Genomic DNA, 55181 nt, shown 5'->3' with positions numbered 1-55181 from the left:
GCGGGGGTGCGCACGATCGAGGAGCTGGCGCGGGACGTGCTCGCCCTGCTCGACCACCTCAAGATCGAACGCTGTGTGCTGATCGGCCACTCCATGGGCGGGATGATCTCCCAGACGATCACCCTCGCCCACCCCGAGCGGGTCGAGCGGATGGTGCTGGTGAACTCCATCAGCCGGATGACGTACAGCCGGGGGCGCGGTCTGCTGATGGCGACCTCGACCCTGGTCCCCTTCAAGCTGTTCGTCGCCACCAACATCCAGCGGGCGTTCGCCCCCGGCTACCCGCGTGAGGAGATCAAGCGGTACGTGCGCTCCTCCGCGGGCACCCCGCGCGAGGTCGTGATGACGCTCTACGGCGCCATGCGGGCCTTCGACGTGCTGGACCGGGTCGGCGAGATCCGCACGCCCACCCTGATGGTCCACGGCTTCCACGACATCCAGCTGCCGGTGAAGCAGATGCTGCGGATGGCCAAGGGCTACCCGGACGCGGAGGTCAGGATCATCGACGCCGGCCATGAGCTCCCGGTGGAGAAGCCCGCCGAACTGACCGCGGCGATCGACCGGTTCGTGACGGACCGGGCGGCCTGAGGCCCGGGCGCCGACTGCGGGCACCCGGCGGGGCACGGTGGGCTCCCGTATGCCGGGGACCTCAGCCCTTCCCGTCGTCGGGGCCGCAGGAGCTGCCGTCGGCCGGCAGGGAGCCGTACAGCAGGAAGTCGTCCACCTTGCCGTGCACGCACTTCGAGGACGTGTAGCCCGTGTGGCCCTCGCCCCTGTTGTCGAGCACCACGGCCGACGACCCGAGCCGCCGGGCCGTCTCGACGGTCCAGCGGTACGGCGTCGCCGGGTCGCCGCGGGTGCCGACCAGGAGCATCTTCGGGGTGGTGAGGTTCTTGACGTGGTCGCGGATGTAGGTGGTGCCCTTGGGGCGGCCGTAGCACATCAGCACCTGGGTGAGGCGGTACTCGCCGAACACCGGGGACGCCTGGTCGTACTCGGCGCGCAGCCGGGCGAGATCCTTCGTGACCTGCGCGGCGGTGGGACGGTCGGGGTCGTCCGCGCAGTTGATCGCCACGAGCGCCGCCGGGAAGTTGTCGACCGGGATGTCGTCCTCGTCGGCCAGGCCGCTGCCGGTCCGGGACCCGGACGGCGGCAGCACACCCTCGTGCCGGACGGGGAGCAGGTCCTTCCGTCCGGCAGGGAGCACGCCTTTCCGTCCGGCCGGGGGCACGCCCTGCTGCGGGAGCGGCAGCAGGCTCTGCCGCCCGGGGAGCGCGCCCTTCAACGGGACCGGGACCGGCAGCGCGCTGCCGCCGGAGACGAACTGCATGATCCCGCCCGTCGAGCCGTCCTCCACCAGCTCGGCCAGCGACCGTTCCAGCAGCGGCCAGAGCTTCTCGCTGTACAGGCCCTGGCTGAGAGCGGCGACCAGGTCCTGACCGGTGAACTGCTCACCGAAGTCCGTCGCCACCGGCTCCTCGTCGAGGGAGCGGACGAGCTGCACGATCTGCTCCCCGGCCGTGCGCGCGTCCTGCCCGAACGGGCAGGCGATGTCCTGGACGCACCAGTCGACGAAGTCGTCCAGCGCCACCTGCTGCCCGGCGGCACCGGCCACCCCCTGCTCGGCCAGCGGCTCGGTCAGCGTGTCCACCCCGTCGAGCGCCATCCGGCCCACCCGGTCCGGGAACCGGGCCGCGTACACCGCGCCGAGCCGGGTGCCGTAGGAGAACCCCAGGTAGTTGAGCTTCCTGTCGCCGAGCACCTGGCGTATGACGTCCATGTCCCGGGCGGCGTCGACCGTCCCTATGTGGCGCAGCACGGGTCCGGAGTGCTGTGCGCACGCCTGGGCCGTCTTGCGCAGCAGGCCGAGCACGGCCTGCGGGTCGTCCAGGGTGTTCCCCGCGCTGTCCGGCGCACCCGCCGCGCCGCCGTACAGTCCGTCGCCGCAGGTGACGGGCGCGGACCGGCCGACGCCCCGGGGGTCGAAGGACACCACGTCATAGCCGTTGGTCAGGCCCATGAAGTCCTTGCCGCCGATGGCCAGTTCGCTGACCCCGGAACCGCCGGGACCGCCGAAGTTGAGCAGCACCGAGCCGCGCGACTTCCCCGTCGCCCGGTAGCGGGCCAGAGCCAGGGAGATGGTGCCGGAGGCGGGCTTCGCGTAGTCGAGGGGGACCGTGACCTTGCCGCACTCCAGGTCCCGGGGCGCATCGCTGCCGCGGCATCGCGACCAGGTGATCTTCTGCTGGTAGAACCGGGACAGCTCGGGCCCGCCGTCGGCCGCGGCCGCCACCGGCAGCCCGCCGCCGAGCAGGGTGAGCCCGACGGCTGTGACAAGTGCGCGGCGCCGCAGGGCGGGCCGTGTTGACTGCTGTGCCGGCATGAGTGCCTCCAGCGCGCCCCACTGTGGTCCGGGCTCTTCCCGCTCACGATAGGCGGCGCCCGGAATACTCGCCTCCGGGCGTGCTGCCGCTGGTCCGGGCGCCATGGCCGGTGCTGTCGCCGGGCCGGCGCCGTCGTCGGCCCCGGCCGTCGCGGCCCTCGTACCCGGCGGTGTCAGGGCGGGGATCGATATGACGGTATTCATGCTAGTTCGACGGATCTGCCACTCGATGGAGTGAAAGCCCGATCGGCCATAACCACTCCGGTTCGACCCGCGTTCTCTCCGTGCGGGTGAGCGCCCGCGACGATGTGTGGAAGGCAGGGAGACCTATGAGACGGGTAGCGCGAAACGGTGTGATCGCCGTGGCCGCCGCCTCCGGTGCGATGGCAGTCACGATTCCCGCGTACGCCGGTTCCGCGGCGGACGGTTCCGCGGCCGGCTCGCCCGGTCTGATCTCCGGCAACACCCTTCACCTTCCGGTGCACGTGCCGCTGAACGTGTGCGGGAACACCGTGAACGTCGCGGGGCTGCTGAACCCGGCAGCGGGCAACGCCTGTGCCCACAGGGACTCGGCGCAGGCCGGGACCTCGGGCACGTCCGGGACCTCGGGTACGTCGGGCACGTCCGGTACCTCGGGTACGTCCGGGACCTCAGGTGTCACCGGGGCGCACACCCCGGGCGGGGCGCACGCGCACGGCGCGGCGGTGGGTTCACCGGGGGTCGTCTCCGGCAACGATCTCCAGCTGCCGGTGGACCTCCCGGTGAACGTCAGCGGCAACGCGGTCACCGTGGTCGGTATCGGCAACCCGGCCTTCGGCGACAGGTCCACGAACACCTCCGTGGACCAGCCGGAAGAGCCCGTCGAGCCCGCTCGGCCCGTGAGCCCGCCGCCGGGGCGGACGGTCGTGCCGCCGAAGGAGCGCCAGGACCACCAGGAGAACCAGGTGCCCCGGCCCGTGCCGCACACAGGAGAAGAAACGGTCCCCTCCCTGGCCCATACGGGTTCGGACCATACCCTCCCGGCGCTCGCGGGCAGTGCGGCCCTGCTGCTGGGCGGTGTCGCCCTCCACCGGCGCTTCAGGCCGCAGCGGCAACGCTGACCCCGGAGGCGGCGCCGGCCGGGGCGGCGCGTGAGCGCGGCGCCGGGACGGTTCCGGTTCGTACGGAGGATCCCGGACGGGGGTCTTCCGTCACGCGGCGCCGACGTGCGAGCGGCGGTGAGCGGCGCCCACCGCCTCGGCCGGGGGCGTGCCGCCCCTCGGCCCGGGCGTGCCGTCGTAAATATGTTGAACCGGCTGTTCCGCGATGCTTGGGTCGGCACGTGCATCACATGAACGGAACGGACCGGATGAACCGTACGGACGACGCGGAACGCGAGGCGCTGCTCGCCCTCTACGACCGGCTCATGCGGGAAGGAGCCCGCCCGGACGGCCCCGGCACCCGCGTCGAACGCGCCGGGAACGTGGTCCGCCAGGTCGCCTCCGCACAGGAGTGGAACGGGATCGTCTGGTCGGCCCTCGACGCCGAGGGCGCCGACGCGGCGATCGCCGAGCAGATCGCCCACTTCACCGGCCTCGGCCACACCTTCGAATGGAAGATCTACGGGCACGATCTGCCGGTCGACCTCGGCGCACGGCTCCAGGCGGCCGGCTTCACCCCCGAGCCGACCGAGACGCTGCTGGTCGCCGAGGTGGCGAAGCTGTCCCTCGATGCCGAACCGCCCGCCGGCATCCGGCTGCTGCCGGTCACCGACGCCGTCGGCGTGGACCTGATGGCCGACGCGCACGAGCAGGCCTTCGGTGTACCCAGCGACGGGCTGCGGCACCGGATGCTGACCCGGCTGGCCGCCGACCCGGACACCCTCGTCGGCGTGGTGGCCCTCGCCGGCGACGTGCCCGTGAGCTCGGCCCGGATGGAACTGCACCCCGGCACCCCGTTCGCCGGGCTGTGGGGCGGCGGCACCGTCGGGAGCTGGCGCGGCCGGGGCATCTACCGGGCGCTGATCGCCCACCGCGCCCGCATCGCCGCCGACCGCGGCTACCGCTACCTCCAGGTCGACGCCACCGACGACAGCCGCCCCATCCTCGAACGCCTCGGCTTCACGCCACTGACCACGACGACGCCGTACGTGTACGTCCCGTAGGGCGTCCGGGGCGGGTGACGGAGGCGCCCTGGGGCCTCACAGGTCGCGCCGGTGCTCCACCGACCGGTGTGTGGGGAGATATCCGAGGGCGTCGTTGACCGCGCGCATCGGCGCGTTGCCGTCCGCGGTGTCGGTGAGCAGCCCGCCCAGCTCCGGGTGCCGCTCGCGGGCCCGGCGGATCGACAGCGCCTTCATCCGGCGGGCGAGGCCGTGACCGCGGTGCTCCGGGAGGACCGCGGTCCCGTAGTGCTGTCCGTCGCCGCGGCCGTCGCCGGGGACGACGAGTTCGCTGAAGCCGACGACGGAGCCGTCCGCGGTGTCCACCGCGGCGACGGTGTGCAGCAGGTCGCCGCGGCGCGCCACCGCCTCGGCGGCCGCGACCAGACGTTCCACGTCCCATACGACCCTGCCGTGGTCCGTGTCCCCCATCGGCATGTCGTCCATGGCCCGCCGGGCGTCGGCGTACGTCCGGGCCAGAGCGTCCGGCACGGTGCCGTCCCACTCCGTCAGCCGGTAACCCGGCCCGGGGCGGTCGGCGAGGGCGTCGAGCGCGGCAAGGTCGATGTCGGCCAGCGGCAGTCGCGCGTACGTCAGCGACAGCACGGGCCGAAAGCCCCGCGCCGCCAGGAACAGGTCGGCGGGGGAGCCCTGTTCGGCCTGGGCCAGCACCGAGCGCCGCCCCTGCGCCCGTGCCGCGGCCAGCGCGGCGTCCAGGAGCCGGGTGCCGACACCGCCCCGCCGCTCTGCGGGGTGCACCGAGAGTTCCAGCTCGGCCAGGTGCCGCTGCTCCTCGCGGTCGAACAGGCGCAGGAACGCGGATCCCAGGGGCTCTCCGGCGGGGCCGGCCGCCAGCCAGGCCAGCCGGTGGCTGGACGGTCCGGGCTCGGCCTCGGTGAGCGGGGTGATACGCAGGGACAAGACGGCTCCGTCAGGGTCGGGGCGGTGGTCGCGGACCACGGCAGCCAATCGTGACGGGGCGCCGCCCGCAACGGATTTGCGGGCGGCCGGGTGCGTGACCCGCGCTATCGCCGTGCGCGGGACCGGTCCAGCGCGGCGACGCCGAACGCGGCGAGGCCGATCTGGATGAGCCACTCGATCCAGTCGACGCCCTTGGTGTCGGCCACGCCGAACGCGGAGGCTATCGCCGATCCGACGAACGCGGCCAGGATGCCCACGGCGATCGTCCACAGGATGCCGATGTGCTGGCGTCCCGGGACGACGAGCCGTCCGAGCACGCCGATGATGATGCCGATGACGATGGCACTGAAGATGCTGGAGATCTCCATTTCCGCCCCTTCTGGTCGGACCTCGCTGCACTGCATCTGCCCACTGGAGCGGGGTGCAGTCCCTTCCGGTTATTGCCCGCTCTTGATGGTCCGCCGACCTCCGTGTCGTGTACCTTTCAAGCGTTCCACGCGTGTAGACACCCCCACCTTCGGTCTACGCGCGCAGAGTTGGCGCACGCACCCGCAATGTCCCCACCCCACACGGAGGTTTGACGGATGCCCGGATCCAGAAGGTTCCGCCGCAGACTCACCACCGGCCTCGCCGGTCTCGGACTGTTCGTCACCGCGGCAGCCCTTCAGGTCACCACCGACGCGACACCGGCCCACGCGGCCACCACGCACCGCGTCCTGTTCGACAACGCGCACGCCGAGACGGCCGGGAACGCCGACTGGATCGTCTCCACCAGTCAGCCCGACCCGCTCGGCCAGAACTCCAGCCCCACCTCGGAGACTTCCTGGACGGGAGCGCTGTCGTCCTGGGGTGTCGCGCTCCAGAAGACCGGCAGCTACAGCCTGAAGACGCTGCCGTCCGGCTCCAGCCTCAGCTACGGCGGCTCGACGGCGACCGACCTGGCGAACTTCGACACGCTGGTCCTGCCGGAGCCGAACACGCTCTTCACCACCGCCGAGAAGACCGCGATCATGAACTTCGTCAAGAACGGCGGCGGGCTGTTCATGATCTCCGACCACACCGGAGCCGACCGCAACAGCGACGGCTACGACGCGTTGGAGATCCTCAACGACCTGATGACGAACAACAGTGTCGACTCCACCGACCCGTTCGGCTTCTCCATCGACACACTCGACGTCGGCTCGGACTACCCGACCGCGATCAGCGACAGCTCCAACGCGGTGCTCAACGGCTCCTTCGGCAAGGTCACCAAGAGCCTGATCGCCGACGGCACCACGGCCACCCTCAAGCCCGCCGACAACTCCTCGGTCAAGGGCCTGGTCTACCGCACCGGTTACTCCGGCAACACCGGCGCGTTCTTCGCGACCAGCACCTTCGGCAGCGGCCGCGTCGCCTTCTGGGGCGACAGCTCGCCCATCGACGACGGCACGGGCCAGTCCGGCAACACCCTGTACGACGGCTGGAACGACACCGGCGCCACCAACGCGGCCCTCGCCCTCAACGCCACCGCCTGGCTGGCCGGCACGGGCACCAGCGGCGGAGGCGGCGGCACCACTTGCACCGCGAGCCAGCTGCTCGGCAACAACGGCTTCGAGTCCGGCAACACCGTCTGGAGCGCCAGCAGCGGCGTCATCACCAACTCCAGCAGCGAGGCGGCCCGGACCGGCTCGTACAAGGCCTGGCTGGACGGCTACGGCACCGCCACCACCGACACCCTGTCCCAGTCGGTGACCATCCCGGCCGCCTGCACCACCGCCGCTCTCAGCTTCTATCTGCACATCGACACGGCGGAGACCACCACCAGCACCGCCTACGACACGCTCAAGGTCCAGGTCCTCAAGAGCTCGGGAACCGTCCTGAGCACCCTGGCGACCTACTCCAACCTGAACGCCGCGAGCGGCTACACCCAGCGCAGCTTCAGTCTGGCGAGCTATGCCGGCCAGACCGTCACCCTGAAGTTCACCGGCGTCGAGGGCTCCACCCTCCAGACGTCGTTCGTGCTCGACGACACCGCGCTCAACGTCAGCTGACGCGCCCCGCGGGCCCGGCCCCGGCCGGGTCCGCGGGATCAGCCCGCCGGTACCGTCAGCTCCTTCGCGTTCCAGCCGGAGATCCGCACCCCGGGCGCCGGGCCGTGCAGACCGGCCGTGCAGTAGGTGGCGGTCAGTGTCGCCGACTCGCCGGGCCAGAGGCTCACCTGGTTGTCCGACCAGCGCACCGGCAGCACCGGACGGCCGCTCGCGTCCACGAGACGGACGTCCGTCAGCAGCGACGGCGTCCGGCCGGCGCCGGTGTTGCGCACGGTCACCGTGGTCGTCGCGGTGCCCTTCCCCGACACCGTCGAGGCCGTCGCCGAGACCGGCACCCGGCGAGACAGCGTCGGGCGGGGCGAGGGAACACGGCGGTCTTCGTAAAGTTAGGAAACTTTACTAACCAAGCTCAGGCTAGAACGCGGGGTGGGGCGTGTCGATCACTGCGGCCCGGGTGTCCCGGACGCGACGGCCGGGCCCGCGCGAGGGCGGCCCGGGGTCCACGCGAGGTCGATCGGGGCCCGCGAGGCCGGTCGGGTCCGCGCGAGAGCGGCCGGGGTTCACGCGAGAATGGCCGGGGTTCACGCGAGAATGGCCGGGGCTGCGCGAGGTTCCGGGGCCCGCGAGGTCGGCCGGGGTGCACGCGAGGCCGGCCGGGTCCGCGCGAGAGCGGCCGGGGTTCAGGCGCCCGAGGATCTGCGCTCGAACACCGTGTTCCGTGCCGTGCCCAGCGCCGTCGCCACCGCGCCGAGCAGCACCGCGTCCTCACCCAGTCGGCTGGGGGATATCCGCGGCCGCAGCGGCGTGAGCGTGCGCAGATGCTCCCGGACCGGACCCAGCAGCAGATCGACGCTGTGGCCGACGCCTCCGCCGAGCACCACCAGGTCGGGGTCGAGGACGGCGGCGGCCGCCGCCACCGTGTGCGCGATCCGCTCGCCCTCCAGCCGCACCGCGCGCAGCGCGGCCGGATTGCCGAGCCGGGCCGCCTCGAAGACCGCCTTCGCGGTGAGCTGCCCGCTCATCCCGAACCGGCGCGCCGCCTCCACCACGGCCACGCCCGACACCGCGTCCTCCAGCCGCTCCGGCTTCGGCTGCCCCGGCCAGGGCAGGAAGCCGATCTCCCCGGCCAGCCCGTGCGCCCCGGTGAACAGCCGTCCCTCGCTGACCACCCCCATGCCGAGGCCGGTGCCGATCAGGATGTACGCGAACAGCCTGCTGCCCGCGCCGACCCCGTACGTGTACTCGCCCAGCGCGGCCAGATTGGCGTCGTTGTGCATCTCCAGCGGTACGCCCAGGTCCTCCCGCAGCCCCTCCAGCAGGCCGGCCCTGCCCCAGCCCGGCAGATGCATCGCGTACCGCACCCGGCGCTGCTTCTCGTCGTACACCCCCGGCGTGCCGACCACCCCGTGCACCACCTCGCCCGGGTCCACGCCGGAGTTCGCGACCACCTGGCGGGCGGTGGAGACCACCAGGTCCGCCAGGGCGCCGGAGCCGCGGGCGCGGTTGCGCACATCGGCGCGGGCGACCAGCGTGCCGTCGAGATCGGCGACGGCCACCCGCAGCCAGCCCCGTCCGACGTCGATGCCCAGCGCGTAGCCCGCGGCCGGGTCGGGGGCGTACAGGACCGCCGTGCGGCCGCGCTCGGGGGCGTGGGTGCCGACCTCGTGGACCAGCCCGACGGCCTCCAGCGCGGCCAGCGCGCTGGACACGGTCGGCTTGGACAGCCCGGTCTCGCGGGCCAGCTGGGCGCGGGACGCCGCGCCGAGGCCGCGCAGCCGGTCGAGCAGCAGCCGCTCGTTGGTGCTGCGCAGCCGCTGCCGGTTCCAGGGCTGGTCCGGCTGTTCTACGGCGTCGCTTGCGGGCATCGGACCATTCTCGTGCACTGCCGACGCATACTTGACGCCTCTAGTAAATCTCCTTAACTATATCGGCCACTCGGTCGGTCCCGCCGGGCGGGTCCGTCTCCCTGCCGTGCGTCAGGAGTCCTCATGTCCGGTACCCCGCCTCCTGCCCCTCCTTCCCCGGGCGGGTTCGTCCGCCGCGTCGGTCCGTTCCAGGCCACCGCCATCAACATGAGCCAGATGTGCGGCATCGGTCCGTTCGTGACGATCCCGCTGATGGTCGCCGCGTTCGGCGGCCCCCAGGCGGTCGTCGGGTTCGTCGCGGGCGCCGTGCTGGCGCTGTGCGACGGCCTCGTCTGGGCCGAACTGGGCGCCGCCATGCCCGGCTCGGGCGGCAGTTACGTCTACCTCCGCCAGGCCTTCCAGTACCGCACCGGACGGCTGATGCCGTTCCTGTTCGTGTGGACGGCGATGCTCTTCATCCCGCTGATCATGTCCACCGGAGTGGTCGGCTTCGTCCAGTACCTGGGCTATCTGGCACCAGGACTGGACCGGACGTCCGGCGATCTGATCGGCCTCGGCGTCATCGCCCTGGTGGTGCTCCTGCTCTGGCGCGGCATCGAGCACATCGCGCGCATCACCGCCGTGATGTGGGTGGTGATGATCGCCTCGGTGGTCCTGGTGATCGCCGCCGCGGCCACCCACTTCAGCCCGCACCGGGCCTTCACCTACCCGGCGGGCGCCTTCGACCTGACGAGCGGCCACTTCTGGCCCGGCTTCGCGGCCGGCCTGACCATCGGCATCTACGACTACCTCGGCTACAACACCACCGCCTACATGGGTGCCGAGATCAAGGACCCCGGCCGCACCCTGCCGCGCTCCATCGTCTTCTCCGTCCTCGGCATCATGGGGATCTACCTGCTGCTCCAGATCGGCACGCTCGGCGTCGTCGACTGGCATCGGATGACCGACCCGGCCGACATCGCCTCCACCTCCGTGGCGTCGGCGGTGCTGGAGGAGACCTGGGGCAGGGGCGCCGCCGACACGGTGACCGTCCTGATCCTGATCACGGCCTTCGCCTCGGTGTTCACCGGGCTGCTCGGCGGCTCGCGCGTGCCGTACGACGCCGCCCGCGACGGGGTGTTCTTCCGCCCGTTCGCCAAGCTCCACCCCCGGCACCGGTTCCCCGTGCCGGGCCTGGCCGCGATGGGCGCGATCACCGCGATCGGCTTCCTGATCGGCCGGCACACCGACCTGGCGACCCTGATCCAGCTGCTGACCACCGTGATGGTGATCGTCCAGGCGCTCGCCCAGATCGTCGCGCTGACGGTGCTGCGCAGGCGCCGGCCGACGCTCGACCGCCCGTACCGGATGTGGCTCTATCCGCTGCCGAGCGTCCTCGCCCTCGCCGGCTGGTGCGTCATCTACGGCTACGCCGACCACAACTCCCCGGGCCGGCACCCCATCGAATGGTCGCTGGCCTGGCTGGCCCTCGGCTGTGCGGCGTTCCTGGTCTGGGCGTGGCGGGAGAAGGTGTGGCCGTTCGGCGGGAAGGAGATCAGCGAACAGTACGACGCCACGGCCGTGCCGGAGGGGGAGCCCGCCGGAACCTGACCTGCCGTCGACGGGCGTTCGCGGACGCCTGCCGACAGGCACGGGGGCCGGTCCGTCGTGGAGACACAGGCGGGCCGGCCCGCTGGATGCGGACCGGCCGGCCCGTCGACTCGCCTCCTGTGATAGTTGCGAGACTTTTATGGCTTGGGGACGCTGCGTGCCGCCGCCAGCGCGCACATCATGCCGAGGACGATGGCCAGCGCGCCGATGATGATGTTGTTCAGCACGACTCCGGTGTCGGGGCTCGTGCCGACGATCCAGGGCGCGATGATCATCCACACACCGAGGGCGCACATGGCCCAGCTCAGTCCGTACATCCGGGCCGGCGCGGCGGTGAACCCGAGGGCCAGCAGGCCGATGGCCACGCCCATGATCAGGTTGTGGGGCGCGAGCGCGGGCTGGCTCAGGTTGTAGTGGAGTATCCACGGGGACGCGGCGCAGTACAGGCCGAGCAGGAACACCGGCCCGTCCATGAGCACCACATCACGACCGCCGAGCACGCGGGCGTAGCGCTCCCGCATCTCGGCGGCATCCGGGTGAGTGGATATGTCACCCCTGGTCGGTGAGACGTGGGCCATGACCGTCTCCTTTGGCTGACAGGCCGAACCGCAGATGCGGTATGCGGTGAACACCGCTTACACCCCATTCTGCCCTTATTCATCGCTTATGTGTAGAGGGGGCGGGAATTAACTGCCCCGCGATGCCGTCCCGCCCATCGGGAGAGCGCCGACCGGTCCGGACGCGAACGCCGACCAATCCACACGCCCACCGGCCACGGATTACGCGCGAGGGGCCCTGGCCGGTCAGGGCGCGATGAAGGCGGTGGCACACATGGCGGAGGGTTCCGCGGGCGGGACGCGTGACGGGCGGCGGCGTACGGCCGTGGTGGGCAGCGGGGTGGCGGGCCTGACCGCCGCCCACGTTCTCGCCCGCACCCACCACGTCACGCTGTACGAGGGGGACGACCGGCTCGGCGGGCACGCCCACACCCACCGGCTGACCTCGTCCGACGGCCGGGTGCACCAGGTCGACTCGGGATTCATCGTGCACAACCGCCGCACCTACCCCAACCTCCTGCGCCTCTTCGGCGAACTCGGCGTCGCCACCCAGGAGTCGGAGATGAGCCTGTCCGTACGGTGCGAGGGCTGCGGGCTCGAGTACGCCGGCGCCCGCGGCCCGGCCGGACTGCTCGCCCGGCCCCGCAACGCCCTGCGCGGCGCCTATCTGCGGATGCTTGCCGAGGTCCCGGCATTCCACCGGGCGGCCCGCGGACAGCTCGCCCGGAGCGCCGAAGACACCCCGACGCTCGGCGCGTTCCTCGACCGCGAGGGCTTCTCGCCCTATTTCCGCGCGCACTTCATGACACCGCTGGTGTCGGCCGTCTGGTCCTGCGACGCCGCCACCGCCCAACGCTACCCGGCCGCCTATCTGTTCCGTTTCCTGGAGCACCACGGCATGCTCTCGATCGGCGGCTCCCCGGTCTGGCGCACGGTGACCGGCGGCTCCCGCAGCTATGTCGACCGCGTCGCCGAACGGCTGGACCGGGTACGCGTCGCGACGCCGGTCCGCTCGCTGCGCCGGCACGCCGACGGCGCGGAGATCACCACCGACGACGGCACCACCGAGTCCTACGACGGTGTCGTCGTCGCCGTCCACCCCGACCAGGCGCTGAGCCTGCTGGCCGACGCCACCGTGGCGGAGAAGGAGGTCCTCGGCGCGTTCCGCTACACCCGCAACACCACCCTCCTGCACACGGACACCACCCTGCTCCCGCGCGCCCGTGGCGCCCGCGCCTCCTGGAACCACCTGCTGCCCTCCTGCACGGCCGGTGCCGACCGGGTGCGCGTCAGCTACGACATGAACCGCCTCCAACGCCTCGACGCCGCCGAGACGTTCGTCGTCACCCTCGGCGGCGAGGACCTGGTCGACCCCGGCCGGGTCCTGGCCCGCATGGTCTACGAACACCCCGTCTACACACCGGAGTCGCTCGCCGCCCAGCAGCGGCTCCCGGAACTGGACACGGACGTCACCGCGTACGCGGGCGCCTACCACGGCTGGGGCTTCCACGAGGACGGCTGCCGCTCCGGCGTCCGGGCCGCCGCCACGCTGGGGGTGCGCTGGTGACGGCCGTCCCCGCCCTGTACCCCTGCACGATCACCCATGTGCGCACCGCGCCCCTCCGGTACGCGCTGCGCCACCGCACCTACATGTGGCTCGTCGACCCCGACCGTCCCCCCGTACTCCCGCGCCCGCTGCGGCCGTTGGCGCGGTTCGACGCGCGCGACCACTTCACCGGCGACGGGCGCCCGGTCCGGGCGCACCTGGACGCCTTCCTCACCGGGCGCGGGGTGCGGCCGGCGGGCGGACCGGTGCTGATGCTGACGCACGCACGGGTTCTCGGGCACGTCTTCAACCCGCTGACCCTCTACTGGTGCCACGACCCCGACGGCACCCCGCGCCATGTCGTCGCCGAGGTCCACAACACCTATGGCGGACGGCACTGTTACCTGCTGCGCCCGGACGCGACGGGGACCGCCGCCACCGAGAAGGAGTTCTACGTCTCCCCCTTCTTCCCCGTCGACGGCCGTTACCGCATGCGCCTGCCGGTGCCGGACGAGCGGCTCGACCTCACCGTGCACCTCGACCGGGACGGCGGCCGGCCGTTCACCGCGACCGTGCGCGGCGCCCGTCGCGCGGTCACGGCGCGGGAGGTGCTGGGCCAGGCCCTGCGCCACCCGTGGTCCACCGCCGTCGTCTCCGCCGCGATCCGGGTGCACGGCATCCGCCTGTACCTGAAGGGGCTGCCCGTCCAGCCCCGCCCCGTCCGGCAGCGCCCCACACGTTCCACCGCGAAGACCCGGAACACCGAAGAGAGCGTGACATGACGACAGTCGAGCCCCGCCCCGCCGCCGCGCGGCGCGCCGTACGCCCGGGCACGGTGGGCGTCGACCCGGCCCGCTGGCCCGACGTGGCGGCCCCGCCGGACGCCTCCCGGGTGCGTACGGCCGTCACCGCGGCGGTGGTACGCCGGGCCCTGGACCGGCTGCCGCTGCTGGCGCGGTACGCCGACGGCACCGAGGCCGGCCGCGGCGGACCGCTGCTGCAGCTCCACGACCCCCGGGCGTTCCACGGCCGGATCGGCACGAGCGGCCTGATCGGCTTCGGCGAGTCGTACATGGCCGGCGAGTGGGACGCACCCGACCTGACCGGTGCCCTGACCGTGCTCGCCGCCCACGCCGCCGAGCTGATCCCCGCCCCGCTCCAGCGGCTGCGCGGACTGTGGGCGCCGCGCCGGCCCGGGGCCCGGCGCAACACACCCGACGGCGCCCGTACCAACATCAGCCACCACTACGACCTGTCCAACGACCTCTTCGCCCTCTTCCTCGACGACACCCTCACCTATTCCTCCGCGGTCTTCGGCGGCTTCCCCGCCCACTGGGACGAGCTTGCCGCCGCCCAGCACCGCAAGATCGACCGGCTGCTGGACCTCGCCGAAGCGGGCGCGGGCACCCGGCTGCTGGAGATCGGCACCGGGTGGGGCGAACTCGCGATCCGGGCCGCCGCCCGCGGCGCGCACGTCACCTCGCTCACCCTCTCGCGCGAACAGCGCGACCTGGCCCGTGCCCGGGTGCGCGACGCCGGGCTCGCCGACCGCGTCACCGTCGAACTGTGCGACTACCGAGAGGCCCGCGGCACCTACGACGTCGTCGTCAGCGTCGAGATGATCGAGGCCGTCGGCGAGGAGTTCTGGCCGGTGTACTTCCGCACCCTCGACGAGCGGCTCGCTCCCGGCGGACGCGCCGTCCTCCAGGCCATCACCATGCCGCACGACCGCATGCTCGCCAGCCGCGACACCTACACCTGGATCCAGAAGTACGTCTTCCCCGGCGGCCTGCTGCCCTCCGTGGAGGCCGTCGCCCGGACCGTCCGCGACCACACCCGGCTGACCGTCACCCGGCGCGACGCCTTCGGGGCGCACTACGCCGAGACCCTGCGCCTGTGGCGGCAACGCTTCGCCGAGCGCGCGGACGAGGTGGAAGCCCTCGGCTTCGACACCGCCTTCCGCCGTATGTGGAACCTCTACCTGGCCTACTCCGAAGCCGGATTCCGCTCCGGTTACCTCGATGTGCAGCAGTATCTGTTCACCAAGGAGGAGCCCGCCCGATGAGCACCCCGCGCACCGTCCGCACCGCCCGTTCCGGTGCCGCGCACCGGCTCGCCGCGCTCGTCGAGGACGCGCTCGGCGGCCCGCTGCCGGTGCGGCTGCGCGCCTGGGACGGCAGCGAGACCGGCCCCGCCGGCGGTCCGGTCGTGGTCGTACGCTCCCGGCGCGCCCTGCGCCGGCTGCTGTGGCAGCCAGGCGAACTCGGCGTCGCACAGGCGTACGTCACCGGCGAACTCGACGTCGACGGCGATCTCGCCGGGGGCCTGCGTGCCCTGTGGGCCGCCGCGCGGGAGCACGACCTGCACCCGCCCCGGCTCACCCTCGCCCACCGGACGCGCGCGCTGCGCACGGCCGCACGCCTCGGCGCCGTCGGCCCGCGCCTGGCTGACCCCGCGTCGCAGGCCCGGCTGCGCGGCGGACTGCACAGCAAGGCCCGCGACCGAGCCGCCATCAGCCACCACTACGACCTGTCCAACGACTTCTACCGGCTGCTCCTCGACGACACCATGGCCTATTCGTGCGGCTACTGGCCGGGCGAGGAGCCGGGCGGGACGACGGACGAGGGGCCGGGCGTCACCGCCGAGCGGTCCCAGCGGGCCAAGCTGGAACTGATCTGCCGCAAACTCGGCCTGGTGCCGGGGGCCAGGCTGCTGGACATCGGCTGCGGCTGGGGATCGCTCACCCTGTACGCGGCCGAGGAGCACAGGGCGCAGGTCACCGCCGTCACCCTGGCCCGGGAGCAGGCGGCCCATGTGCGCGCCCGGGTGCGGGAACGGGGCCTGGAGCGCCGCGTCGACGTGGTGTGCCGGGACTACCGGGACGTCGACGGCGGGGCCTACGACGCCGTCGCCGCCGTCGAGATGGGCGAGCACGTCGGGGACGCCGAGTATCCGGCGTTCACGGCCGCCCTGCACCGGCTGCTGCGCCCCGGGGGTCGTGTGCTGGTGCAGCAGATGTCGCGGGGCGCCACCGCGCCCGGAGGCGGGGCCTTCATCGAGTCGTTCATCGCGCCCGACATGCACATGCGGCCGCTCGGCGAGACCGTCACGCTGCTCGAGGGGGCCGGTCTGGAGGTGCGCTCGGTGGAGTCGCTGCGCGAGCACTACGTCCGCACGGTCGCCGCCTGGCATCGCACCCTGGAGGACCGCTGGAGCGACGCCGTACGGCTCGTCGGCGAGCAGCGGGCCCGGGTGTGGCGGCTGTATCTGGTCGGTGGGGCGCTCGCCTTCGAGCAGCGCCGCATGGGCGTCGACCAGATCCTGAGCGTGCGCCCCACCACCGACGGCGCCAGCGGTATGCCCGCCACGCCGGCGCGGTGGTATGCCGGACTGGAGCGACCGTGAACGCGTACGCCGTGAGTGTCTTTGCCCGGGACGTCTTCGCCTGGGACGCCTTCGCGTGGAACCTGCTCTGGTCGGTACTCGCCGCGCTCGCCGTCATGCTGGTCACCTTCGCCGTCGCCGTACGCAGGCGACTGCACCGGATCGTGGACGTCGCCTGGGGCCTCGGCTTCACCGCGGTCGCCCTGGTGAGCTGCGCGGCCTCGGCCGGCGAGGGCGACACCGGGCGCCGGGTGCTGGTGACGGTCCTGACGTCCGTGTGGGGGCTGAGGCTGGCCGGGCACATCGCCCGGCGCGGGCGCGGCCACCGCGAGGACCCGCGCTACGAGGCGCTCCTCGCCAAGGCCCCCGGCAGCCGCGACTTGTACGCCCTGCGCATGGTGTACCTCCTCCAGGGCGCCCTGGTGTGGCTGGTGTCGCTGCCGGTCCAGGCCGCGCAGTACGTACGGACGGAGCCGTCCGGCCTCGCCTGGGCGGGGACGGCGCTGTGGGCGGCCGGCCTGTTCTTCGAGGCGGTCGGGGACGCCCAGCTGGCCCGGTTCAAGGCCGAACCCGCCAACCGGGGCCTGATCATGGACCGGGGCCTGTGGCGCTACACCCGCCACCCCAACTACTTCGGCGACTTCTGCGTGTGGTGGGGGCTCTACCTGATCGCCTGCGACTCGGGCGCCGCGGCTGCGGTGTCCCTCGTCTCGCCCGTGGTGATGAGCTTCCTGCTGATCCGGGGGAGCGGCAAGCCGCTGCTGGAACGGCACATGGCCGGGCGCCCCGGCTACGCCCGGTACGCCGCCCGCACCAGCGGGTTCTTGCCCCGGCCGCCTCGCGGATGACGGGTCCGCGCGGGGGCGGCGCGACGGCTCGGACGCGGTCGGCGGGGCGGTGCGCCCGCGCGTACGCCCTCGTCGACGGGGGCGGGGCGGCGGCGCTCACGCGCCCGCTCCCAGGCAGTCGCGCAGCCGGATGAGCCCGTCGCGCATCCGGGTCTTGACCGTGCCCAGCGGCAGGGCGAGGTCCTGGGCGACCTGCCGGTAGGTGAGCCCCCGGTAGTAGGCCAGGGTGACCGCCTGGCGCTGGATGTCCGTCAGGGCGCGCAGGCAGTGGCGCACCTGCTCCCGCTCCAGGCGCGCCTCGACCTGTTCGGTCACCTGGTCGTAGGCGGGCATCCGGTCGAGCAGGGCCGCCCGGTGCTCGCGGGCCGCGGCGGCCGCCGCCGAACGGACCCGGTCCACGGCCCGGCGATGGGCGAGGGTGAGGATCCAGTTGGCGGCGGATCCGCGCTCGGGGCGGAACCGGGAGGCGGTGCGCCAGACCTCGACGAGCACGTCCTGGGCCACCTCCTCGGCCTGCGCGCGGTCGCGCAGCACACCGCGGGCGACGCCCAGCACCGGGCCCGCCATGGCGTCGTAGAGCACGGTGAACGCCCGCTGGTCGCCCAGAGCCACCTGGTTCAGCAGGTCCTCCAGGTCGGGTTGCGACGCGGGATTCCGGCTGATGTGGACGGCTTCTTTCACGGCGGAGTCCTCCGGGTGTCGACGGGCGAGGGCGTCATCCGGTGCCGGGGTGCGGCCCTCGGGGCCCCGCCCTTCCCTTCGGGCGGGGGTGGCGACTCGGATGCGTACGAGCCCGGTCCTCCTAAATGCATCGTTCGTGCATCGAAAGAGAGTGCGAGTCGTGGTGCGCCCACTCGGCATCCCCTCAGGCACACCTCTCCTGCCCGAGACAGTCGCGCAGTCGGTGCAGCCCGCGCCGGGCGTGGCTCTTCACCGTGCCCAGGGGCAGACCGGTGCGCTCCGCGATCTGGGCCTGGGTCAGGTCCTCGTAGAAGGTCAGCCGCAGCACCCGCTGCTGGGGGGCCGGGAGCCGGGCCAGCTCGTGGTGGACGAGCACCCGGTCGAGGACGGCCTCGGGGCGCTGCTGCGCGGGGGCGGCGAGCGCGAGCACGGAGCCGACCGAGGAGACGAGGTCGGTGCGACGGGTCCGCGCGGCCAGCGCGTCGGCGATCTTGCGCTTGGCGATGCCGACGATCCACCCCGCGAGCGTGCCGCGCTCCGGCCGGTAGCCCCGGCGGCCGCGCCAGACCCCCAGGAACACCTGCTGCGTGACGTCCTCGGCCTCCCTGGCGTCCCCCAGCGAGCGCCGGGCGAGCGTGTGTACCAGGCCCGACCAGCGGTGATAGGCGGCGGCCAGACACGCCTCGTCGCCCGCCACCAGACCGCGGGCCAGTTCCTCGTCGGAGTACGACTCCTCCGGCCGGCTCCACAGCGGTGCGGCGGGAGGCGGCGCGGCGCTCGGATCCGGACTCATGACGGCGACTCCTCGCTTCGTACGGACCGGTCCGCGTCACCGTCGACGGGCCCCGGTACCGTCATCCTGCGAGCGGCGGAGCTGCCCGCTCAATGCGCATCGGTTGTGCATCGATCGACCGTCGTAGAGTCGGTTCATGAGCGAGTCCCCGAGTGGGTCCCCGGGTGAGTTCCCGGGCGGGATCCCAAATGAGTCCCCGAACGAGTCCGCGGGCGAGGAGAACGAGTCCGCGGGCGAGGAGTCGAACGACGGTGCGGGCGGCGCGGGTCTGACCACCGGTGCGGTGGCCCGCCGGCTGGGGGTGTCGCCCACCACGCTGCGCTCCTGGGACCGCAGGTACGGCATCGGTCCCGCGGTCCGCTCCGGCGGACGTCACCGGCGCTGGACCAGGCAGGACGTGGCGACGCTGGAGGCGATGTGCCGGCTGACGTCCGCCGGGGTGCCGCCCGCGGAGGCGGCCCGTGCAGCGCTGGGCGAGGCGGCCGGTACGGCATCCCGGGCCGCCGCCTCGGCCATGCCCGTCGTTCCTGCCGTCCCTACCGTTCCTGCCGTCCCTGCTGCTCCCGCCGCCCCGGCCGTGTCCGGCGACCGGGGTGCGGCGGGTCGCGGTGGGTGGGCGGCGACCGGGTCGCTGCCTCTGGGCGACGTGCGCCAGGAGTGCCGGGGCCTCGCCCGCGCCGCCGTCCGGCTCGACGCCCCCGCCGTTCAGGAGCAGTTGGCCCGGGCCGTCGAGGAACACGGGCTGGCGGTCGCCTGGCAGGAGGTGATCGTGCCGACGCTGCACGCGGTGGGACGCAAGTGGGCCTCGTCGGGGGACCGTTACGTCGAGGTCGAGCACCTGCTGTCCTGGCATGTGTCCGGCACCCTGCACCGGCACACCCGGCCCGCCGGACGGCACGGAGACGTCGACGCCGGTGCGCCGGGACCGGTGGTGCTCGCCTGCGTCCCCGGTGAACAGCACACCCTGCCCCTGGAGGCGCTCGACGCCGGACTGGGCGAACTCGGCGTGCCCACCAGGATGTTCGGGGCGGCCGTACCCGCCGAGGCGCTGCTCGCCGCGGTCGGCCGGCTCGGGCCCGCGGCCGTGGTCCTGTGGGCCCAGGCACGCTCCTCGGCGAGCCTGCCGCTGGCCCTGCACGTCGCCGCCGCGCAATGGGGCGTGAAGGGCGCCCGCCGACAGCCGCTGGTGATGCTCGCCGGCCCCGGCTGGCTCGGCCGGGCCACCCACGGAATGGCCAGACCGAACACCCTGAGGGACGCGCTGGACGTACTGGCCGGCCTGTACGCCGGGTTCGGCGGGTCAGGCCGCTAGCCGGCCCGGACCGTCCGGACGGCCCGACCGGCGTGCCGACCGCGCCGCCCCGTGCGCCCCTGCACCCCGGGCAGTACCCGCCCGGGGTGCAGGCCGGGTGCGTCCTCAGTCGCGTCCGCGCGCCTCCCGGAAGCGGGCGAGACCCTCGGAGAGGTCGACGATCGGCTCCGGGTAGTCCACCGCCGCGCGCTCCAGCCCGCGGAGTTTCCACGGCTCATGCACCGACGGCCCCTCGACGCACGCCAGTTCGGGCACCCACCGGCGTACGTACTCCCCGTCGGGATCGTGCCGCTTCGCCTGGGTGACAGGGTTGAGCACCCGGTTGGGGCGGCTGTCGGTGCCGGTCCCCGCCATCCACTGCCAGTTGAGCTGGTTGTTGGCGACATCGCCGTCGACCAGCAGGTCCAGGAAGTGCCGGGCGCCGACCCGCCAGTCGACGTAGAGCGTCTTGGTGAGGAAACTCGCCGTCAGCAGCCGGGAGCGGTTGTGCATCCAGCCCTCGTAGCGGAGTTGACGCATCCCCGCGTCGATCACCGGATAGCCGGTGCGGCCCTCCCGCCACGCCGTCACGTCCGCCCGTGCGGTGCGCTCGGAACGCCAGCGGTCCCGCTTGGTGCGGTAGTCGGCGGTGGCCGCCGCCGGGCGCGCGGCGAGCACCTGGCGGTGGAAGTCCCGCCACGCGAGCTGCCGTACGAACGCATCGGCGCCGGGACCGCCCGCACGGCGCGCCCGGTTGACGACTTCCACGGGGGAGAGGGTGCCGAAGTGCAGGTGCGGGGAGAGCCTGGAGGTCGCGTCCCCGCCGAGGTCGTCGTGGCCGGTCTCGTACGTGTCGACGCCGTGGCGGAGCCAGTCCGTGAGCTGCTTGCGGCCCGCCGTCTCGCCGCCCGCGGCCAGTCCGTCCGACACCGCCGTGAGTCCCTTGCGGGACGGCAGTTCGTCGGAACCGACGCCGTCCGGGACGCGTACTGCGCGCGGCGCGCCGAGGGTGTCGCGCAGGGCCTGCCGCGACCACTGCCGGAAGTAGGGGGTGAAGACGGCGAAGTGGTCCGAGGACGCCGGCGTCACGGCACCCGGCGGGACGGCCGTGCTCACCGTGTCGTGCACGTGCAGCCGTACGCCCTGGGCCTCCAGCGCGGCCCGCAGCCGCTCCTCGCGCCGCTGGGCGAAGGCGCTGACGTCGGCCGCCATGTGCACCTCGTCCGCGTCCGACTCGGCCGCCGCCTTGCAGACCTGCTCGACGACGTCGCCGTGGCGCAGGACGAGCCGTCCGCCGCGCTCGCGCAGGCCCGCGTCCAGGTCCCGGAGGCAGTCCGCGAGGAATGCCAGCCGGTTGGCGGCGGCGAAACCGGCGCCGTCCACGGCCGGGTCGCGCACGAAGAGCGGCACGACCTGCCGGGAGCCGTCGAGGGCGGCGCGCAGCGGCGGATGGTCGTGCAGACGGAGGTCGGAGGTGAACAGGACGACCGAGACGTTCATGAGGCATGCTCCGGAGATGAGTGGGGGCCGCGGAGGTGCTTCCGGCCCGGGACGTCCGGTGGATGCGGGTGTACCCGAGTGCGGGTGTGCTCGACTGCGCGTGTGGTCGAGTGCGGGTGCGCAGGTGGGCCCGACTGCCGGTGTCGCCGACCGCGGGTGGCGCGGTGGACGCGGCGGTCGGCCCTGGGGTGCCGGCGGTCAGCCCAGGGGTGCGTCGTCCCCGCCGAGGCGGACCGGGGTCGCCGCCGCGGCGCGGGCGATGTTGCGGGCCATCCCGCCAAACACGACGGCGTGGAAGGGGGAGACGCTCCACCAGTAGGCCTGGCCGAGCAGCCCGCGCGGATGGAACAGGGCACGCTGGCGGTACCGGGTGCGGCCGTCGCCGTCCGCGTCCACGTACATCTCCAGCCAGGCCAGACCCGGCAGCCGCATCTCGGCGCGCAGCCGCAGCAGCCGTCCGGGCTGGATCTCCTCGACCCGCCAGAAGTCCAGCGAGTCGCCGACCCGCAGCCGCGCCGCGTCCCGTCGGCCGCGGCGCAGTCCGACCCCGCCGACCAGCCGGTCCATCCAGCCGCGTACGGCCCAGGCGAGCGGGAAGGAGTACCAGCCGTTCTCACCCCCGATGCCCTCGATCACCCGCCACAGCGCCGCGCACGAGGCCTCGACCGGCTGCTCGCGCTCGTCGGTGTAGAGGCTGCCCCCGGCCCAGTCCGGGTCGGTGGGCAGCGGGTCGCTCGGGGCGCCGGGCACGGAGGCGGACGACCACCGGGTCGTCACCTTCGCCTCGCGCACCCGGCGCAGCGCGAGCCGGACCGCCTCGTCGAAGCCGATCGGATGCCCCGGCAGGTCGGGGACGTACCGGACGATGTCGTGCTCGTGGCAGACGACCTCGTGCCGCAGCGACTCGGTCAGCGGCCGGGCGATCGCCGCGGGCACGGGCGTGACCAGGCCGACCCAGTGACTGGACAGGCCCGGGGAGAGCATCGGCACGGAGAGGATGAGTCGGCGCGGCAGCCGCGCGACGGCGGCGTAGCGCACCATCATCTCCCGGTACGTCAGGACGTCCGGCCCCCCGATGTCGAAGGTGCGGCTCACGTCCGCGGGCATCCGGGCGCTGCCGACCAGGACGCGCAGCACGTCCCGCACCGCCACCGGCTGGATCCGGGTGTGCACCCAGCTGGGGGTGACCATGACCGGGAGGCGTTCGGTGAGGTAGCGCAGCATCTCGAAGGAGGCCGACCCGGAGCCGAGGATGACGGCCGCCCGCAGCACGGTCGCCGGCACCCCCGAGGCGAGCAGGATGCGGCCGACCTCCGCCCGCGACCGCAGATGCGGCGACAGCTCGTGCTCGGGGACCTTCGCCGGGGTCAGGCCGCCGAGGTAGACGATCCGCCGTACGCCCGCGGCCCGGGCCTGCTCACCGAAGACCTCGGCGGCCTCCCGGTCCGTCCGCTCGAAGTCCTTGCCGGTGCCCAGGGCGTGCACGAGGTAGTAGGCGACGTCGATGTCCCGCAGGGCGTCGGCGACGGATCCGGCGTCGGTCACGTCGCCGCGGACCACCTCCGTCTCGCCCACCCACGGATGGTCGCGCAGCCGCTCGGGGGAGCGGGCCAGACACCGCACCCGGTGGCCCGCGCCGAGCAGTTCCGGGACGAGCCGGCCGCCGATGTAGCCGGTGGCGCCGGTCACCAGGCAGCGCAGCCCGGTTCCGGGGTCGTCTGCGTTCATGTCCTTGCGGCCCTTCGCGTCGAGGCCCCCTCGATCGGCATCGATCCCCATCGATCCCTCCCGCATCACTTCCCCGCGCCGGACCCCTCCGGATGCGGCGTTCGGGTTTCTATACGCTGGCCGTGTGGCCACAGCGAACGACCGGGAGCAGCGCGCGCGGGGACAGCGGTCCCCCGACGACGCGGTGCCGACCGACCTGCCCGCCTTCGGCGTCCAGCTGCGCCGGATGAACGGTGAGATCAACCGTCTGATGCAGGGGTTCGCGGGGGAGCAGGGACTGCATCCGACGGACGTCCAGGCGCTCGCGGCCATCCTCGACGCCGACGGCCCGATGACCCCGAAGCGGCTGCGCGAGCACCTCGGGCTCACCTCGGGTGCGGTGACCGCGTGCGTCGACCGGCTGGAGCGCGCGGGGCACATCCGCCGCGTCCGGGAGAGCGCCGACCGCCGGGTGGTCCACCTGCACTACGCGGCCGGCGCCATGCCGGCGGCCCGGACCTACTTCCGTCCGCTGGCGGACGCCACCGCGGCCGCCCGGTCCCGCTTCACCGAGGACGAGCTGGCGCTGGTCCTGAGCTTCCTGACGGCCCTGAACGAGGAACTCGCCGGGATCAGGGATCCCGGACACTGACGTGATCCGACGGGCGATCCGCAGGAGCGGCGACTCGCCCGCGTCCCCGTGCGCCCGTGTGTTCGAACTTCCGTGTCCCCGCGCATCCGCGGGCCGGTCGACGGCGGAAGGGTGGGTGTCGTCTACGATCGTCGGCGGTCGATATATCTCAATCATCAAGATTGTTTTTCATTAAGATTATCTACCGTCGAGACACCTCTTCCGTCGGAGCACGGAGAACACGGAGAACCATGTCCACCACTGCACGACCGGCCCGCCGGCTCGTCCGGCTCGTCCCCCTGGTCCTGCTCGCCGTGTGGCTCGGAGTCGGCGGACTGCTCGGCCCCTACGCCGGGCGGCTCGGCGAGGTCGCGACGAACGACCGCGCCGCGTTCCTGCCGCGCAGCGCCGAGTCGACCGAGGTCGTCGCCGAACAGCGGGCGTTCCGGCAGGACGAGACACTGCCGGCGATCATCCTGTGGACCGCACCCGCCGACGCCGCCGCGGGTGTCCGGATCGCCGACAGCCGCGCGGCGGCCGACCGTGCGCTGGCCGCGCTCCCCGGCACGCCGGGCGTCGTCGGGCGGGTGTCGCCCGCGATCCCCTCCGAGGACGGCGCGGCCCTGGAAGCCGTCGTCCAACTGCGGCCCGACCTGGGAACCGCACTTCCCGACACCCTCGACCGGATCCGGTCCGCCGCGGCCCGCGTGCCCGGCACCACGGTCCAGCTGGCCGGACCGGCCGCCAGTCAGGCCGACCTGGCCGACGCGTTCTCCGGGATCGACGGTCTGCTCCTCGTCGTGGCCCTGGTCACCGTCCTGGTGATCCTGCTCCTGGTCTACCGCAGCCTGCTGCTCCCGCTGATCGTCATCCTCGGCGCGGTCTTCGCGCTGGGGCTCGCCTGCGCGGTGGTGTACGTGCTCGCCGACCACGACGTGGTCCGCGTCGACGGGCAGATCCAGGGCATCCTCTCCATCCTCGTGATCGGTGCCGCCACCGACTACGCCCTGCTGGTGACCGCCCGCTTCCGTGAGGAACTCGCCCTGGGCAAGGACCGGTTCACGGCCGTCAGGGCCGCGCTGCGGCAGTCCTGGGGCGCCGTCGTGGCCAGCGCGGCCACCGTGGCCCTCGCGCTGCTCGCCCTGCTGTTCAGCGACCTCACCAACAACCGGGCGCTCGGACCGGTCGGTGCCATCGGCATCTGCTGCGCCGCGCTCAGCGCCCTGACGTTCCTGCCTGCGGCCCTAGTCCTGCTGGGCCGCGCCGCCTACTGGCCCGCGAAGCCCCGGACCGCCCGGGGTCCCGGGGCCGGGGAAGGGCTGTGGCACCGGGTCGCGCAGCTGGTCGACCGGTCGCCCCGCAAGGTCTGGGCCCTCTCCCTCGTCGCCCTGCTGGCGTGCGCCGCGTTCGCTCCGGCCCTCAACTCCCGAGGCGTCCCCCAGGACGAGATCTTCGTCAACGACGTCCCCTCCGTCGCCGCCCAGAAGTCCCTCGGCGCCCACTTTCCCGGCGGTTCCGGCAACCCGACGGTGGTCGTCGCCGACGCCGGGGCACTGGACCGGGTGGTCGCGGCGGCCAAGGACACCGAGGGCGTCGACTCCGCCGCCGGTGTGGCGGGTTCCGGCCGCCCCGGCGGCAAGGCCCTGGTCGTCGACGGACGGGTGCTCGTCGACGTCACCCTCACCTCCGCAGCGGACAGCGACGAGGCCAAGCGGACCGTCGCCCGGCTGCGCACCACCCTGCACGCGATCCCCGGCGCGCACGCCGTCGTCGGCGGCTACACCGCCCAGCAGTACGACACCCTGCGCACCGCCGAGCGCGACCGCGGCCTCATCGTCCCGGTGGTCCTCGTCATCATCTTCGTCATCCTGACGGTGCTGCTGCGCTCGCTGCTGATGCCGGCGCTGCTCGTGGCCACCGTGGCGCTCAACTTCATGGCCACACTGGGTGTCTCGGCCCTCGTCTTCCGCCATGTGTTCGGCTTCACGGGTACGGAGGCGTCGGTCCCGCTCTACGGCTTCGTGTTCCTGGTCGCCCTGGGCGTCGACTACAACATCTTCCTGATGTCCCGGGTCCGGGAGGAGTCGATGCGGCACGGAGTGCGCCAGGGCGTGCTGCGCGGTCTGGTCAGCACCGGCGGGGTCATCACCTCGGCGGGCGTGGTGCTCGCCGCGACCTTCGCCGCCCTCGGGGTCATCCCGCTGGCCTTCCTGGTGCAGATCGCCTTCATCGTCGCCTTCGGCGTGCTGCTCGACACCCTCGTGGTGCGCTCGCTCCTGGTCCCCGCCCTGGTGCTGGACATCGGGGCCAAGGCTTGGTGGCCCGGCCGGCTGAGCCGGACTCCCGCCGTGGACACCGCGCGGACCGCGGACGGCGGACCGCTCGGCACGGCGGACTCCGGGCCGAAGACGCAGGAGCACGCGCCGGGCTGACGGTCCGGTACGCGACCCGCACCCCGGTCGGCGGGCATGGTCGCGCCGATCGGGGGCAGGCGGTCCTCACGGTTCTCACGGTCGATTCCGGAGGTGTCCGCCGTCATGGGTGCGAAGGTGTTGCAGCGTTTTCCCGCGGGCGCCCCGCGGGGTTCCTGGCCCGCGGAGGAGTACGCGGCGGCCCGCCGCGCGCAGGGCGAGCCCGCGACCGTGGTCATGGACCTGAAGTCGGACGCCTTCCTCGTGGTGGTCCCCGGCCACGACGAGGACTGACCACGACGACCGCCCCCGAACACCGCCGGTGAGGCGTCCCGGCTTCCTCCCGGTGGAGGCGGGTGCGAGGGTGCGGTGCGACAGCTTTGGGGAAGATTCCTCAGATGTCCCGGCGCGGGGTGTCGATCCGGCGGGCCGCCGTTCGTGTAGGTGGTGGGAAACACCCGGACCGACCCACGACGCCAAGGAGTCCGCCATGAAGTACTACCTGCTCAGCGTGATCACCCCGACCGACGGAGAGCCGCCCTCGCCCGAGGGGATGGCGCAGATCCGGCGCAACCTGGAGACCTTCCACCAGGAGCTGCGCGAGGCGGACGCCTGGGTCTTCGCGGGCGGACTGCACGGCACGGAGACCGCCACCGTCCTGCGTCCCCAGGGCGACGACGTCCTGGTCACCGACGGGCCGTACGCCGAGGGGAAGGAGTACCTGGGCGGCATCTGCCTGATCAAGGCCCCCGACCTGGACGCGGCCCTGCACTGGGGCCGTCGGGCGACCTGGGCCACCACGCTCCCCATCGAGGTGCGCCCGTTCATGGGCGAGGCCTGATGCCACCCGACGTCGAGGCGGTCTTCCGCGCGGAGTACGGCCGCGCGGTCGCCGTCCTCGTCCGCTTCCTCGGTGACATCGACCTCGCCGAGGAGGCCGTCCAGGACGCCTTCACCACGGCCGTGCGCAGCTGGCCGCGGACCGGGGTGCCGCCGAGCCCCGCGGGCTGGATCATCACCACCGCGCGCAACCGGGCCGTCGACCGGCTGCGCCGCGAATCCACCCGGGACGCCCGGCAGACCGAGGCCGCCCGGCTGTACGCCGCCGATCCGCCCGGCGAGGAGGGACCCGTGCGCGACGACCGGCTCCGGCTGATCTTCACCTGCTGTCATCCCGCGCTCGCTTCCCGGGCCCAGGTCGCCCTGACCCTGCGCCTGCTCGGCGGACTGAGCACCGCGCAGATCGCCCGCGCCTTCCTCGTCCCCGAACCGACGATGGCCCAGCGTCTGGTCCGCGCCAAGGCCAAGATCCGCGACGCCCGGATCCCGTACCGCGTGCCCCGTGACGCGGACCTCCCGGACCGGCTGAAGGGCGTGCTGGCCGTGGTCTACCTGATCTTCAACGAGGGGTACACCGGGGATCCCGGGCTGTGCGCCGAGGCCGTCCGTCTCGGCCGCCTGCTGGCGGAGCTGATGCCGGACGAGCCCGAGGTCATCGGCCTGCTGGCGCTGATGCTGCTGATCGAGTCCCGCCGTCCGGCCCGGCTCGGCGCCGACGGCGCCCTGGTCCCGCTGCCCGAGCAGGACCGCGCCCGGTGGGACGCCGGGCTGATCGCCGAGGGGCAGGACCTGGTGCGCCGCTGCCTGCGCCGCAACCGGCCCGGCCCCTACCAGGTCCAGGCCGCCGTCCAGGCCGTGCACAGCGACGCGCCGGCGGCCGCGGCCACCGACTGGGGACAGATCCTGCGGCTCTACGACCGGCTCGCGGCCCTCGCCCCCGGCCCGGTCGTCGCCCTGAACCGGGCCGTGGCCGTCGCCGAGGTCCGCGGCCCCGGACCCGCCCTGGACCTGCTGGACGGCCTCGGCCTCGACGGCTACCACGTCTTCCACGCGGTCCGCGCCGACCTGCTGCGCCGCCTGGGCCGGACCGGCGAGGCGGTTCAGGCGTACGAGGCGGCGATCGCGCTCACCGACAGCACGGCGGAGCGCGCCCACCTGGAACGCAGGCGCGGCGAGCTCGCAGGCGCGCGGCACTCCTGAGCCCCGGTCGACGGGGCCGGCCCAGACCGGCCCACAGAGCCGGTCGACGTGCTCGATGGATCGAGGTCGGAGGACCGAGTTCAGGGGGGCCGAGGCCGGGCGATCGCGGTCGAGCGATCGAGGTCTGATGATCGCGGTCGAGCGATCGTGGTCGGGTGACCGAGGTCGGGTGACCGAGGTCGGGCGCGGGCGGTCAGCGCCCGGCGGCGGAAACCCCGTCGACCGGCGAGGCGGCCCAGGTCCCGTCCCGCATGAGATGCCGGCCGGGCAGCTCGTGCACCCCGCACCAGGCCTGCACCGCACGCGGACGCACCCGGAAGTACGCGTACACCGCAGGATCCGCGCGAGGGTCCCAGCCCGTCTTCGTCCGGAACGCCTCCGCCGCCGCCCGCGGCACGTCCGCCGCGGCGAACGTCTCCACGTCACCGTCCACGAGGACCACGTCCGCGGTGTCCCCGAACGCCAGCCGGGCACGCCGGCCGTCGCGCAGATTGCGGCCGGTGGGATTGGCCGGTCTGGTGGACAGCCACAGCGCCTCGCCGTCCCAGACGAACCACAGGGCCACCAGACACGGCAGCCCGTCGGCGTCCGCGGTGGCGACCCAGACGTCCCGCTCCCGCTCCAGCCGGTCCCGTACGTCCTGCCGGCGCTGTTCGAGGGTGCGGGGCGTGCCCGTGATCGTCATGCCGGGACGCTAGCGGGCGGCGTCGCCGCCGCACCTCGGGCCGGAGGCGGAGCGTGGCCCGGTCCTGGGACCTACGCCGGGCAGGACGAGCCGGGCCGGACGAGCCGGAGCGGGTGACTGGCGTGCACGGAGTTTTACGTATAACCTCACCCGTCAATCGCACGTACCGAAAGGCCCCGATGAGACGCATCGCCCTGGTCACCCTCGTCGTCGACGACTACGACGAGGCGATCCGCTTCTACACGCAGGCGCTCGGATTCCGCCTCGTCGAGGACACCCCGCGCCCCGACGGCTCGCGCTGGGTCGTGGTGGAACCCGGGACGGCCGACGCCGCAGCGCCGGGCACCGCGCTGCTGCTCGCGCGGGCCAAGGACGACGCGCAGCGCGGCCGGGTCGGCGACCAGACGGGCGGGCGGGTCGGATTCTTCCTGCACACCGACGACTTCGCCCGCGACCACGCCCGGATGCTCGCCGCGGGTGTGACCTTCCTGGAGGAGCCGCGCCACGAGCCGTACGGCTCGGTGGCGGTCTTCGAGGATCTGTACGGAAACCGCTGGGACCTGCTCCAGCCCGCCGGCTGAGCCCGCGCTCGCCGCCCCCGCTGCCGCCACGGCTCCTGCCGCCGTACGATCTTCCGCCACGGCTCCTCCTGCCGCACCTTCTTCCGCCACGGCCCCTCCCGCCACGGCCCCCCTGCTTGCGCCGCGGACCCGTCCGCCGCTCCGAACCGCCCGCTCAAGGCCCGCTCCGAGGAAAGACCCGCCATGACTGCTACGCGCGTAGATGCCGAAGTGATCCGCCGCCTGCCCAAGGCCGTCCTGCACGACCACCTCGACGGCGGTCTGCGCCCCGCCACCGTCGTGGAGCTCGCGGCCAAGATCGGCCACACCCTGCCGACCACCGACCCCGACGCGCTCGCCGCCTGGTACTACGACGCGGCCAACTCCGGCGACCTGGTCCGCTACATCGCCACCTTCGAGCACACCCTCGCCGTGATGCAGAACCGCGAGGGCCTGCTGCGCGTCGCCGAGGAGTACGTCCTGGACCTCGCCGCCGACGGCGTCGTCTACGCCGAGGTGCGCTACGCCCCCGAGCTGAACACCCGGGGCGGACTGTCGATGAGCGAGGTCGTGGAGACCGTCCAGGAGGGCCTCGCCGCCGGTATGGCCAAGGCGGCCGCCGCCGGCACCCCCGTCCGGGTCGGCACCCTGCTGTGCGGCATGCGCATGTTCGACCGGGTCCGCGAGGCCGCCGACCTGGCCGTCGTCTACCGCGACGCCGGAGTCGTCGGCTTCGACATCGCGGGCGCCGAGGACGGCTTCCCGCCCGCCGACCACCTGGCCGCCTTCGAGCACCTGCGCCGCGAGAGCGTGCCGTTCACCATCCACGCCGGAGAGGCCCACGGACTGCCCAGCATCCACCAGGCTCTCCAGGTGTGCGGCGCCCAGCGCATCGGCCACGGTGTGCGCATCACCGAGGACATCGTCGACGGCAAGCTCGGCCGGCTGGCCGGCTGGGTCCGCGACCGCCGTATCGCCCTGGAGATGTGCCCGACGTCCAACCTCCAGACGGGCGCCGCCACTTCGATCGCCGAGCACCCGATCACCGCGCTGAAGGACCTGGGCTTCCGGGTCACCCTCAACACCGACAACCGGCTGGTCTCCGGTACGACGATGACCCGCGAGATGACGCTGCTGGTCGAGCAGGCGGGCTGGGGCGTCGAGGACCTGCGCACGGTCACGGTGAACGCCCTCAAGAGCGCGTTCATCCCGTTCGACGAGCGCAGGGCCCTGATCGAGGACGTCGTCCTGCCGGGTTACGCGGCCGCGCTCTGAAGCAGCCCGCGGACGTAGGCGGCCTGTCCGACGTGCTGGAGATCGTCGGACAGGACGCTGATCAGCCGCACGCCCAGGGTGACCGGCGGGTCCCACCGGGTGTCGACGACCTGCTCCAGGTCCTTGGCGGCCACCCCCCGCAGGGCCGTCAGGCTCTGCTCGTGCACGGCGTCGTAGTAGCCGGTCAGCAGCAGGCCGGAGTCGACCCGCACCTTGGCGACCTGCGCCGAGGTGTGGCCGTACCCGGTGTCGAGGCGCGGCAGGTCGAGGCCGAAACGCTTCTCCCACTCCTGTGACAGCCACACCTGCTCCAGCCCGAAGGCGTCGGCGAGGTGGTCGTCCTGCACCCGGGTGAGGTGCCAGACCAGCCAGGCGACGGAATTGGCCTCGGGGCCGGGCCGGGCGTGGAGGTCGTCGGGGCCCAGCCCCTCGACCACGGAGTGGACCTCTTCCCGGATGCGGCCGTACGCGTCGATGAGGACGTCCTTTGCATGCATACGTCCACCATCGCCCAGTCCCCGCTCAGGCGCCCCCCGTTTCCAGCAGCGCCGCCAGGGCCCGTGCCGCGGGACTGGTGCTCTGCGCGGGCGGCAGCAGGGCGGCACTCTCGTACACCGTCTCGCCGGTGCCCTTGAGGGGCAGCGCGGTCAGCGACGCCCGTTTGTGCCGGAAGTGCCGCGGCACGACCGCGACGCCGAGGTTCTCGTCGATCAGGTCCAGCAGGCTGTGCACGTCGTTGACCTCCAGCGCGACGGTCCGCCGCAGTCCGGCCTCGGCGAACACGGCGTCGGTGGTGCGGCGCGGACCCCAGTCCGGGTGGAAGTCGACGAAGACCTCGCCGCCGACCTCCTGCGGTGTCACCGCGGCGCCCGCGACCGCCAGCGGGTGGGCGGGATGGCACAGCAGGACCATCGGCTCCTTGGCCAGGGACACCGAACGCAACTGGTCGGTGTCGGCCCCGGTGCGGTAGGCGAAGGCCAGGTCCAGCCGTCCGGCCGCCACCTCCTCGGCGAGCGCGCCCGACCCGGCCTGCCGCAGCCGGATCTCCACCTCCGGATGACGGCGCCGGAAGGCGGCGAGCAGGGCCGCCACGTTCACCCCGGCGATGCACTGCTCCGTGCCGAGCGCCAGGGTGCCGCGCAGCACGCCCTGTACCGCAGCCACCGCCTCGTGCGCGGCCCGGACCTGTGCCAGGATCCGTTCCGCCTCGGCGAGCAGCGCCCGCCCGGCCTCCGTCAGGGTCACCCGGCGGGTGGTACGCACGAACAACGGGGCCCGCAGCTCCCGCTCCAGCGCCCGGATCGAGGCCGACAGACCCGACTGGGAGACCAGCAGACGTTCGGCGGCCCGGGTGAAGTGCTGGTCCTCGGCGACGGCGACGAAGTGCTGGAGGTGGCGCAGTTCCATGATTGAGAAGCGTATCCGCTGAATTCCATCGGATTCTTCTGTTGGACCACTGCCCGGGGCACAGGCGAGAGTGGGTACCGGTTCCCTGAACCGATCGACCGTGCCAACCCCTGATGGAGTCGCGTTGTACACCCCACACCCCGACCGCTACGCGGACATGCCCTACCGGCGCACCGGACGCAGCGGCCTCAAGCTCCCCGCGCTGTCGCTCGGCCTGTGGCACAACTTCGGCCCGGACCGCCCGGTACAGACCCAGCGGGCCATCCTGCGCCGCGCCTTCGACCTCGGCATCACCCACTTCGACCTGGCCAACAACTACGGCCCGCCGCCCGGCGCCGCCGAGTCGGCCTTCGGCGAGGCGCTGCGGGCGGACTTCGGCAGCCACCGCGACGAGCTGGTGATCTCCACCAAGGCCGGCTACCTCATGTGGCCGGGCCCGTACGGCGAATGGGGTTCCCGCAAGTACCTGCTGTCCTCGCTGGACCAGAGCCTCACCCGGATGGGCCTGGACTACGTCGACATCTTCTACTCGCACCGCCCCGACCCGGAGACTCCGCTGGAGGAGACGATGGGCGCGCTGCACTCGGCGGTGCAGCAGGGCAAGGCGCTGTACGTCGGCATCTCCAACTACTCCGCCGAGCAGACCCGGGAGGCCGCCCGCATCCTCGGCGAGCTCGGCACCCCGCTGCTGATCCACCAGCCGCGCTACTCGATGCTGGACCGCCGCCCCGAGGAGGAGGGCGTGCTGGACGCGCTGGACGAGCTCCAGGTCGGGTCCATCGTCTTCTCCCCGCTGGAGCAGGGCCTGCTGACCGGCCGCTACCTGGACGGCATTCCGGAGGGTTCGCGGGCCGCGAGCGACAGCCCCTTCCTCGACTCGGACGCGGTCACCGAGGACCTGGTCGCCCGGCTGCGCGCGCTCGACGAGATCGCCAAGTCCCGCAGCCAGACCCTGGCCCAGCTGGCCCTGGCCTGGGTGCTGCGCGGCGGGCGGGTTACCTCCGCCCTGGTCGGCGCGAGCAGCCCGCAGCAGGTGGAGGACTGCGTCGGCGCGATCCGCAACCTCGACTTCGACGCGGAGGAACTGGCCCGGATCGACGCGGCCATCAAGCCGTAACGCCTCGGGAGGAACACCTCCCGGAACGGGAGCGGGGCAGGCCGACGGGGTGTCGAAACCGTCGCCTGCCCCGCTTCCCTGAGATCGACCGGGCGCGAAATCCCGAAACGGCGTCCGCCGGTCATTCCGCGGATCTTGGCCGGTTTTCAGATGCTGCGGAATTCGGCGGAGTCGGGCCGGCGCGGTACGGATCCCGCCGCGGCACCGGTGCGCTTCCACGGCGAAGTGCCACACTGAATTCCGCGTCCGTTTATCCGGCCGGACCCCTGGTGTCCTGCGCTCACGAAGATCCCGGCGGTCTCCATTTCGGGAGATCGCCGATATCCCGTCGAGCGCGGTGGAACGCGTCGCCGCGGCGGGTGTCGCACCCGGTGGGCAGCGGTCCGGGAATCCGGGAACGGCCGTGATCCGGCCTCCGGCGCCCGGTCGGCGCGTCGTCGCCGTCGCGGTTCTCGGCGCGGTTCTCGCCATGATTCTCGGCACGGTTCTCGTCATCGTTCCCGGGGCCGTTCTCGGGCCCGTTCTCGGCACGGCCGGAGATCGCGGACGGGGAAAACGGGCCGGGAAAAACAGACCGCCCGTCACGTTTCGGCCATATGGCGCGGTGAATATGCCAAGAGAGTGGCCGGAAAGTCATGGTGACAGTGTTTCACTAGTCAACATACTCGAATGTCAGGGACAGTTCTTCATAGACGAGCCGCACGGAAAGCGAGGCCCGACCGGCAAGCGAGAGTCGCTACGGGGGAGAGAACCGTGCACGACGAATTCCTGTGCCACGTCACCGCCTACGGCATGTGCGACGGGAGACGGATCGGCGTACCGCTCGGCACCTACCGGGCGCCCACTCTCGCCCTGGCGCTGTGGTGGCTGCGTGACCGGGCCTCGTGGATCGCCGAGCGGCTCGACCCGCAGCCGGACGATCCGCACTTCCCGCCGGGCTCGCTGGTCCCGGTCGCGGAGAGCGCGCCCGATGTGCCCGCACTGCTGCGCGCCTGGTGCGCCGACGTGGAACGACAGGAACTGGTCGCCGAGGAACTGGCCGACGGGCGGCTGGTGCGGATCGCCACCAGCGACGACACCACCGAGTACGAACTGCTCGCCGAGTCCGTCGATGCCCTGCGGATGCAGCGGGCCGCCCCGGCGCTCGTCATGCCGGTCGCCTGACACCAGGCACCAGGCACCCGGCACCCAGCACCCGGCATCCGAGTGGTCAGGGGCCCGGACCGGGGCGCGGCGCCTCGCCGGCCCGGCGCAGCCGGCGGGCCGGCAGACCGCCGAGGAGCCCGGTGACCAGCCCCCAGAGCAGGGCGAGGCCGAGCGCCGTCCACACCTGCGGCCGCAGCAGGAGGACCCCGGACAGGTCGCCGCCCAGATCGCCGATGCCGAGCAGGGACAGGCCGTAGTACGCGGAGACCTGGCCCAGCAGACAGATCATCAGCACGGTGACGGCGAGTGCGAGCGCCATCCGGACGGCGAGCTGCCAGGCCCGCGTCCGGGCCGGCGAACACGCCGCCAGCACGAACGCCGTCAGCAGCAGCAGTACGGCGGCGGCGACCAGGAGCCACCAGTACCGGCCGTCGAAGTGGGTCAGCGTGCCCAGGTCCACCGTGGCACCGTCCGGGGTGCGCAGCGCCCGGTCCGCCCCGGGCGGCAGCGGCAGCCGGAACGGACCCTGCACCCGCCCGTCCCAGGTGGCCCCCATCCCGATGGTGAGCGCGACCCAGACGACGTTGGGCAGGCCCAGCAGCATCACGGCGACGGTCTCGGCCGGATGCCCCTGGGTCGCCGCCACCACCAGGGCGACACAGGCCCCCACGGCGACACTGGACAGCAGCAGTACGACCATGGCGTACGCGGCCGGCCGCACCGGCTCCTGGAACCGCAGCAGCCGGGCCGGCAGCGGGGCGGCGCGCGACACCAGCAGGGCCAGAAGGAGCACGACGGCCAGCCACAGCAGGCCGAGGGCGAGCGTCAGCGGCACGTTCGCGGCGAAACCCATCCGGGGCTCCACGCCGAACAGGTCACCGAGGTCGCCGAGGGCTCCCTCGCCCAGGGGGATCGCGAAGGTCTGCCGGGCGCCCAGCGCCAGTCCGAGCAGACCGAGCAGCCACAGCACGGCGATCCGCGCGGCCCACCAGGCCGGCTCGGCGACCGTGGTGACGACGCGGTGCCGCAGCGGCCACAGGAAACCGGCGCCCACGACGAGGGCTCCGACGAGCGTGACCGACAGCGGGGTCGCCGTCAGTCCCGCCCGGCTCTCGGCGAGCGACCCGACGTTCCCGGACAGCTCGATGCTTCCTCCGACGGCGGTCACCACCGTCGCCGCCACCACCCGCGGGAAGGCTCCCTCCGGCAGGTCCGCCGCGCCCGCCGCCCACAGCCCCAGCGCGGCCACCACTCCCATGGCGACCAGCCCGGCCAGCACCGTCACGGCGGCCCGTACCCAGCCGGGACGGGCGACCGCCTGCTCCGAGGGGGTTCGCCGGCTCACCCTGCCACGCTATGCAGCCGCGGCGGCGGCCGCGCGCCGGGAGAGCCGTCCGCGTCCGCCGGACCCGCCCCCGCTCCCGGGGAGTGCGGCGCGCCCCGCGGGGTACGAGCACAGGTGCAGCAGCGTCCGGCCAGTCCGGCTTCCGAGAGAGAACCGCATGACCGAGCACCTGGGCGGGGCAGTGATACCGACCGGTTTCGACGTACCCGTGGAACCGCTACGGCGGGCGACCCACTTCACCGGCGAGCCCGGTTGCATAGCGGAGGCGCGGAATTTCGCCGCGCTCTTCGTCGAGCAGCTGCGCACCGAGTGGTGTGCCACGATCGGCGAACGCACGAGCGGTGCGCTGCTGCTGGTGGTGAGCGAGCTGGTCACCAACGCCGACCGGCACAGCAACGGACCGTACATCCTGGAACTGGAGGGCACGGACGCCGCGATCGCCGTGAGCGTCTACGACAGCAGCGCGGCCCTGCCGCTGCGCTTCCCCCGGGATCCCCAACGCGTGGGCCGACACGGCCTGGAGATCGTCCACGCACTGGCGCGCCAGGTCACCGCCGAGCGGGTGCCGGTCGGCAAGCGGGTGCGTGCGGTGCTGGGGCTGAGCGCGGACTGAACAGACGCGCCCGTGCCCCCGGCCTCCCGGCTCCGCTCGACCCTCATGTCCCTCCCCACGAAAGCGACGGTTCCCGTCGGTCTCCTCGGCCCCCGGACAGCGGCACCGGCGACCCTCGGGAATCCGGGTACCCGGGGTGCGCGAGGCCATGCGCACGGTGTGCGCAGGAGGTGGACATCCGGTGTCGACGCCGACGGCGAGCCGGGGCGGCGCGGGAACGCGGCGCGGGAACGCGGCGCTCCCGGGGGTGCTTTGTCCGATTCCACCGAGGGCGCAACGCCGCACCCTTCCCGCCGCCGCCCGCGCTCCTAGGCTGGGAGGGTGAGCAGCCAAGCGCCGAACGAAGCCCGCGTCATCCCCTTGCGCCCGCACACCGCCCGGCCGTCGTCGGTACCCCCGGCGGCCCCCGTGGCCCCGGCGCCCCCGTCGGTCCGGCCGCCCGCCGGCCGGGAACCGCTCTGGCGGGACCTGATCGGCGACGTGCTGCGCCGCGAACGCCTCGCCCAGGACCGCACGCTGAAGGACGTGGCCGAGCAGGCCCGTATCTCCATGCCGTACCTGTCGGAGGTGGAACGCGGCCGCAAGGAGGCCTCCTCGGAGGTCCTCGCGGCCGCCGCCCACGCGCTCGGCCTCGGCCTCGGCGACCTGCTGTCGCTGGCGCACCGGGAGCTCGGCAGGCAGTCCCGCGGCAGCCGTCCGACGCCCCGCGCCCCGCACGGCGGGCTCTGCCTGGCGGCCTGACGTCAGCCGGTCCTGCGCCGGCCGAGTACCTCGTCCGCCAGGCCGTAGGCCACCGCCTCCTGTGCGGTGAAGACCTTGTCCCGGTCCATGTCCGCGCGCAGCGTCGGGATGTCGTGGTGGGTGTGCCGGGACAGCACCTCCTCCACCTGGGCGCGGATCCGGACCATCTCCTTGGCCTGGAGGGCGAGGTCGGAGACCGTGCCCTGCCGTCCGCCGCTGGCCGGCTGCCCGAGCAGCACCCGCGCGTGCTCCAGCACGAACCGCCGCCCCGGGTCGCCGCCGGCCAGCAGGACGGCCGCCGTGGAGGCCGCCTGCCCGACGCAGAACGTCGAGATGGGCGCCTGGACGAACGTCATCGTGTCGTAGATCGCCATCAGCGAGGTGAACGAGCCGCCGGGGGAGTTGATGTAGATCGCGATCTCGCTCTCCGGCGAGGACGACTCCAGATGGAGGAGCTGGGCGATGACGACGTTGGCGACGCCGTCGTCGATCTCGGTGCCGAGGAAGACGATCCGCTCCGACAGCAGCCGACTGAACACGTCGTACGACCGCTCGCCCTGCGGGGTGCGCTCGACGACGTTCGGAATCGTGTACGTCCCCATGTCAGAGCCCGATCCTTCGCCGTGCGGCGGCCGGGCGTACGTCCGCGAGGGACTCCACCACGCCGTCCACCATGCCGTACTCCCTGGCCTCCTCGGCCGTGAACCAGCGGTCCCGGTCGCCGTCCCGGGCGATGGTCTCCGGGGACTGTCCGGTGTGCTCGGCGGTGATCCGCTCGATGGTGCGCTTGGTGAACTCCAGGTTGTCCGCCTGGATCTCGATGTCCGCGGTGGTGCCGCCGATCCCGGCCGACGGCTGGTGCATCATGATCCGCGCGTGCGGCAGGGCGTACCGCTTGCCGGGCGCGCCGACGCTCAGCAGGAACTGCCCCATGCTGGCGGCGAATCCCATCGCGAGCGTGCCGACGTCGTTCGGGATCAGCCGCATGGTGTCGTAGATGGCCAGGCCCGCGTGCACGGACCCGCCGGGGCTGTTGATGTACAGGCTGATGTCGGTGCGGGGGTCCTCCGCCGACAGGATCAGCAGCTGGGCGCAGACCCGGTTCGCGGAGACCTCGTCGACCTGGGTGCCCAGCAGGACGATCCGCTGCGCGAGCAACTGCGCGGCGAGATGGTCGTCGAACCGGGTCACCGGGGTGTCGCCCTCCTGGGCGTACGGCAGTGAGAGCTGCCGGGGTGCTGGGCTGAGTGGGGACATCGACGCTCCTGATGGTCGTCCGTCGGGCGCGGCCGGCCGGCCGCGCCTCCCACTCTCGGCCGGGCACCGGGGCCGCCGGGGATTTCTCGGCCCGCGGCAGATTCGCCGTCGGCAGAGCGCTTCCGGCCGCCGCCGGTCCGTACCGGCACTGGGCCGGTCGGGGCAGACGGCTGCCCGGCCGATGAGTTTCGCGGCCGTCCCCGGTCGACACTGGTGAACCGAGTTCCCCGCTCCAGGAGGTGCGCATGACCACCGACGGATTCACCACGTGCCTGTGGCTCGACGGTCAGGCGGAGGAGGCCGCCCACTACTACGTGTCGATCTTCAAGAACTCCGGCATCGTCCGGACCGGCCACACCACCGACGCGGGACCCGGCCCGGCCGGTTCCGTGCTGGCCGTGGAGTTCACCGCCAACGGACAGCGGTTCGTCGCGCTCAACGGCGGCCCGCAGTTCACCTTCAACGAGTCGGTCTCCTTCCAGATCTACTGCGAGAACCAGGAGGAGATCGACTACTACTGGACCAGGCTCACCGAGGACGGTGGCGAACCCGGCTCCTGCGGCTGGCTCAAGGACCGGTACGGGCTGTCCTGGCAGGTCGTCCCCGACCGTCTCATCGACATGATCAGTGACCCCGACCCGCAGAAGGCGACCCGTACGGCACGGCTGATGCTCTCCATGGGCAAGCTCGACATCGCCGCCCTGGACCGTGCCTACGCGGGCGAGTGAACCGGCCGCGCAGGCACGCCGGACGGCCCCGGGGGGCGGGAGACCCCGGGGCCGGGCCCGACGGGCCGTGCCTCAGACGCGGTCGGCCACGATCATCAGGTACTGGAAGCTGCCGTTGCGGTACGCGGACAGGAAGGTCTCCTCGATGCCCGTGACCAGATGAGGGGCCTGCCGACGCAGATCCCAGTAGGGGATCGTCGCCTCGGTGAGGTCCTCCACATGGACGGGTACGAGCCGGTTGCGCGCCATGGCCCGGAAGTACGCCGACCGCGGATGGATGTCGCAGATGTAGTGGGCGTTGATGAGGGACACCTCGCGGGAGGCCTGCCCGTAGGTGTCGTTGTAGCAGCCGGTGATGACCACGTACCGCCCGCCGCGGCGCAACAGGCGGGCGTGCTCGGCGAAGAGCTGGTCCAGCTCGACGTACATGGTGGACTCGTTGTTCCAGGACGCGGCGTAGGCGCCGGACTCCAGGCCGGTGTCGAGCATGTTGCGGTGGTGGTAGCGCACCTGGTCGTCGATACCGCGCTTGCGGGCCTGCTCGTTGGCGAACGCGGCCTGCTTGGCGGAGATCGTCACGCCGTCCGTGCGGCAGCCGTACCGCAGATGCGCCACCACGCTGCCGCCACCGCGGCCGCAGCCGGCGTCGAAGACCCGGTCGGCGGGGGTCAGTGGGCCGAGCCGGCCGGCCAGGATCTCGGCCTGGGCGTGCTCCAGGCGGTGCAGTTCGGCGGTGATCCGGTCCTGGCGGCGCAGCGGGTCGCTCTCCTCGACCACGGTCCAGTCGACGGCTCCGACGCCGTAGTGATGATGGTAGAGGTCGTCCAGCCTTCCGAGTTCGAGATTGACCGGGTTCTCCTCGGCGTTCCAGTAGTCCGCGACGCGGTTCTGGTACGTGGACTGGGTGGGCACCGATGCGGTCGTGGTGGCGGGGACGGTGGTCAAGTATGGCTCCTCGTGAGGCGTCTGACGCATGATCAGAGATCTGCTCGGCGTTACCAGTAGTCGGGCAGGTGGTAGCGGTGGGTGTTGGTCGCGTGCCACTCGTGGTTGCCGGCCACCCAGTCCGACAGGCTCTGGGCGTAGCGTTCGACGAGCGGCGAGCCGGCCGACAGCAGGGCGGACTCCGCCTCGAAGGCGTCCATGATCTCGTTGTGGATCCCGACGGCCTTCAGATAGGCGGCCTTCAGCCCGCACCGCTCGTTGGCGGCGATGACCTGGGGCAGGTTGAGGTGGGTGGGGTCGGCCAGTTCCTTGGTGAAGGAGTACAGGTCGTTGACGATCGTGGTCGCGTTCGCGGCCAGCACCGTGATGCGCTGGATCTCGGGGCGGGCGTAGACCGCCTCCGGCAGCTCGTAGCCGTCCACCGCGTCGACGATCGACAGACAGGGCCGGAAGTTGTTGAACTGCCGCATCACCAGGTACTCCCACACCCGCGGCAGATGACGGGCCTCGCCCCAGGCGGCCTCGGCGAGGTAGCCCAGGTGCAGCCGCGCGATGTCGTGCACGAAACGGTCGGTCTGGGAGGGCGTGGCGAGGGCGGCGTACTCCTTGAGGGCCCAGTGGTACGACCGCAGCGGCCCGTCGGCCTGCATCCCGCGCAGCCATTCCTCCTGGACCGCGGGCGGGCCGTGGTACGGGTCGAGCGCCGACTGGGCCAGGATCAGCCGGCCCCCCAGGCCGCTGCGCGATCCGCCCTTGTCCTCGTCCTCCTCGCAGTAGCAGTTGTCGACGATGTTCTCGGCCAGCAGCAGCTTGCCCGCGACGGTGAGGTGGTCCAGGCCGGCCGCCGCCGGGTGCTGGAGCACCACGGCCCGGCCGAACTGGAACCCCGCGAAGTCGCCGTTCCAGGCCTCGGGGAACAGGTCGAGGGCGCGGGCCCACTCCTCCAGCCTGCGGTCGATCTCCGCGGCCTTCTCGGGGTCGGCGGGGGCGACGGGACGGTGTCTGAGGCCGGGTACCGCCCCGCCGCGCCGGGCGGTGAGGGAGCCGGCGAGATCGGGCGGTCCGGGCAGCGCGAAGCCGCCGCCGGGGGGTGTGCTCATGTCGTGCTCCCCGGGGTCAGTCGGCGGTCCGGCCGAGCTGCACGTTCTCCAGGACACCCACCGCGTCGGGCACCAGGATGGCCATCGAGTAGTAGGCGGTGACCAGGTAGCGGATGATCGCGGCGGTGTCGATCCCCATGAACCGCACGTTCAGCCCCGGCTGGAACTCGTCCGGCAGTCCGGTCTGGTACAGGCCGACGACCCCCTGGTCGGACTCCCCGGTGCGCAGCGCCACGATGCTGCTGGTGTGCTGGTCGCTGATCGGCAGCTTGTTGCAGGGATAGATCGGCACACCCCGCCAGGCCGGGATCTCGTGCCCGTCGACGTTCGCGGAGCCGGGCACCAGACCGCGCCGGTTGCACTGCCGGAAGAAGGCGGCGATAGCCTTCGGATGGGCGAGGAACAGCTTGGTCCTGCGGCGCATGGACAGCAGCTCGTCCATGTCGTCCGGGGTCGGCGGGCCGGTGAAGGTGCTGATGCGCTGCCCGTAGTCGGCGTTGTGCAGCAGCCCGAACTCCCGGTTGTTGACCAGCTCCCACTCCTGGCGCTCGCGGACCTCCTCGACGGTCAGCCGCAGCTGCTCCTCGGTCTGGTCCATCGGCTGGTTGTAGAGGTCGGCGACCCGGGTGTGGACCTTCAGCACCGTCTGGGTGAGCGACAGTTCGTACTCGCGCGGCGCGAGGTCGTAGTCCACGAAACCGCTGCTGAGCGTCGGCTCGCCGGTATGACCGGCCTGGAGCGGTACGTCGGCCTCGCCCTTGCGGTTCATGGGCCGTTCCTGCCGCTCGGCGTAGGCCCGCAGGTGTGCGGCGAGGCTGGGCGCCCGCTCGGTGAGGTCCTGGACGATGTCCCAGGGCAGGGTCAGCAGCACCCCGGCCGTCTCCGCCCGTACCGAGGTCAGCCACAGCGGGTCGGGCCGGCCGATGCCCTCGTCCCCCAGCTGGTCGCCGCCGCTGACGACCCCGAGGATCTCCTCCTCGCCGTACTTGCCGGCCGCGAACCGGGTGAACCGGCCGTGGACGATGAGATAGGCCTCCGTCATGGGCTGCCCGGCCTCGAACAGGACCTGGCCGGCCCGCACCCTGCGGAGCCGGAAGCGGGAGGCGAGCTCCTTGAGGACCTCCAGGTCGCCGTAGCCGCGCAGGGTCGGCAGCTCGGTCAGCGTCTGGGGGACGACCCTGATGTCGTCGGCGCCGTTCTGCTCGAACTGCACCCGGCCCCGGCCGGCCCGCAGCGTCAGCCGCCGGTTCACCCGGTAGGTGCCGCCCCTGACGTCCACCCACGGCAGCGCGCGCAGCAGCCAGCGCGAGCTGATCGCCTGCATCTGCGGCGCCGACTTGGTGGTGGTGGCGAGCTGACGCGCCGCCCGGGTGCTGAGGCTGGTGAGGGGTGCGTCGGCGGAGGGCTCGGGTACGGGCTCGTCGGTGACGGGACCGGTGGCACTGTCCGGAGTGGACACATTCTCTCCCGGAGGATCGGACAAGGGTGAGCGGAAGGGTCGTCGGTGCCCGGGTGGGCCGTGCGCTGGACCAAGCCAAACAGCCGGGACGGCGGAGGGGTACGGCGCAAGAGGGGCGGATTTGCACAGCTGATGGTCAAACATCCCGAATGAGGCGGAAGGGGTGTCTTGTGGGCTTCCGTGCGCCGGAACGGCTGTGTGAACAGCGGTGTCGGGAGTGGCCACGAGGGGCAGGGCGCGGCCCGGCGGGAACAGGAGAGGTCAGGAGAGGTCGTCCACCAGGACCGCGGCCCCGTCGAAGCGCCCTGCCGCGAGGTCCGCCAGCGCCCGGTCCGCCCGCGACAGCGGATAGACGTGCGTGGTCGCGCGCACCCGGTGACGGGCGGCCAGGGCCAGGAACTCCCGCGCGTCCGCACGGGTGTTGGAGGTGACGCTGCGCACCTCCTTCTCGTAGAACAGCTCGCTCTCGTAGTGCAGCGCGGGCACGTCGCTCAGATGGATACCGGCGATCGACAGCACCCCGCCCCGGTCCAGGGCCCGCAGCGCGACCGGGACCAGTTCGCCGGCGGGGGCGAACAGGACGGCGCTGTCCAGGGGCTCCGGCGGCATGTCGTAGGCGTCCCGGGCCGAGGCCGCCCCGAGCTCCAGCGCCAGCCGGCGCGCGGCGGCACCCCGGGTCAGCACATGCACGGTGGCCCCCTCCGCCAGCGCGAGCTGCGCACACAGATGGGCGCTGCCGCCGAAGCCGTAGAGCCCGAGCCGTCCGCCCGGCGGCAGCGCGGCGCGCCGCAGCGCCCGGTAGCCGATGATTCCCGCGCACAGCAGCGGCGCGAGCGCCACGTCGTCGACGCCGTCCGGCAGCCGGTGGGCGAACGCGGCCGGAACGGTCGTGTACGGCGCGTAGCCGCCGTCGGCGTCCCACCCCGTGTACCGCGAGGCCGGACAGAGGTTCTCGGCGCCGCGCGCGCAGTACGCGCAGGTGCCGTCGGTGTACCGCAGCCAGGCCACCCCCACCCGCTCGCCCGGCGCGAAGCCGCGCACCGCCGTGCCGAGGCCCGCCACCTCGCCCACCACCTCGTGCCCGGGCGTCACCCCGGGCCGGTGCACCGGCAGATCGCCCTCGGTGACGTGCAGGTCGGTCCGGCACACCCCGCAGGCCCGCACCCGCACCAGCAGTTCGTCGTCCGCCGGGACCGGGACCGGCTTCTCGGTCAGCCGGAGCGGTCCGTCCCCGAGCGGCCCCGGCGCGACCACCGCCCAGGCCGGCATCGTCGCGTCCGCCATCCCGCGCTCCGTCCGCCGCGGCGGCCCGTCCGCGCCCGTCTGCGCCCGGGTGCGGCCGTGTCCGCCCGTATCCGTCCGTATTCCTTCCAGTGTGTAACGGAGAGGCGTGTTCGGCGCGCGATGAAACCGGCCGATGGCTAGCGTGAGGAGCCGGACAATGCCACCGAGCCGAAAGGTCCGCAGCCATGGCCGTACCACCTGAGGGAACCCCGTGTTGGGCCGATGCGATGTTCAGCGACGTGGAGGGCGCCAAGACCTTCTACGGCGACGTCCTCGGCTGGACCTTCGGCGAGTCGTCGTCGGAGTACGGCAACTACACCCAGGCCTACGCGGACGGCAAGGCGGTCGCCGCGGTGGTACCTCCCATGCCCGGCCAGGAGGGGCAGTCGCAGTGGTGCCTGTACTTCGCCTCGCCGGACGCCGCCGCCACCGCGGCACGGATCCGGGAGAACGGCGGGGAGGTGCTGATGGAGCCGATGCAGGTCGGCGAGTTCGGCACCATGTGCCTGGCCCGCGAGCCCGGCGGCGCCGTCTTCGGCGTCTGGCAGGGGGGTGTGCACACGGGCTTCGAGGCGACCGCCGAGCCCGGCGCCTACTGCTGGGCCGAGGTCTTCACCCGTGAGCCCGCGAAGACGGACGCGTTCCTCCCGGCGGTCTTCGGCTACACGGCGAAGCAGTTGCAGGACGACGCGGTCGACTTCCGCATGTTCGACCTCGGCGACGAGACGGTCCTCGGCCGGATGAAGATGACGGACGACTTCCCGCCCGAGGTGCCCTCGTACATCAACGTCTACTTCACCGTCGCCGACTGCGACGAGGCCGTCACGAAGGCCACCAAGCACGGTGCGGTGCTGCGGTTCGGGCCGATGGACAGCCCGTTCGGCCGGTTCGCGGCGCTCAGCGACCCGCAGGGGGCGAACTTCTCGGTGATCGACATCACCAGGACGGCCGGGGAGATGCCGAAGAGCACGGAAGTCTCCTGAACCGCCGAGCTTGTGAGCTTGTGCACCGTGGCCCGGAGCGGCGGCTGGGCGTGGCATGATCGAGACCATGCTTGAACGTGTGGTGGCCGCGTGCGACGGGGCTTCGAAGGGGAACCCGGGACCGGCGGGCTGGGCGTGGGTCGTCGCCGACGAGGCGCAGACCCCGGCCCGCTGGGAAGCCGGGCCGCTGGGCAGGGCGACCAACAACATCGCCGAACTCACCGCCCTGGAGCGCCTGTTGGCGGCGACCGACCCCGGACTTCCGCTGGAGATCCGGATGGACTCGCAGTACGCGATGAAAGCGGTCACCACCTGGCTGCCCGGCTGGAAGCGCAACGGCTGGAAGACGTCCGCGGGCAAGCCGGTCGCCAATCAGGAGCTCGTCGTACGCATCGACGCGCTTCTCGACGGCCGCTCGGTCGAGTTCCGGTACGTGCCGGCCCACCAGGTCGACGGAGACCCGCTCAACGACTTCGCCGACCGCGCCGCGAGCCAGGCGGCGATCGTCCAGGAGGCCGCGGGCAGCGCGCTCGGCTCGCCCGAGCCGCCGCCGTCGCCCGACACCCCGCCCTCCGGCGCGCCGCGCCGCCGTCCCTCCTCCGCACGCCCGGCGGGCAAGTCCGCCGCGGGCAAGTCCGCCGGGGCGCGCTCCGGCGGCACCGCGCGGACGATCAAGGCGAAGTTCCCCGGCCGCTGTGTCTGCGGACGCCCGTACGCGGCCGGCGAGCCGATCGCCAAGAACGACCAGGGCTGGGGCCACCCGGAGTGCCGGACCGCCGGAGCCGGCTGACCACGGGGCCGTCCGCGGACGCCGTCCCATGCCCGGACGGCGTCCGGACCCCGGCCGGGGACCGGACGCCGCGGACCGGGTCGGTCGCTCGGTCAGTCGGTCACTCGGTGTCGAAGGTGTAGTGGGCGGTGTGGTCGAGCAGATCCGCCGGGGACGTGTCGTTCCACGGCTTCATCCGCTCGTCGCGGTCCACGACGTCCGGTGTCCCGCCGGTGGGCAGATAGCCGGAGGCGGGGTGCCTGCGCTGCCACTGGGCCCACAGCTTGTCGATGTACGCGTGGTGCAGCCAGAACACCGGGTCGTTCGGGGACACCCCGGTCGCCATCTGACCGCCGACCCAGACATGGACCCGGTTGTGCAGATTGACCCCGCGCCAGCCCTCCAGATGGTTGCGGAAACCGTCCGAGCCGCTGTTCCAGGGCGCCATGTCGTACGTCGTCATCGCCAGCACGGAGTCGACCTCGGCCTGCGTGGGCAGTTCGCGCACCCCGGTGCCGAGTGAGCGCCGCAGATAAGTCCGGCCGTCCACACGGACGTTGAGCGGCCAGTTCCCGCCGGACGCCGCGAACGGGCCGTCCATCACCCGGCCGTCCATGCTGCGTCCGGTGCCGCCGAGGAAGTCCGGCGCCCACAGCGAGGCCCGCGCGGAACGGTCGACGGACCAGTTCCAGTACGGCAGCGCCACCGAGGGGTCCACCGACTGGAGCGCCCGCTCGAACTCCAGCAGGAATCTGCGGTGCCAGGGCAGGAAGGACGGCGAACGGTGGCCTGTGCGCTCGCCGTTGTCGGTGTCGCCGACGATGAAGGCGTTGTGCGTGGTGACGAAGGCGTCGTAGCGGCCGCTGCGCTTGAGTTCGAGGACGGCGGCGACGAAACGGCGCTTCTCGTCGGCGGTCAGGCTCGCCTGGTTCTTGCGGACGGTCATGTGCGGGTGCTCCCGAAGTGCTTGCGTGGCGAAGTCAGTTGGCGGGGAAGGGGACGAGCCGGGCGCCCTGGAGTTCGTCGACCGCGGCACGCGCGGCGGCGCGCGGATCGGCCACCGGGGCGTAGTGGCTGACGACGCTGATCCAGGTCCCGTCGGCGTTGCGCATCACGTGCAGTTCCACGCCGTCGACGAACACCGCGTATCCGTCGCCGTGGCCGCCCCCGTGGTGATGGCCGCCGCCGGCCGCCGCCCGGCCCTGTATCCGGCGGCCCTTGTAGACCTCGTCGAAGGGTTCGGGAAGGCCGTGGTCGTGAGCGTCGGCGGCGGCCGGCCCGGCGGCGACGACGGTCGTGGCGCCGGCCGCGGCGGCGAGGGCGGCCGCGGCGGTGAGCGCACGGCGTCGGCTGAGTTCCGGCATACGGGACCTCCCAGGTGAGTTCGGTTGACGACCCTGTATGCCTATCGGTTCGGTTCAGAGCGGGAGAAATCGCTTCGGGACGGTTGGCTGCGATCAGGACAAGTAGCCACATGTCATGCAAGGTTGAACGAAGATGATCTTGCTGTCATGGGCGTCCCCGACCCCCCGGAAGGGGGAAATCCTCCCCTCGGCGGGCCGGATTCGGATGATCTTTCACGGGGGTGCGGCCTGCGCGTGGCCTGGCTCACCTCGCGAGACTGGCGTGATCCGGGTGGCCGGAACCCGGACGTCCGGGCTGCTACTGTGCGTCGTCAACTGACCGCTTTGGGTAATTCCTAGGGGTGCGCGTGAAGGTCGCCTGTGTCGGAGGCGGGCCCGCCGGCCTGTATCTCTCGATCCTGCTGAAAGGGCAGAACCCGTCCCACGGCATCACCGTCTACGAGCGCGACCCCGAGGGCTCCACCTACGGCTGGGGCGTCACGTACTGGCGTGAACTGCTCGACAAGCTCCACGCCCACGACCCCGAGTCGGCGCGCGCCGTCGAGGAGAGCTCCGTCCGCTGGCACCAGGGCGTCGCCCATGTGCGGGACCTGTCGACCCGCAGGCCCGGCGACGCGGGTCACGGCATCGGCCGCCACCGGCTGCTGGAGATCCTCACCGCCCGTGCCCGCTCCCTCGGGGTGCGGCTGGAGTTCGCGCACGAGATCACCCCCGAGCGGCTGCCCGACGCCGACCTCGTCGTGGCCGGCGACGGGGTGCGCAGCACCCTGCGCACCGCGCACGCCGGACACTTCGGCACGGAACTTACGGCGGGCCGCAACACCTACACCTGGCTCGGCACCACCAAGGTCTTCGACTCCTTCACCTTCGCCTTCGTGGAGAGCGCGCACGGCTGGATCTGGTGCTACGGCTACCCCTTCGGCCCCGGACACAGCACCTGCGTGATCGAATGCGCCCCGGAGACCTGGACGGGCCTCGGGCTCGACCGGGTGAGCGAGTCCGAAGGGGCGGCCCTGCTGGAGAAGCTCTTCGCCCACGTCCTGGACGGGCACCCGCTGATCGGCCGTGTCTCGGGCGACGGCGGTGCCCAGTGGCTGACCTTCCGCACCCTCACCAACCGCACCTGGCACCGCGGCAACCTCGTCCTGCTGGGCGACGCCGCCCACACCACCCACTACTCCATCGGCGCAGGCACCACCCTCGCCCTGGAGGACTCCATGGCGCTCGCCGCCGCGCTGCGCGAGCACACCGGGCTCCCGCAGGCGCTGGCCCACTACGAGCGCGAACGCCGGGCGGCCCTGCTCTCCGTGCAGAGCGCGGCCCGCTACAGCGCCCAGTGGTACGAGAACCTGACCCGCTACATCGACCTGCCCCCGGAGCGGATGTTCGCCCTGCTCGGCCAGCGTCACTCACCTCTGCTGCCCTATGTGCCGCCCCAGCTCTACTACCGGATCGACCGCGCGGCCGCGCAGTCGCAGGCGCTGCGACGGCTCAAGCGCTGGCTGGGCCCGAAGGTCGCGCGGAGCGTGCACGCGCGGGTGCTGTCCGGCCGCGAATAGCCCCCTGGGAACCGGTGCCGGAGTTGGGTGAATGGCCATTCACCGATAGGGTGAATGGCCATTCACTTATATACTTTCTGCGTCGGCCACTGGAGTGCTCATGGCGTCGTCCGCCCCGATATCCGACCCGTCCGCCCCGGTCGGCGGGCCCCCGGCCGGTGGTTCCGGGAGCCTGCGGGCACGGCTGACCATCCCGGTGCTCGCCTTCGGCGGCACCCTCATGGCCGTCATGCAGACGGTCGTCGTACCGCTGCTCCCGGACCTTCCCCGGCTCACCGGAGCCGCGCCGGGCACGGTCTCCTGGATGGTCACGGCGACCCTCCTGTCGGGCGCCGTGCTCACCCCGGTGCTCGGCCGGGCAGGCGACATGTACGGCAAACGAGGGGTGCTGCTCGCGGCTCTCGGCCTGATGACCCTCGGCTCCGTGACCTGCGCCCTCACCTCCGACATCCGCGTCCTCATCGCCGCCCGCACCCTCCAGGGCGCCGCGACCGCCGTCGTACCGCTGTCGATCAGCATCCTGCGGGACGAACTGCCCCCGGAGCGCCGGGGCTCCGCGGTGGCGCTGATGAGCTCGACCGTCGGCATCGGCGCGGCCCTGGGCCTGCCGGCCGCTGCCCTGATCGTGCAGTTCACCAACTGGCACGTCATGTTCTGGGTGACGTCGGCGCTGGGCGCGTCCGGCGTCGCGCTGATCCGGTGGGCGGTGCCCGAGTCGCCCGTCCGCTCGCCCGGCCGGTTCGACGTCGCCGGGGCGCTGGGGCTGGCCGTCGGACTGATCTGCCTGCTGCTGGGCGTGTCCCAGGGCGGCCAGTGGGGCTGGGGCAGCCCGCGGATCACGGGACTCTTCCTTACCGCGGCCGTCGTCCTCGGCCTGTGGTGCCGCCAGCAGCTGCGCGCCCGTCAGCCGCTGGTGGATCTGCGGCTGGTGAGCCGCCCCAAGGTGGGCCTGTCCCACGCGGCCGCCCTGCTGACCGGGTTCGCCTTCTACGCCAACACCCTGGTGACGGCCCAGCTGGTGCAGGCGCCCGAGGCCACCGGGTACGGGCTCGGCCTGACCATCGTCCAGACCGGACTGGTCCTGCTGCCGAGCGGGATCATCATGCTGCTGTTCTCTCCGCTCTCGGCCCGTATCTCCGCGGCCCGCGGACCACGCGTCACGCTGGCGCTCGGGACCGCCGTGATCGCCGCGGGCTACGCGGTGCGCATCGCGGACAGCCACCAACTCTGGATGATCATGGTGGGCGCCGCGGTCGTGGCGACCGGTACGACTCTCGCGTACTCCGCGCTGCCGTCCCTGATCCTGCATGCCGTGCCCGCCGAGCAGACCGCCTCCGCCAACGGCGTCAACGTCCTGATGCGCACCATCGGCCAGGCCGTCTCCAGCGCCGCCGTCGCGGCCGTGCTGGTCCGGCACACCAGCCCCGTCGGCGGCATCCCGGTGCCGACGCTGCACGGCTATCTGATGGCGTTCTCGATCGCCGGCACGGTCGCCCTGGTAGCGAGCGCCGTGGCGCTGACCATCCCCGGCGACCGGTCCTCCGACGGCGGCCGGCGGACCCGGGGCGGGACCCGGTCGGCACGGGACGGGGTGAAGGAGGGAGCATGAGTGCCGTGCGCACCACGCCCTCCGATCCCGCCCCGCCGTCGGATCCCGCTCCCGCCTCCGGCCGCCGGGACGCCGAGGCGACCAAGGCGGTCATCCTGCGCGCGGCCCGGTACCTGCTGGCCCGGCACGCCCACGCCGACATCACGCTCAAGGCGGTCGCCGAGCGCGCCGGGGTGAGCCCGCCGCTGATCCTGAAGTACTTCGGCAACAAGGACGCCCTGTTCGCCCGCGTGATGTCCTTCGAGACCGACGCGGGTGGCCTGCTGGACGCCCCGGTACCCGAACTCGGCCGCCACATGGTCCGGTACGTCCTGGAGAGCCAGGTCGAGCGGGGCGCGGACCCCGTGCTGCGGATCGTCTTCGCGCCCCTGCACGGAGAACACGGCGACGTGCTGCGCGCCAACTTCCGCAGCCAGGTCACCGCCCGGCTGGCCGCCCGCCTGGACGGCCCCGACGCCGGGCTGCGCGCCGAACTGGCCCTGGCCGCCCTGCTCGGCCTCGGGGTGATGTTCGGCATCGCCCGGGGCGCGGAACTCCGGGCGGCCCGGCTCGACGAGCTCGTCGACCGCTACGCCCCGGCCGTACAGGCTCAGCTGACGCCCTGACGCCTTCCGAAGGCCTTCGGCCCGCAAGCGGGGGCGGCACCGGCAGGAGGGTACGGAGGCGCCTGTTCCACGTCAGGGTGTGACGGATGACAGACTGGCGGCATGGACGAGCGCGAATTCGGAAGGTCGGGCCGGCACGCATCCGTCGTCGGCCTCGGCACATGGCAGCTGGGCGCCGACTGGGGCGACGTGGACGACAAGGAAGCCCTCGCGGTACTGGAGGCGGCGGCCGAGTCGGGAGTGACGTTCTTCGACACCGCCGACGTGTACGGCGACGGGCGCAGCGAGCAGACCGTCGCCGCCTTCCTGAGCGGCCGGCCGGACCTGCACGTGGAGGTCGCCACCAAGATGGGCCGCCGGGTCGACCAGATCCCGGAGAACTACGTCCTGGACAACTTCCGGGCCTGGAACGACCGTTCCCGGCGCAACCTCGGCGTCGACCGCATCGACCTGGTGCAGCTGCACTGCCCGCCGACGCCCGTCTACTCCTCCGACGAGGTCTTCGACGCCCTCGACACCCTGGTCGAGGAAGAGCGCATCGCCTCGTACGGGGTCAGTGTGGAGACCTGCGCGGAGGCGCTGACCGCGATCGCCCGGCCGAACGTGGCGAGCGTGCAGATCATCCTCAACCCGTTCCGCATGAAGCCGCTGCGCGAGGTGCTCCCGGCCGCGAGCGCGGCGGGCGTCGGCATCATCGCCCGGGTACCGCTCGCCTCCGGCCTGCTGTCGGGCAAGTACACCAAGGACACGGTCTTCGCCGCGAACGACCACCGCACCTACAACCGGCACGGCGAGGCCTTCGACCAGGGCGAGACCTTCTCCGGGGTCGACTTCACGACGGGCGTCGAGGCGGCCGCGGAGTTCGCGGCCCTCGCTCCCGAGGGGTACACCCCGGCCCAGCTGGCGCTGCGCTGGATCATCCAGCAGCCCGGTGTGACCACCGTGATCCCCGGTGCCCGCTCGCCCGAGCAGGCGCGCGCCAACGCGACCGCGGCCAAGCTGCCGGAGCTGTCCGAGGCGACGCTCACCGCGATCGGCGAGCTCTACGACCGCCGGATCAAGGACCAGGTGGAAGGCCGCTGGTAGTCCCCGCGGACCGCTGATCCGCCGCACCGGGCGCGGGGCGGGACACTCGATGCCCCGACCCGCCCCGCGCCTTCGGTGCCGCGGCTCAGATCCGTCCGCCGGTCAGCCGGGTCAGCGGTCCGTGGGCCTGCCGCTGCGAGCGGCGTCCGGCCAGATAGGAGACGGTGGTCAGCGCGGTCAGTCCGGCGCCCACCCCGGCGGCGGTGAGCTTGCGCCGGGCGACCGCCGTCCAGGCCGTCCGGGCCGTGGCCGTGACCTGCCCGGCGGAGGTGACGATCGCCTGGCGCCCGGTCTCGACCCCCTTCGCCGCCGAATGGGCCAGTCCGCTCGTCGCGTCGGCCGCCCGGCTCACGGCGCCCTTGGCCGCCGACGTGGCGTCGTCCGTCCGCGCGGCCATCGCCTTCGCGGTGCGCGCGGCCGGGGCCGTCAGCCGATCCGCGGTCTGCCGCCCGTGTGCCGCGGCCGCCGCGTGCGCGTTCACGTCCTTGCTGGAATCACTCATGAGATCCGCCTTGTCGCTCGCCGCGGTCGCAAACGCACCGGGTTCCGGACCGGTGCCGCACCGTCACCGCCGTGACGGGAGCGGCACCCGGGGGAACACGGAGCAGGACGGCAGCGGCGGCCGGAGCAGGGAGGCATCATGTCGGACGGCGTGGACGGGACGGGCAGACGCAGCGGGCGCGACGAGAGCGAGGACGAACGGGCGGACCGGATGTGGCAGGAGCTGATCCAGGAGGTCCGGGTGGCCCAGACCGGCGTGCAGATCCTGTTCGGCTTTCTGCTCACCGTCGTCTTCACCCCGAAGTACGCCCAGCTCGCCCACACCGACCGGGTCATCTATGTCGTGACCGTCGTCCTCGGCGCCGCCGCGACGGGTGCCCTGATCGGTCCGGTGTCCCTGCACCGGGTCGTGTCCGGCCGCCGGGTCAAGCCCCGGGCGGTGCGGCTGGCCTCCCGGATGACCTTCGTCGGACTCCTGCTGCTGCTCCTCACCATGACCGCCTCCCTGCTGCTGATCCTGCGGGTGGCGACCCACTCCGACTGCGTGCCCTACCTGGTCGCGGCCGTGGTCATCTGGTACGCGCTGTGCTGGTACGTGCTGCCGCTGTGGGCGCGTCGTCGTCACACGACCCGCTGAGCCGCAGCGCGGCCAGCTGCCGGTCGTGCACGCGCCCGAGCAGCAGCACCGAGACGGTGGCACCGATCAGCGCGCAGAACATGTCCCACTGGGTGTCCCAGACATCGCCCTGGGTGGCCAGGAAGGCGTCCGCCGAATGTCCCCCGATCACCGCCGCCGCCCACTCGAACATCTCGAACAGGGCGCTGAAGGCGAGACAGGCGCACACGGTCAGCGGGGCCAGCCAGCGGCTGCCGCGCAGCGGCGAGGTGCGGCTGAGCAGCTCCCGCACCAGCACGGCCGGGACGAAGCCCTGCATCAGGTGGCCGAACCGGTCGTAGGGGTTACGGTCCAGTCCGAAGGTGTCCCGCACCCAGTCGCCGAGCGGCACCTGCGCGTAGGTGTAGTGACCGCCGAGCGCGAGCACCAGCGAGTGCGCCGCCAGCAGACCGCACAGCAGGCCGGTCAGCGGGAACCGGCGCCAGGTGATCACGACCAGCGGCAGCCCGACGAACACCCACACCGTCTCCAGGAACCAGGTGGTCCGCTCGCGCGGATGCCAGCCGGACACGGCGAGACCGGCCACCGCCACGGCGGCGAACAGGACGGGCGGGACACGGCGGGGGAGGAGACGAGCAGTCGGCATCGGCGGGCTCCTTGTCGGCGAGGGCCCCATCGTCGCGCCACCGAGCGGGCGCCGGCATGAGTACGGCTACCAGTCCAGTACTCATTCGCAGTGCTCCGGCCTTCAGGCTGAGGGTGAAGCGAATCTCGTGGTGGCGTTCCGGCGGGGCCGGACTCTGCCGGTGACAGGTCGCTCGTATGTTCTCGGTGGCGGCACGGGTTCGATATGCCTAGTGTGCTCGTCATGCAGCTGCGGTACGCCTTCAGGTTGTACCCCGACGCTCCTCAACAGGCAGCACTGTCCAGGGCGTTCGGGTGCGCCCGAGTCGTGTTCAACGACGCGGTCCGGGCCCGTGAGGACGCCCGCAAGGCGGGGCGGCCGTTCCCGACGGCCGGGCAGCTGTCCCAGAAGCTGATCACTCAGGCGAAGCGGACGAAGGAACGGTCCTGGCTGGGCGAGGTCTCCGCGGTGGTACTCCAGCAGTCCCTGCGCGACGCCGAACAGGCCTACAAGAACTTCTTCGCCTCCCTCCGGGGCATCCGCAAGGGCCCGAAACTGGGTGCGCCCCGCTTCGAGTCCCGCAAGGACGCCCGGCAGTCGGTCCGGTTCACGGCCAACGCCCGCTGGAAGATTACCGACGGCGGCCGGCTGAGCCTGCCCAAGATCGGCGCGGTGAAGGTGAAATGGTCCCGCGCCGTGCCCGCCACACCAGCCTCCGTCACCGTGATCAAGGACGCGGCCGGGCGGTACTTCGCTTCCTTTGTCATCGACACCGACCCCGCCGCCGATGCCACCCGGATGCCCGACACCGGCCAGACGGTCGGTATCGACCTTGGCCTGACCCACTTCGCGGTTCTCTCGGACGGTACGAAGATCGACTCTCCGAGGTTCCTGCGCCGGGCGGAGAAGGAACTGAAGAAGGCCCAGCGGGAGCTGTCCCGTAAGCAGAAGGGATCGAAGAACCGGGACAAAGCGTGCCTCAAGGTCGCCCGCACTCACGCCAAGGCGGCCGACGCACGCCGCGAATTCCACCATCAGCTCTCCACTCGGCTGATCTCCGAGAACCAAGGGATCGCCGTGGAAGACCTGTCGGTCCGGGGGCTGGCCCGCACCAGGCTGGCCAAGTCCGTCCATGATGCGGGCTGGGCGTCGTTCGTGAACATGCTGGAGTACAAGGCGGGACGGTACGGGCGCACCCTGGTCCAGATCAGCCGGTTCACACCGACCTCGCAGACCTGTTCCACCTGTGGCGCCGTGGACGGACCCAAACCCCTCGGCATCCGGGAATGGACCTGCACCGCCTGCGGCACCCTCCACGACCGTGACCACAATGCCGCACTCAACGTCAGACAGGCCGCCGGACTGGCGGCATCGGCCTGCGGAGCGCCGGTAAGACCAGAACCCGTTCTGGCACAGCGCGAAGAAACAGGAAGCCACGGATTCCCGACCGGAAACCGTGCGGCGTTGCGGCACGGCAACCAGTC

The 55181-nt window shown here is 72.6% G+C and carries 54 protein-coding genes and 1 pseudogene (1 of these 55 running past the window's edge); 31 read left to right on the top strand and 24 right to left on the bottom strand.

What is annotated here, in order from left to right; genetic code table 11:
- Positions 1-588: the 3' portion of an alpha/beta fold hydrolase gene (locus ABT085_RS03255; protein WP_351601204.1), read on the top strand. The gene continues 195 nt to the left of window position 1, outside the view; 588 of the gene's 783 nt are visible here — the last part of the coding sequence; its start codon lies off the left edge, out of view; it ends in the stop codon at positions 586-588.
- A gap of 61 nt (positions 589-649) precedes the next feature.
- On the opposite strand, the gene ABT085_RS03250 is transcribed toward ABT085_RS03255, so the two are convergent.
- The gene (locus ABT085_RS03250) at positions 650-2383 is read right to left on the bottom strand and encodes an alpha/beta hydrolase (protein WP_351601229.1); all 1734 of its coding nucleotides are present in this window, start codon (positions 2381-2383) and stop codon (positions 650-652) included.
- Positions 2384-2712: 329 nt separating this feature from the next.
- Between ABT085_RS03250 and ABT085_RS03245 the strand changes: the two genes are divergently transcribed.
- Both ABT085_RS03245 and ABT085_RS03240 read left to right on the top strand, forming a co-directional pair.
- Positions 2713-3483, top strand: coding sequence for a chaplin (locus ABT085_RS03245; protein ID WP_351601201.1), 771 nt, complete (start codon positions 2713-2715; stop codon positions 3481-3483).
- 248 nt (positions 3484-3731) lie between these two features.
- Positions 3732-4526, top strand: a complete 795-nt coding sequence (locus ABT085_RS03240) for a GNAT family N-acetyltransferase (RefSeq protein ID WP_351601198.1) — start codon at positions 3732-3734, stop codon at positions 4524-4526.
- A 36-nt stretch (positions 4527-4562) separates the two neighbouring features.
- Here ABT085_RS03240 and ABT085_RS03235 read toward each other — a convergent pair whose 3' ends face one another.
- Together ABT085_RS03235 and ABT085_RS03230 are read right to left on the bottom strand one after the other, a co-directional pair.
- On the bottom strand, positions 4563-5444 hold the full coding sequence (locus tag ABT085_RS03235) for a GNAT family N-acetyltransferase (protein WP_351601195.1): 882 nt from the start codon (positions 5442-5444) through the stop codon (positions 4563-4565).
- 104 nt (positions 5445-5548) lie between these two features.
- The gene (locus ABT085_RS03230; RefSeq protein ID WP_351601192.1) at positions 5549-5812 is read right to left on the bottom strand and encodes a GlsB/YeaQ/YmgE family stress response membrane protein; all 264 of its coding nucleotides are present in this window, start codon (positions 5810-5812) and stop codon (positions 5549-5551) included.
- A gap of 216 nt (positions 5813-6028) precedes the next feature.
- Here ABT085_RS03230 and ABT085_RS03225 point away from each other — a divergent pair, with 216 nt between their 5' ends.
- Positions 6029-7474, top strand: coding sequence for a hydrolase (locus tag ABT085_RS03225; protein ID WP_351601189.1), 1446 nt, complete (start codon positions 6029-6031; stop codon positions 7472-7474).
- 38 nt (positions 7475-7512) lie between these two features.
- On the opposite strand, the pseudogene ABT085_RS03220 reads toward ABT085_RS03225, so the two are convergent.
- Both ABT085_RS03220 and ABT085_RS03215 read right to left on the bottom strand, forming a co-directional pair.
- A pseudogene (locus ABT085_RS03220) lies at positions 7513-7812 on the bottom strand (exo-beta-D-glucosaminidase); the annotation flags it as partial.
- A 342-nt stretch (positions 7813-8154) separates the two neighbouring features.
- Positions 8155-9339, bottom strand: a complete 1185-nt coding sequence (locus tag ABT085_RS03215; protein ID WP_351601186.1) for an ROK family transcriptional regulator — start codon at positions 9337-9339, stop codon at positions 8155-8157.
- A gap of 123 nt (positions 9340-9462) precedes the next feature.
- Here ABT085_RS03215 and ABT085_RS03210 point away from each other — a divergent pair, with 123 nt between their 5' ends.
- On the top strand, positions 9463-10929 hold the full coding sequence (locus tag ABT085_RS03210; protein WP_351601183.1) for an APC family permease: 1467 nt from the start codon (positions 9463-9465) through the stop codon (positions 10927-10929).
- A gap of 137 nt (positions 10930-11066) precedes the next feature.
- On the opposite strand, the gene ABT085_RS03205 is transcribed toward ABT085_RS03210, so the two are convergent.
- Positions 11067-11507, bottom strand: coding sequence for an SPW repeat protein (locus ABT085_RS03205; RefSeq protein ID WP_351601180.1), 441 nt, complete (start codon positions 11505-11507; stop codon positions 11067-11069).
- A gap of 253 nt (positions 11508-11760) precedes the next feature.
- Between ABT085_RS03205 and ABT085_RS03200 the strand changes: the two genes are divergently transcribed.
- The 5 genes from ABT085_RS03200 (at position 11761) to ABT085_RS03180 (ending at position 17264) form a co-directional block, all read left to right on the top strand.
- On the top strand, positions 11761-13053 hold the full coding sequence (locus ABT085_RS03200; RefSeq protein WP_351601177.1) for an NAD(P)/FAD-dependent oxidoreductase: 1293 nt from the start codon (positions 11761-11763) through the stop codon (positions 13051-13053).
- The gene (locus ABT085_RS03195; protein ID WP_351601174.1) at positions 13050-13814 is read left to right on the top strand and encodes a DUF1365 domain-containing protein; all 765 of its coding nucleotides are present in this window, start codon (positions 13050-13052) and stop codon (positions 13812-13814) included. The genes ABT085_RS03200 and ABT085_RS03195 overlap by 4 nt, the downstream gene beginning before the upstream one ends.
- On the top strand, positions 13811-15097 hold the full coding sequence (locus ABT085_RS03190) for a class I SAM-dependent methyltransferase (RefSeq protein WP_351601171.1): 1287 nt from the start codon (positions 13811-13813) through the stop codon (positions 15095-15097). The genes ABT085_RS03195 and ABT085_RS03190 overlap by 4 nt, the downstream gene beginning before the upstream one ends.
- Positions 15094-16437, top strand: coding sequence for a class I SAM-dependent methyltransferase (locus tag ABT085_RS03185; protein WP_351601168.1), 1344 nt, complete (start codon positions 15094-15096; stop codon positions 16435-16437). Before ABT085_RS03190 ends, ABT085_RS03185 begins: the two co-directional genes overlap by 4 nt.
- A 95-nt stretch (positions 16438-16532) precedes the next feature.
- The gene (locus tag ABT085_RS03180) at positions 16533-17264 is read left to right on the top strand and encodes a DUF1295 domain-containing protein (RefSeq protein ID WP_351601223.1); all 732 of its coding nucleotides are present in this window, start codon (positions 16533-16535) and stop codon (positions 17262-17264) included.
- Positions 17265-17360: 96 nt separating this feature from the next.
- Here the strand turns inward: ABT085_RS03180 and sigK are convergent, their stop codons facing one another.
- Positions 17361-17945 (bottom strand): ECF RNA polymerase sigma factor SigK, encoded by a 585-nt coding sequence (sigK, locus tag ABT085_RS03175; protein ID WP_351601165.1) that lies wholly within the window; start codon positions 17943-17945, stop codon positions 17361-17363.
- 184 nt (positions 17946-18129) lie between these two features.
- Positions 18130-18738: a sigma-70 family RNA polymerase sigma factor gene (locus tag ABT085_RS03170; protein ID WP_351601158.1), complete on the bottom strand. Its 609-nt coding sequence runs from the start codon at positions 18736-18738 to the stop codon at positions 18130-18132.
- A 136-nt stretch (positions 18739-18874) separates the two neighbouring features.
- Between ABT085_RS03170 and ABT085_RS03165 the strand changes: the two genes are divergently transcribed.
- Positions 18875-20050 carry a MerR family transcriptional regulator gene (locus tag ABT085_RS03165; protein WP_351601155.1) on the top strand — a complete coding sequence of 392 codons (1176 nt, stop codon included), beginning with the start codon at positions 18875-18877 and terminating at the stop codon, positions 20048-20050.
- A gap of 105 nt (positions 20051-20155) precedes the next feature.
- On the opposite strand, the gene ABT085_RS03160 is transcribed toward ABT085_RS03165, so the two are convergent.
- Together ABT085_RS03160 and ABT085_RS03155 are read right to left on the bottom strand one after the other, a co-directional pair.
- Positions 20156-21529: a cryptochrome/photolyase family protein gene (locus ABT085_RS03160; protein ID WP_351601152.1), complete on the bottom strand. Its 1374-nt coding sequence runs from the start codon at positions 21527-21529 to the stop codon at positions 20156-20158.
- Positions 21530-21727: 198 nt separating this feature from the next.
- Entirely contained in the window at positions 21728-23257 is a 1530-nt protein-coding gene (locus ABT085_RS03155; RefSeq protein WP_351601220.1) for an SDR family oxidoreductase, read from the bottom strand.
- 124 nt (positions 23258-23381) lie between these two features.
- Between ABT085_RS03155 and ABT085_RS03150 the strand changes: the two genes are divergently transcribed.
- The 5 genes from ABT085_RS03150 to ABT085_RS03130 all read left to right on the top strand — a co-directional run bounded on the left by ABT085_RS03150 (position 23382) and on the right by ABT085_RS03130 (position 28318).
- Positions 23382-23888, top strand: coding sequence for a MarR family winged helix-turn-helix transcriptional regulator (locus ABT085_RS03150; protein WP_351601149.1), 507 nt, complete (start codon positions 23382-23384; stop codon positions 23886-23888).
- Positions 23889-24118: 230 nt separating this feature from the next.
- On the top strand, positions 24119-26299 hold the full coding sequence (locus ABT085_RS03145; protein ID WP_351601146.1) for an MMPL family transporter: 2181 nt from the start codon (positions 24119-24121) through the stop codon (positions 26297-26299).
- Between the two features lie 105 nt (positions 26300-26404).
- Positions 26405-26572: a DUF8839 family protein gene (locus tag ABT085_RS03140; RefSeq protein ID WP_351601143.1), complete on the top strand. Its 168-nt coding sequence runs from the start codon at positions 26405-26407 to the stop codon at positions 26570-26572.
- 196 nt (positions 26573-26768) lie between these two features.
- On the top strand, positions 26769-27119 hold the full coding sequence (locus ABT085_RS03135) for a YciI family protein (protein WP_351601140.1): 351 nt from the start codon (positions 26769-26771) through the stop codon (positions 27117-27119).
- Entirely contained in the window at positions 27119-28318 is a 1200-nt protein-coding gene (locus ABT085_RS03130) for an RNA polymerase sigma factor (protein WP_351601137.1), read from the top strand. Before ABT085_RS03135 ends, ABT085_RS03130 begins: the two co-directional genes overlap by 1 nt.
- 193 nt (positions 28319-28511) lie before the next feature.
- On the opposite strand, the gene ABT085_RS03125 is transcribed toward ABT085_RS03130, so the two are convergent.
- A complete protein-coding gene (locus ABT085_RS03125; RefSeq protein WP_351601134.1) occupies positions 28512-29003 on the bottom strand; it encodes a pyridoxamine 5'-phosphate oxidase family protein in 492 nt (163 codons plus the stop codon).
- A 179-nt stretch (positions 29004-29182) separates the two neighbouring features.
- On the opposite strand from ABT085_RS03125, the gene ABT085_RS03120 reads away from it, so the two are divergent.
- Positions 29183-29584: a VOC family protein gene (locus ABT085_RS03120; RefSeq protein WP_351601131.1), complete on the top strand. Its 402-nt coding sequence runs from the start codon at positions 29183-29185 to the stop codon at positions 29582-29584.
- Positions 29585-29767: 183 nt separating this feature from the next.
- Positions 29768-30838, top strand: a complete 1071-nt coding sequence (locus ABT085_RS03115) for an adenosine deaminase (RefSeq protein WP_351601128.1) — start codon at positions 29768-29770, stop codon at positions 30836-30838.
- Here ABT085_RS03115 and ABT085_RS03110 read toward each other — a convergent pair.
- Both ABT085_RS03110 and ABT085_RS03105 read right to left on the bottom strand, forming a co-directional pair.
- Positions 30820-31335, bottom strand: a complete 516-nt coding sequence (locus ABT085_RS03110) for a mycothiol transferase (RefSeq protein WP_351601125.1) — start codon at positions 31333-31335, stop codon at positions 30820-30822. The two genes, ABT085_RS03115 and ABT085_RS03110, sit on opposite strands and share 19 nt — an antisense overlap.
- A gap of 25 nt (positions 31336-31360) precedes the next feature.
- Positions 31361-32245, bottom strand: coding sequence for a LysR family transcriptional regulator (locus ABT085_RS03105; RefSeq protein ID WP_351601122.1), 885 nt, complete (start codon positions 32243-32245; stop codon positions 31361-31363).
- A gap of 124 nt (positions 32246-32369) precedes the next feature.
- Here ABT085_RS03105 and mgrA point away from each other — a divergent pair, with 124 nt between their 5' ends.
- Together mgrA and ABT085_RS03095 are read left to right on the top strand one after the other, a co-directional pair.
- On the top strand, positions 32370-33362 hold the full coding sequence (gene mgrA, locus ABT085_RS03100) for an L-glyceraldehyde 3-phosphate reductase (protein ID WP_351601119.1): 993 nt from the start codon (positions 32370-32372) through the stop codon (positions 33360-33362).
- A 753-nt stretch (positions 33363-34115) separates the two neighbouring features.
- Positions 34116-34526, top strand: a complete 411-nt coding sequence (locus ABT085_RS03095) for a hypothetical protein (RefSeq protein WP_351601117.1) — start codon at positions 34116-34118, stop codon at positions 34524-34526.
- 46 nt (positions 34527-34572) lie between these two features.
- On the opposite strand, the gene ABT085_RS03090 is transcribed toward ABT085_RS03095, so the two are convergent.
- Positions 34573-35853, bottom strand: a complete 1281-nt coding sequence (locus tag ABT085_RS03090) for a streptophobe family protein (protein WP_351601114.1) — start codon at positions 35851-35853, stop codon at positions 34573-34575.
- Positions 35854-36010: 157 nt separating this feature from the next.
- Between ABT085_RS03090 and ABT085_RS03085 the strand changes: the two genes are divergently transcribed.
- Both ABT085_RS03085 and ABT085_RS03080 read left to right on the top strand, forming a co-directional pair.
- A complete protein-coding gene (locus ABT085_RS03085; protein ID WP_351601111.1) occupies positions 36011-36466 on the top strand; it encodes an ATP-binding protein in 456 nt (151 codons plus the stop codon).
- Positions 36467-36787: 321 nt separating this feature from the next.
- Positions 36788-37207: a helix-turn-helix domain-containing protein gene (locus ABT085_RS03080; RefSeq protein ID WP_351601108.1), complete on the top strand. Its 420-nt coding sequence runs from the start codon at positions 36788-36790 to the stop codon at positions 37205-37207.
- Between the two features lie 2 nt (positions 37208-37209).
- On the opposite strand, the gene ABT085_RS03075 is transcribed toward ABT085_RS03080, so the two are convergent.
- Together ABT085_RS03075 and ABT085_RS03070 are read right to left on the bottom strand one after the other, a co-directional pair.
- The gene (locus tag ABT085_RS03075) at positions 37210-37809 is read right to left on the bottom strand and encodes a ClpP family protease (RefSeq protein WP_351601105.1); all 600 of its coding nucleotides are present in this window, start codon (positions 37807-37809) and stop codon (positions 37210-37212) included.
- Position 37810: 1 nt separating this feature from the next.
- Positions 37811-38464, bottom strand: coding sequence for an ATP-dependent Clp protease proteolytic subunit (locus tag ABT085_RS03070; protein ID WP_351601102.1), 654 nt, complete (start codon positions 38462-38464; stop codon positions 37811-37813).
- A gap of 245 nt (positions 38465-38709) precedes the next feature.
- On the opposite strand from ABT085_RS03070, the gene ABT085_RS03065 reads away from it, so the two are divergent.
- Complete coding sequence (locus tag ABT085_RS03065) at positions 38710-39192, top strand: VOC family protein (RefSeq protein WP_351601099.1); 483 nt, start codon at positions 38710-38712, stop codon at positions 39190-39192.
- Positions 39193-39264: 72 nt separating this feature from the next.
- Here the strand turns inward: ABT085_RS03065 and ABT085_RS03060 are convergent, their stop codons facing one another.
- The 4 genes from ABT085_RS03060 to ABT085_RS03045 form a co-directional block, all read right to left on the bottom strand.
- Positions 39265-40167 (bottom strand): geranyl diphosphate 2-C-methyltransferase, encoded by a 903-nt coding sequence (locus tag ABT085_RS03060; protein WP_351601096.1) that lies wholly within the window; start codon positions 40165-40167, stop codon positions 39265-39267.
- A 20-nt stretch (positions 40168-40187) separates the two neighbouring features.
- The gene (locus tag ABT085_RS03055; RefSeq protein WP_351601093.1) at positions 40188-41237 is read right to left on the bottom strand and encodes a family 2 encapsulin nanocompartment cargo protein terpene cyclase; all 1050 of its coding nucleotides are present in this window, start codon (positions 41235-41237) and stop codon (positions 40188-40190) included.
- A gap of 16 nt (positions 41238-41253) precedes the next feature.
- Positions 41254-42696, bottom strand: a complete 1443-nt coding sequence (locus ABT085_RS03050; protein WP_351601090.1) for a family 2B encapsulin nanocompartment shell protein — start codon at positions 42694-42696, stop codon at positions 41254-41256.
- A gap of 261 nt (positions 42697-42957) precedes the next feature.
- Positions 42958-43965 (bottom strand): zinc-binding alcohol dehydrogenase family protein, encoded by a 1008-nt coding sequence (locus ABT085_RS03045; RefSeq protein ID WP_351601217.1) that lies wholly within the window; start codon positions 43963-43965, stop codon positions 42958-42960.
- Positions 43966-44165: 200 nt separating this feature from the next.
- Between ABT085_RS03045 and ABT085_RS03040 the strand changes: the two genes are divergently transcribed.
- Complete coding sequence (locus tag ABT085_RS03040) at positions 44166-44963, top strand: VOC family protein (protein ID WP_351601087.1); 798 nt, start codon at positions 44166-44168, stop codon at positions 44961-44963.
- 55 nt (positions 44964-45018) lie between these two features.
- Positions 45019-45753 (top strand): ribonuclease H family protein, encoded by a 735-nt coding sequence (locus tag ABT085_RS03035; protein WP_351601084.1) that lies wholly within the window; start codon positions 45019-45021, stop codon positions 45751-45753.
- Positions 45754-45853: 100 nt separating this feature from the next.
- Here ABT085_RS03035 and melC2 read toward each other — a convergent pair whose 3' ends face one another.
- Positions 45854-46678, bottom strand: a complete 825-nt coding sequence (melC2, locus tag ABT085_RS03030; RefSeq protein ID WP_351601081.1) for a tyrosinase MelC2 — start codon at positions 46676-46678, stop codon at positions 45854-45856.
- Positions 46679-46712: 34 nt separating this feature from the next.
- A complete protein-coding gene (gene melC1, locus ABT085_RS03025; RefSeq protein ID WP_351601078.1) occupies positions 46713-47096 on the bottom strand; it encodes an apotyrosinase chaperone MelC1 in 384 nt (127 codons plus the stop codon).
- 347 nt (positions 47097-47443) lie between these two features.
- Here melC1 and ABT085_RS03020 point away from each other — a divergent pair, with 347 nt between their 5' ends.
- The 4 genes from ABT085_RS03020 (at position 47444) to ABT085_RS03005 (ending at position 51955) form a co-directional block, all read left to right on the top strand.
- On the top strand, positions 47444-48655 hold the full coding sequence (locus tag ABT085_RS03020; protein ID WP_351601075.1) for an FAD-dependent monooxygenase: 1212 nt from the start codon (positions 47444-47446) through the stop codon (positions 48653-48655).
- 100 nt (positions 48656-48755) lie between these two features.
- Complete coding sequence (locus ABT085_RS03015) at positions 48756-50264, top strand: MFS transporter (RefSeq protein WP_351601072.1); 1509 nt, start codon at positions 48756-48758, stop codon at positions 50262-50264.
- Positions 50261-50869: a TetR/AcrR family transcriptional regulator gene (locus ABT085_RS03010; RefSeq protein ID WP_351601069.1), complete on the top strand. Its 609-nt coding sequence runs from the start codon at positions 50261-50263 to the stop codon at positions 50867-50869. Before ABT085_RS03015 ends, ABT085_RS03010 begins: the two co-directional genes overlap by 4 nt.
- A gap of 102 nt (positions 50870-50971) precedes the next feature.
- A complete protein-coding gene (locus tag ABT085_RS03005; RefSeq protein WP_351601066.1) occupies positions 50972-51955 on the top strand; it encodes an aldo/keto reductase in 984 nt (327 codons plus the stop codon).
- Positions 51956-52040: 85 nt separating this feature from the next.
- On the opposite strand, the gene ABT085_RS03000 is transcribed toward ABT085_RS03005, so the two are convergent.
- Entirely contained in the window at positions 52041-52457 is a 417-nt protein-coding gene (locus ABT085_RS03000; protein WP_351601064.1) for a hypothetical protein, read from the bottom strand.
- A 138-nt stretch (positions 52458-52595) separates the two neighbouring features.
- Here ABT085_RS03000 and ABT085_RS02995 point away from each other — a divergent pair, with 138 nt between their 5' ends.
- Positions 52596-53093: a DUF6328 family protein gene (locus ABT085_RS02995; RefSeq protein WP_351601061.1), complete on the top strand. Its 498-nt coding sequence runs from the start codon at positions 52596-52598 to the stop codon at positions 53091-53093.
- On the opposite strand, the gene ABT085_RS02990 is transcribed toward ABT085_RS02995, so the two are convergent.
- A complete protein-coding gene (locus ABT085_RS02990; RefSeq protein ID WP_351601058.1) occupies positions 53026-53718 on the bottom strand; it encodes a DUF2238 domain-containing protein in 693 nt (230 codons plus the stop codon). The genes ABT085_RS02995 and ABT085_RS02990 overlap by 68 nt on opposite strands.
- Before the next feature lie 222 nt (positions 53719-53940).
- Here ABT085_RS02990 and ABT085_RS02985 point away from each other — a divergent pair.
- On the top strand, positions 53941-55181 hold a 1241-nt coding region (locus ABT085_RS02985; protein ID WP_351601051.1), incomplete at its 3' end, for an RNA-guided endonuclease InsQ/TnpB family protein.

The organism is Streptomyces sp. NPDC002265 (assembly GCF_040296125.1).
GTDB lineage: Bacteria > Actinomycetota > Actinomycetes > Streptomycetales > Streptomycetaceae > Streptomyces.
Note: the sequence above shows the minus strand (reverse complement) of the source record. Positions and strands in the feature narration are given on the sequence as shown.

Coding starts and splice junctions, on each gene's coding strand:
- ABT085_RS03250 (WP_351601229.1), bottom strand. CDS start 2,383: ATGCCGGCACAGCAGTCAACACGGCCCGCCCTGCGGCGCCGCGCACTT.
- ABT085_RS03245 (WP_351601201.1), top strand. CDS start 2,713: ATGAGACGGGTAGCGCGAAACGGTGTGATCGCCGTGGCCGCCGCCTCC.
- ABT085_RS03240 (WP_351601198.1), top strand. CDS start 3,732: ATGAACCGTACGGACGACGCGGAACGCGAGGCGCTGCTCGCCCTCTAC.
- ABT085_RS03230 (WP_351601192.1), bottom strand. CDS start 5,812: ATGGAGATCTCCAGCATCTTCAGTGCCATCGTCATCGGCATCATCATC.
- ABT085_RS03225 (WP_351601189.1), top strand. CDS start 6,029: ATGCCCGGATCCAGAAGGTTCCGCCGCAGACTCACCACCGGCCTCGCC.
- ABT085_RS03215 (WP_351601186.1), bottom strand. CDS start 9,339: ATGCCCGCAAGCGACGCCGTAGAACAGCCGGACCAGCCCTGGAACCGG.
- ABT085_RS03210 (WP_351601183.1), top strand. CDS start 9,463: ATGTCCGGTACCCCGCCTCCTGCCCCTCCTTCCCCGGGCGGGTTCGTC.
- ABT085_RS03205 (WP_351601180.1), bottom strand. CDS start 11,507: ATGGCCCACGTCTCACCGACCAGGGGTGACATATCCACTCACCCGGAT.
- ABT085_RS03200 (WP_351601177.1), top strand. CDS start 11,761: ATGGCGGAGGGTTCCGCGGGCGGGACGCGTGACGGGCGGCGGCGTACG.
- ABT085_RS03190 (WP_351601171.1), top strand. CDS start 13,811: ATGACGACAGTCGAGCCCCGCCCCGCCGCCGCGCGGCGCGCCGTACGC.
- ABT085_RS03185 (WP_351601168.1), top strand. CDS start 15,094: ATGAGCACCCCGCGCACCGTCCGCACCGCCCGTTCCGGTGCCGCGCAC.
- ABT085_RS03180 (WP_351601223.1), top strand. CDS start 16,533: ATGCTGGTCACCTTCGCCGTCGCCGTACGCAGGCGACTGCACCGGATC.
- ABT085_RS03170 (WP_351601158.1), bottom strand. CDS start 18,738: ATGAGTCCGGATCCGAGCGCCGCGCCGCCTCCCGCCGCACCGCTGTGG.
- ABT085_RS03165 (WP_351601155.1), top strand. CDS start 18,875: ATGAGCGAGTCCCCGAGTGGGTCCCCGGGTGAGTTCCCGGGCGGGATC.
- ABT085_RS03160 (WP_351601152.1), bottom strand. CDS start 21,529: ATGAACGTCTCGGTCGTCCTGTTCACCTCCGACCTCCGTCTGCACGAC.
- ABT085_RS03155 (WP_351601220.1), bottom strand. CDS start 23,257: ATGAACGCAGACGACCCCGGAACCGGGCTGCGCTGCCTGGTGACCGGC.
- ABT085_RS03145 (WP_351601146.1), top strand. CDS start 24,119: ATGTCCACCACTGCACGACCGGCCCGCCGGCTCGTCCGGCTCGTCCCC.
- ABT085_RS03140 (WP_351601143.1), top strand. CDS start 26,405: ATGGGTGCGAAGGTGTTGCAGCGTTTTCCCGCGGGCGCCCCGCGGGGT.
- ABT085_RS03135 (WP_351601140.1), top strand. CDS start 26,769: ATGAAGTACTACCTGCTCAGCGTGATCACCCCGACCGACGGAGAGCCG.
- ABT085_RS03130 (WP_351601137.1), top strand. CDS start 27,119: ATGCCACCCGACGTCGAGGCGGTCTTCCGCGCGGAGTACGGCCGCGCG.
- ABT085_RS03125 (WP_351601134.1), bottom strand. CDS start 29,003: ATGACGATCACGGGCACGCCCCGCACCCTCGAACAGCGCCGGCAGGAC.
- ABT085_RS03120 (WP_351601131.1), top strand. CDS start 29,183: ATGAGACGCATCGCCCTGGTCACCCTCGTCGTCGACGACTACGACGAG.
- ABT085_RS03115 (WP_351601128.1), top strand. CDS start 29,768: ATGACTGCTACGCGCGTAGATGCCGAAGTGATCCGCCGCCTGCCCAAG.
- ABT085_RS03110 (WP_351601125.1), bottom strand. CDS start 31,335: ATGCATGCAAAGGACGTCCTCATCGACGCGTACGGCCGCATCCGGGAA.
- ABT085_RS03105 (WP_351601122.1), bottom strand. CDS start 32,245: ATGGAACTGCGCCACCTCCAGCACTTCGTCGCCGTCGCCGAGGACCAG.
- ABT085_RS03085 (WP_351601111.1), top strand. CDS start 36,011: ATGACCGAGCACCTGGGCGGGGCAGTGATACCGACCGGTTTCGACGTA.
- ABT085_RS03075 (WP_351601105.1), bottom strand. CDS start 37,809: ATGGGGACGTACACGATTCCGAACGTCGTCGAGCGCACCCCGCAGGGC.
- ABT085_RS03070 (WP_351601102.1), bottom strand. CDS start 38,464: ATGTCCCCACTCAGCCCAGCACCCCGGCAGCTCTCACTGCCGTACGCC.
- ABT085_RS03065 (WP_351601099.1), top strand. CDS start 38,710: ATGACCACCGACGGATTCACCACGTGCCTGTGGCTCGACGGTCAGGCG.
- ABT085_RS03060 (WP_351601096.1), bottom strand. CDS start 40,167: ATGCGTCAGACGCCTCACGAGGAGCCATACTTGACCACCGTCCCCGCC.
- ABT085_RS03055 (WP_351601093.1), bottom strand. CDS start 41,237: ATGAGCACACCCCCCGGCGGCGGCTTCGCGCTGCCCGGACCGCCCGAT.
- ABT085_RS03045 (WP_351601217.1), bottom strand. CDS start 43,965: ATGCCGGCCTGGGCGGTGGTCGCGCCGGGGCCGCTCGGGGACGGACCG.
- ABT085_RS03040 (WP_351601087.1), top strand. CDS start 44,166: ATGGCCGTACCACCTGAGGGAACCCCGTGTTGGGCCGATGCGATGTTC.
- ABT085_RS03035 (WP_351601084.1), top strand. CDS start 45,019: ATGATCGAGACCATGCTTGAACGTGTGGTGGCCGCGTGCGACGGGGCT.
- melC2 (WP_351601081.1), bottom strand. CDS start 46,678: ATGACCGTCCGCAAGAACCAGGCGAGCCTGACCGCCGACGAGAAGCGC.
- melC1 (WP_351601078.1), bottom strand. CDS start 47,096: ATGCCGGAACTCAGCCGACGCCGTGCGCTCACCGCCGCGGCCGCCCTC.
- ABT085_RS03015 (WP_351601072.1), top strand. CDS start 48,756: ATGGCGTCGTCCGCCCCGATATCCGACCCGTCCGCCCCGGTCGGCGGG.
- ABT085_RS03010 (WP_351601069.1), top strand. CDS start 50,261: ATGAGTGCCGTGCGCACCACGCCCTCCGATCCCGCCCCGCCGTCGGAT.
- ABT085_RS03005 (WP_351601066.1), top strand. CDS start 50,972: ATGGACGAGCGCGAATTCGGAAGGTCGGGCCGGCACGCATCCGTCGTC.
- ABT085_RS03000 (WP_351601064.1), bottom strand. CDS start 52,457: ATGAGTGATTCCAGCAAGGACGTGAACGCGCACGCGGCGGCCGCGGCA.
- ABT085_RS02995 (WP_351601061.1), top strand. CDS start 52,596: ATGTCGGACGGCGTGGACGGGACGGGCAGACGCAGCGGGCGCGACGAG.
- ABT085_RS02990 (WP_351601058.1), bottom strand. CDS start 53,718: ATGCCGACTGCTCGTCTCCTCCCCCGCCGTGTCCCGCCCGTCCTGTTC.